This window comes from Microbacterium sp. APC 3901, from assembly GCF_030407765.1.
Lineage (GTDB): Bacteria > Actinomycetota > Actinomycetes > Actinomycetales > Microbacteriaceae > Microbacterium.
In genome coordinates this window covers 166,556-222,822 of sequence record NZ_JASDCU010000003.1, presented here as the reverse complement: position 1 = coordinate 222,822, position 56,267 = coordinate 166,556, and the positions used below count along the sequence as shown (strand labels likewise).

The 56,267-nt window shown below is 68.1% G+C and carries 53 protein-coding genes (2 of these 53 running past the window's edge); 32 read left to right on the top strand and 21 right to left on the bottom strand.

Going from position 1 to position 56,267, the window contains the following annotated elements:
* Window positions 1-1,344 carry the 3' portion of a glycosyltransferase gene (locus tag QMA07_RS04190; protein WP_290160201.1) on the top strand. It extends 1,644 nt beyond the left edge of the window, so only the last 1,344 of its 2,988 coding nucleotides appear in the window; its start codon lies off the left edge, out of view; the stop codon is at window positions 1,342-1,344.
* Window positions 1,334-2,716, top strand: a complete 1,383-nt coding sequence (locus tag QMA07_RS04185) for a DUF5719 family protein (protein ID WP_290160200.1) — start codon at window positions 1,334-1,336, stop codon at window positions 2,714-2,716. Before QMA07_RS04190 ends, QMA07_RS04185 begins: the two co-directional genes overlap by 11 nt.
* A 31-nt stretch (window positions 2,717-2,747) precedes the next feature.
* Here QMA07_RS04185 and QMA07_RS04180 read toward each other — a convergent pair whose 3' ends face one another.
* Complete coding sequence (locus tag QMA07_RS04180) at window positions 2,748-3,089, bottom strand: metallopeptidase family protein (protein ID WP_290160256.1); 342 nt, start codon at window positions 3,087-3,089, stop codon at window positions 2,748-2,750.
* A 165-nt stretch (window positions 3,090-3,254) separates the two neighbouring features.
* Between QMA07_RS04180 and QMA07_RS04175 the strand changes: the two genes are divergently transcribed.
* The 4 genes from QMA07_RS04175 (at window position 3,255) to QMA07_RS04160 (ending at window position 6,523) form a co-directional block, all read left to right on the top strand.
* Window positions 3,255-3,461, top strand: coding sequence for a DUF3499 family protein (locus tag QMA07_RS04175; RefSeq protein WP_290160199.1), 207 nt, complete (start codon window positions 3,255-3,257; stop codon window positions 3,459-3,461).
* A 76-nt stretch (window positions 3,462-3,537) separates the two neighbouring features.
* The gene (locus QMA07_RS04170; RefSeq protein WP_290160198.1) at window positions 3,538-4,497 is read left to right on the top strand and encodes a biotin/lipoyl-containing protein; all 960 of its coding nucleotides are present in this window, start codon (window positions 3,538-3,540) and stop codon (window positions 4,495-4,497) included.
* Complete coding sequence (locus tag QMA07_RS04165; RefSeq protein ID WP_290160197.1) at window positions 4,494-5,312, top strand: ABC transporter ATP-binding protein; 819 nt, start codon at window positions 4,494-4,496, stop codon at window positions 5,310-5,312. The genes QMA07_RS04170 and QMA07_RS04165 overlap by 4 nt, the downstream gene beginning before the upstream one ends.
* Window positions 5,309-6,523, top strand: coding sequence for an ABC transporter permease (locus QMA07_RS04160; protein WP_290160196.1), 1,215 nt, complete (start codon window positions 5,309-5,311; stop codon window positions 6,521-6,523). Before QMA07_RS04165 ends, QMA07_RS04160 begins: the two co-directional genes overlap by 4 nt.
* A gap of 36 nt (window positions 6,524-6,559) precedes the next feature.
* Here the strand turns inward: QMA07_RS04160 and QMA07_RS04155 are convergent, their stop codons facing one another.
* A complete protein-coding gene (locus QMA07_RS04155; RefSeq protein ID WP_290160195.1) occupies window positions 6,560-7,369 on the bottom strand; it encodes an RDD family protein in 810 nt (269 codons plus the stop codon).
* 16 nt (window positions 7,370-7,385) lie between these two features.
* Here QMA07_RS04155 and QMA07_RS04150 point away from each other — a divergent pair, with 16 nt between their 5' ends.
* Complete coding sequence (locus QMA07_RS04150; protein ID WP_290160255.1) at window positions 7,386-8,378, top strand: stage II sporulation protein M; 993 nt, start codon at window positions 7,386-7,388, stop codon at window positions 8,376-8,378.
* A gap of 13 nt (window positions 8,379-8,391) precedes the next feature.
* On the opposite strand, the gene QMA07_RS04145 is transcribed toward QMA07_RS04150, so the two are convergent.
* The 5 genes from QMA07_RS04145 to QMA07_RS04125 form a co-directional block, all read right to left on the bottom strand.
* On the bottom strand, window positions 8,392-9,699 hold the full coding sequence (locus QMA07_RS04145) for a DUF58 domain-containing protein (protein WP_290160194.1): 1,308 nt from the start codon (window positions 9,697-9,699) through the stop codon (window positions 8,392-8,394).
* Window positions 9,700-10,623, bottom strand: coding sequence for a MoxR family ATPase (locus QMA07_RS04140; RefSeq protein WP_290160254.1), 924 nt, complete (start codon window positions 10,621-10,623; stop codon window positions 9,700-9,702).
* A gap of 99 nt (window positions 10,624-10,722) precedes the next feature.
* Window positions 10,723-11,916 carry a DUF4350 domain-containing protein gene (locus tag QMA07_RS04135; RefSeq protein WP_290160193.1) on the bottom strand — a complete coding sequence of 398 codons (1,194 nt, stop codon included), beginning with the start codon at window positions 11,914-11,916 and terminating at the stop codon, window positions 10,723-10,725.
* Window positions 11,913-12,554, bottom strand: a complete 642-nt coding sequence (locus tag QMA07_RS04130; protein ID WP_290160192.1) for a DUF4129 domain-containing protein — start codon at window positions 12,552-12,554, stop codon at window positions 11,913-11,915. The genes QMA07_RS04135 and QMA07_RS04130 overlap by 4 nt, the downstream gene beginning before the upstream one ends.
* Complete coding sequence (locus QMA07_RS04125) at window positions 12,551-14,008, bottom strand: hypothetical protein (RefSeq protein WP_290160191.1); 1,458 nt, start codon at window positions 14,006-14,008, stop codon at window positions 12,551-12,553. Before QMA07_RS04125 ends, QMA07_RS04130 begins: the two co-directional genes overlap by 4 nt.
* A 95-nt stretch (window positions 14,009-14,103) precedes the next feature.
* Between QMA07_RS04125 and mtrA the strand changes: the two genes are divergently transcribed.
* The 5 genes from mtrA (at window position 14,104) to raiA (ending at window position 19,738) form a co-directional block, all read left to right on the top strand.
* On the top strand, window positions 14,104-14,784 hold the full coding sequence (mtrA, locus tag QMA07_RS04120) for an MtrAB system response regulator MtrA (protein ID WP_290160190.1): 681 nt from the start codon (window positions 14,104-14,106) through the stop codon (window positions 14,782-14,784).
* Between the two features lie 7 nt (window positions 14,785-14,791).
* Entirely contained in the window at window positions 14,792-16,468 is a 1,677-nt protein-coding gene (gene mtrB / locus QMA07_RS04115; RefSeq protein WP_290160189.1) for an MtrAB system histidine kinase MtrB, read from the top strand.
* Window positions 16,465-18,186, top strand: a complete 1,722-nt coding sequence (locus QMA07_RS04110) for an LpqB family beta-propeller domain-containing protein (RefSeq protein WP_290160188.1) — start codon at window positions 16,465-16,467, stop codon at window positions 18,184-18,186. The genes mtrB and QMA07_RS04110 overlap by 4 nt, the downstream gene beginning before the upstream one ends.
* A 108-nt stretch (window positions 18,187-18,294) precedes the next feature.
* Entirely contained in the window at window positions 18,295-18,987 is a 693-nt protein-coding gene (locus tag QMA07_RS04105; RefSeq protein WP_290160187.1) for a phosphoribosyltransferase family protein, read from the top strand.
* Window positions 18,988-19,081: 94 nt separating this feature from the next.
* Window positions 19,082-19,738: a ribosome-associated translation inhibitor RaiA gene (raiA, locus tag QMA07_RS04100; RefSeq protein WP_290160186.1), complete on the top strand. Its 657-nt coding sequence runs from the start codon at window positions 19,082-19,084 to the stop codon at window positions 19,736-19,738.
* A gap of 64 nt (window positions 19,739-19,802) precedes the next feature.
* On the opposite strand, the gene QMA07_RS04095 is transcribed toward raiA, so the two are convergent.
* Both QMA07_RS04095 and QMA07_RS04090 read right to left on the bottom strand, forming a co-directional pair.
* Window positions 19,803-21,140 carry a hypothetical protein gene (locus tag QMA07_RS04095; RefSeq protein ID WP_290160185.1) on the bottom strand — a complete coding sequence of 446 codons (1,338 nt, stop codon included), beginning with the start codon at window positions 21,138-21,140 and terminating at the stop codon, window positions 19,803-19,805.
* 63 nt (window positions 21,141-21,203) lie between these two features.
* Window positions 21,204-21,806 (bottom strand): PadR family transcriptional regulator, encoded by a 603-nt coding sequence (locus QMA07_RS04090; protein WP_290160184.1) that lies wholly within the window; start codon window positions 21,804-21,806, stop codon window positions 21,204-21,206.
* A 164-nt stretch (window positions 21,807-21,970) separates the two neighbouring features.
* Between QMA07_RS04090 and secA the strand changes: the two genes are divergently transcribed.
* On the top strand, window positions 21,971-24,778 hold the full coding sequence (gene secA / locus QMA07_RS04085; RefSeq protein WP_290160183.1) for a preprotein translocase subunit SecA: 2,808 nt from the start codon (window positions 21,971-21,973) through the stop codon (window positions 24,776-24,778).
* A 71-nt stretch (window positions 24,779-24,849) separates the two neighbouring features.
* The gene (locus QMA07_RS04080; protein ID WP_290160182.1) at window positions 24,850-26,076 is read left to right on the top strand and encodes a pyridoxal phosphate-dependent aminotransferase; all 1,227 of its coding nucleotides are present in this window, start codon (window positions 24,850-24,852) and stop codon (window positions 26,074-26,076) included.
* On the opposite strand, the gene QMA07_RS04075 is transcribed toward QMA07_RS04080, so the two are convergent.
* Together QMA07_RS04075 and QMA07_RS04070 are read right to left on the bottom strand one after the other, a co-directional pair.
* Window positions 26,000-27,241, bottom strand: a complete 1,242-nt coding sequence (locus QMA07_RS04075; RefSeq protein ID WP_290160181.1) for a hypothetical protein — start codon at window positions 27,239-27,241, stop codon at window positions 26,000-26,002. The genes QMA07_RS04080 and QMA07_RS04075 overlap by 77 nt on opposite strands.
* Entirely contained in the window at window positions 27,238-27,858 is a 621-nt protein-coding gene (locus QMA07_RS04070; RefSeq protein ID WP_290160180.1) for a hypothetical protein, read from the bottom strand. Before QMA07_RS04070 ends, QMA07_RS04075 begins: the two co-directional genes overlap by 4 nt.
* A 97-nt stretch (window positions 27,859-27,955) precedes the next feature.
* Here QMA07_RS04070 and QMA07_RS04065 point away from each other — a divergent pair, with 97 nt between their 5' ends.
* The gene (locus QMA07_RS04065; RefSeq protein WP_290160179.1) at window positions 27,956-28,234 is read left to right on the top strand and encodes a helix-turn-helix domain-containing protein; all 279 of its coding nucleotides are present in this window, start codon (window positions 27,956-27,958) and stop codon (window positions 28,232-28,234) included.
* Here the strand turns inward: QMA07_RS04065 and QMA07_RS04060 are convergent.
* The gene (locus tag QMA07_RS04060) at window positions 28,222-28,833 is read right to left on the bottom strand and encodes a hypothetical protein (protein ID WP_290160178.1); all 612 of its coding nucleotides are present in this window, start codon (window positions 28,831-28,833) and stop codon (window positions 28,222-28,224) included. The genes QMA07_RS04065 and QMA07_RS04060 overlap by 13 nt on opposite strands.
* 127 nt (window positions 28,834-28,960) lie before the next feature.
* On the opposite strand from QMA07_RS04060, the gene QMA07_RS04055 reads away from it, so the two are divergent.
* The gene (locus QMA07_RS04055; RefSeq protein ID WP_181164351.1) at window positions 28,961-29,347 is read left to right on the top strand and encodes an Rv3235 family protein; all 387 of its coding nucleotides are present in this window, start codon (window positions 28,961-28,963) and stop codon (window positions 29,345-29,347) included.
* Window positions 29,348-29,371: 24 nt separating this feature from the next.
* A complete protein-coding gene (locus QMA07_RS04050; RefSeq protein ID WP_290160177.1) occupies window positions 29,372-30,856 on the top strand; it encodes a PAS domain-containing sensor histidine kinase in 1,485 nt (494 codons plus the stop codon).
* A gap of 75 nt (window positions 30,857-30,931) precedes the next feature.
* Here QMA07_RS04050 and QMA07_RS04045 read toward each other — a convergent pair whose 3' ends face one another.
* Window positions 30,932-31,180, bottom strand: coding sequence for a WhiB family transcriptional regulator (locus QMA07_RS04045; RefSeq protein ID WP_028503730.1), 249 nt, complete (start codon window positions 31,178-31,180; stop codon window positions 30,932-30,934).
* Window positions 31,181-31,408: 228 nt separating this feature from the next.
* Here QMA07_RS04045 and QMA07_RS04040 point away from each other — a divergent pair, with 228 nt between their 5' ends.
* The gene (locus QMA07_RS04040) at window positions 31,409-31,798 is read left to right on the top strand and encodes a hypothetical protein (RefSeq protein ID WP_290160176.1); all 390 of its coding nucleotides are present in this window, start codon (window positions 31,409-31,411) and stop codon (window positions 31,796-31,798) included.
* A gap of 3 nt (window positions 31,799-31,801) precedes the next feature.
* On the opposite strand, the gene bcp is transcribed toward QMA07_RS04040, so the two are convergent.
* The 3 genes from bcp to aroA are packed head-to-tail and all read right to left on the bottom strand — an operon-like array spanning window position 31,802 to window position 34,677.
* Window positions 31,802-32,275, bottom strand: a complete 474-nt coding sequence (bcp, locus tag QMA07_RS04035; protein WP_290160175.1) for a thioredoxin-dependent thiol peroxidase — start codon at window positions 32,273-32,275, stop codon at window positions 31,802-31,804.
* A gap of 9 nt (window positions 32,276-32,284) precedes the next feature.
* Window positions 32,285-33,355: a ribosome small subunit-dependent GTPase A gene (rsgA, locus tag QMA07_RS04030; RefSeq protein WP_290160174.1), complete on the bottom strand. Its 1,071-nt coding sequence runs from the start codon at window positions 33,353-33,355 to the stop codon at window positions 32,285-32,287.
* Complete coding sequence (gene aroA / locus QMA07_RS04025; protein WP_290160173.1) at window positions 33,352-34,677, bottom strand: 3-phosphoshikimate 1-carboxyvinyltransferase; 1,326 nt, start codon at window positions 34,675-34,677, stop codon at window positions 33,352-33,354. Before aroA ends, rsgA begins: the two co-directional genes overlap by 4 nt.
* A gap of 69 nt (window positions 34,678-34,746) precedes the next feature.
* Between aroA and QMA07_RS04020 the strand changes: the two genes are divergently transcribed.
* Genes QMA07_RS04020 through QMA07_RS04010 form a run of 3 tightly spaced genes read left to right on the top strand, consistent with a single transcriptional unit; the run spans window position 34,747 to window position 36,991 of the window.
* Complete coding sequence (locus QMA07_RS04020; protein ID WP_290160172.1) at window positions 34,747-35,409, top strand: sigma-70 family RNA polymerase sigma factor; 663 nt, start codon at window positions 34,747-34,749, stop codon at window positions 35,407-35,409.
* The gene (locus QMA07_RS04015; protein ID WP_042541911.1) at window positions 35,406-35,651 is read left to right on the top strand and encodes a zf-HC2 domain-containing protein; all 246 of its coding nucleotides are present in this window, start codon (window positions 35,406-35,408) and stop codon (window positions 35,649-35,651) included. The genes QMA07_RS04020 and QMA07_RS04015 overlap by 4 nt, the downstream gene beginning before the upstream one ends.
* Before the next feature lie 41 nt (window positions 35,652-35,692).
* On the top strand, window positions 35,693-36,991 hold the full coding sequence (locus QMA07_RS04010; protein ID WP_290160171.1) for a GNAT family N-acetyltransferase: 1,299 nt from the start codon (window positions 35,693-35,695) through the stop codon (window positions 36,989-36,991).
* An 86-nt stretch (window positions 36,992-37,077) separates the two neighbouring features.
* Here the strand turns inward: QMA07_RS04010 and QMA07_RS04005 are convergent, their stop codons facing one another.
* Entirely contained in the window at window positions 37,078-40,761 is a 3,684-nt protein-coding gene (locus QMA07_RS04005) for a multifunctional oxoglutarate decarboxylase/oxoglutarate dehydrogenase thiamine pyrophosphate-binding subunit/dihydrolipoyllysine-residue succinyltransferase subunit (protein ID WP_290160170.1), read from the bottom strand.
* Window positions 40,762-40,920: 159 nt separating this feature from the next.
* On the opposite strand from QMA07_RS04005, the gene QMA07_RS04000 reads away from it, so the two are divergent.
* The 3 genes from QMA07_RS04000 to QMA07_RS03990 all read left to right on the top strand — a co-directional run bounded on the left by QMA07_RS04000 (window position 40,921) and on the right by QMA07_RS03990 (window position 44,864).
* Window positions 40,921-42,375: a GuaB1 family IMP dehydrogenase-related protein gene (locus tag QMA07_RS04000; RefSeq protein WP_290160169.1), complete on the top strand. Its 1,455-nt coding sequence runs from the start codon at window positions 40,921-40,923 to the stop codon at window positions 42,373-42,375.
* Between the two features lie 114 nt (window positions 42,376-42,489).
* Window positions 42,490-43,806, top strand: a complete 1,317-nt coding sequence (locus tag QMA07_RS03995) for a hemolysin family protein (RefSeq protein ID WP_290160168.1) — start codon at window positions 42,490-42,492, stop codon at window positions 43,804-43,806.
* Window positions 43,803-44,864 carry a hemolysin family protein gene (locus tag QMA07_RS03990; RefSeq protein WP_290160167.1) on the top strand — a complete coding sequence of 354 codons (1,062 nt, stop codon included), beginning with the start codon at window positions 43,803-43,805 and terminating at the stop codon, window positions 44,862-44,864. The genes QMA07_RS03995 and QMA07_RS03990 overlap by 4 nt, the downstream gene beginning before the upstream one ends.
* 63 nt (window positions 44,865-44,927) lie before the next feature.
* On the opposite strand, the gene QMA07_RS03985 is transcribed toward QMA07_RS03990, so the two are convergent.
* Window positions 44,928-45,995: an NADH:flavin oxidoreductase/NADH oxidase gene (locus tag QMA07_RS03985; protein WP_290160166.1), complete on the bottom strand. Its 1,068-nt coding sequence runs from the start codon at window positions 45,993-45,995 to the stop codon at window positions 44,928-44,930.
* Window positions 45,996-46,051: 56 nt separating this feature from the next.
* Between QMA07_RS03985 and QMA07_RS03980 the strand changes: the two genes are divergently transcribed.
* The 5 genes from QMA07_RS03980 to QMA07_RS03960 are packed head-to-tail and all read left to right on the top strand — an operon-like array spanning window position 46,052 to window position 50,327.
* A complete protein-coding gene (locus QMA07_RS03980; protein ID WP_290160165.1) occupies window positions 46,052-46,888 on the top strand; it encodes an NAD(P)H-hydrate dehydratase in 837 nt (278 codons plus the stop codon).
* Window positions 46,885-48,123, top strand: a complete 1,239-nt coding sequence (locus tag QMA07_RS03975) for a hypothetical protein (RefSeq protein ID WP_290160164.1) — start codon at window positions 46,885-46,887, stop codon at window positions 48,121-48,123. The genes QMA07_RS03980 and QMA07_RS03975 overlap by 4 nt, the downstream gene beginning before the upstream one ends.
* A 4-nt stretch (window positions 48,124-48,127) precedes the next feature.
* Window positions 48,128-48,460 carry a thiamine-binding protein gene (locus tag QMA07_RS03970; RefSeq protein WP_290160163.1) on the top strand — a complete coding sequence of 111 codons (333 nt, stop codon included), beginning with the start codon at window positions 48,128-48,130 and terminating at the stop codon, window positions 48,458-48,460.
* Window positions 48,461-48,469: 9 nt separating this feature from the next.
* Window positions 48,470-49,690, top strand: a complete 1,221-nt coding sequence (locus QMA07_RS03965; RefSeq protein ID WP_290160162.1) for an MFS transporter — start codon at window positions 48,470-48,472, stop codon at window positions 49,688-49,690.
* 28 nt (window positions 49,691-49,718) lie between these two features.
* A complete protein-coding gene (locus QMA07_RS03960; RefSeq protein ID WP_290160161.1) occupies window positions 49,719-50,327 on the top strand; it encodes an NUDIX domain-containing protein in 609 nt (202 codons plus the stop codon).
* On the opposite strand, the gene QMA07_RS03955 is transcribed toward QMA07_RS03960, so the two are convergent.
* The 3 genes from QMA07_RS03955 to QMA07_RS03945 all read right to left on the bottom strand — a co-directional run bounded on the left by QMA07_RS03955 (window position 50,324) and on the right by QMA07_RS03945 (window position 53,754).
* Window positions 50,324-51,532, bottom strand: a complete 1,209-nt coding sequence (locus QMA07_RS03955) for a homoserine O-acetyltransferase (protein ID WP_290160160.1) — start codon at window positions 51,530-51,532, stop codon at window positions 50,324-50,326. The two genes, QMA07_RS03960 and QMA07_RS03955, sit on opposite strands and share 4 nt — an antisense overlap.
* Before the next feature lie 166 nt (window positions 51,533-51,698).
* Window positions 51,699-53,021: a bifunctional o-acetylhomoserine/o-acetylserine sulfhydrylase gene (locus QMA07_RS03950; RefSeq protein WP_290160159.1), complete on the bottom strand. Its 1,323-nt coding sequence runs from the start codon at window positions 53,019-53,021 to the stop codon at window positions 51,699-51,701.
* A 142-nt stretch (window positions 53,022-53,163) separates the two neighbouring features.
* A complete protein-coding gene (locus QMA07_RS03945) occupies window positions 53,164-53,754 on the bottom strand; it encodes a TetR/AcrR family transcriptional regulator (RefSeq protein ID WP_290160158.1) in 591 nt (196 codons plus the stop codon).
* Window positions 53,755-53,787: 33 nt separating this feature from the next.
* Here QMA07_RS03945 and QMA07_RS03940 point away from each other — a divergent pair, with 33 nt between their 5' ends.
* The 3 genes in view from QMA07_RS03940 to QMA07_RS03930 are tightly spaced (at most 26 nt apart) and all read left to right on the top strand, a layout consistent with a single transcriptional unit that may run on beyond the window.
* Window positions 53,788-54,762: a DMT family transporter gene (locus tag QMA07_RS03940; protein ID WP_290160157.1), complete on the top strand. Its 975-nt coding sequence runs from the start codon at window positions 53,788-53,790 to the stop codon at window positions 54,760-54,762.
* A gap of 26 nt (window positions 54,763-54,788) precedes the next feature.
* Window positions 54,789-55,571, top strand: coding sequence for an SDR family oxidoreductase (locus tag QMA07_RS03935; protein WP_290160156.1), 783 nt, complete (start codon window positions 54,789-54,791; stop codon window positions 55,569-55,571).
* Between the two features lie 3 nt (window positions 55,572-55,574).
* Window positions 55,575-56,267: the 5' portion of a uracil-DNA glycosylase gene (locus QMA07_RS03930; protein ID WP_290160155.1), read on the top strand. Its footprint extends 18 nt past the window's final position; 693 of the gene's 711 nt are visible here — the first part of the coding sequence; its start codon is at window positions 55,575-55,577; its stop codon lies beyond the right edge, outside the window.

The window sequence follows — 56,267 nt, the reverse complement described above, 5'->3', positions numbered from 1 at the left end:
GTCCGCCTGCTCTGGGTGCCTGTTCCTGCTGTCGCCCTCTTCGCTCCACTCGTGCTCTGGCAGCTCAGCCGTGGAGACCTCCTCTCGGTGCTCGCCGATCCCGGTGCGGTCTGGAACGGCCCGCAGGCGACAGGCGATGCGGCAGGAAGACTCGCCCTGGCCACGGGATTCCCCACCTCCGACATGGCGGGATGGGCCTCGTGGCTCGGTGTCGAAGTCGCCCCGTGGGTCGGCGTGCTGCTGGCCCCGCTGGCGCTTCTCGCGCTCGCATCGTCGGTCGCTCCGCGCTGGCGAGCGGGCGTCACCCTTCTGGTCGTCGCGCTCGCAGGCCTTGCCACAGCGTTCCTCGCGGTCGGCATCGCGGTGTCCTTCGCCCAGGGAGTGCCCGTCGCGATCTGGCCAGGCTCCGGACTCAGTCTCGCCTGGGTCGGCGTCACGGGAGCTGCTCTCGTGACTCTCGACACGGCGCTGTCGATGCCACGGGTGCGGGTCCTCAGCGCAGCGGTCGCGGCCCTGTCGATCGCGGTGTGCGCGGTGCCGGCGCTCGCCGCATTCCACGCGGATTCCTCCCAACTCCGCGACGGCCCTGCGTCGACGCTGCCGGCGTACGTCGCCGCGCAGGCGGGCGCTGATCGTCAGACAGGCACGCTCGTGCTCACCCCCCAGAACGACGGGGGGCTGGCGACCGAGGTCGCATGGGGGGGAAGCGAGACGCTGAGCGCTCAGACGACGATTCTGTCGACAGCCACCGAGATGCGCGGTGCCGACCTCACGACGCTGGCCGTCGACCTGCTCTCGGCGCGGGATTTCGATGCAGCCGATGAGCTGGGGAACACAGGGATCTCTTACGTTCTCGTCGCTCAGGTCTCGGGCGAGGAATCCGATCGTGCTCGCTCTCTGCGCACAGCGGCGGTGACGTCGCTCGACCAGCGGGCTGGGTTCGTCCAGGCCGGTTCCACCGACCGTGGTGTGCTCTACCGGCTCGAGGCCGAAGCATCGCCGCGCGACCCTCTGTCGTCCGCTCAGCAGGCCACAGCTCGCCTCGTGATCACGATCCAGCTCGTGCTCGTCCTCGCCGCGCTTCTGCTGTCGGTGCCGACACGTGCGTCGCGACGAGCGGCCCGCGCCAGGTCTCGCATCGTGGGACTTGCCCCCGAAGAGCCGCTCGTGCTGCCACGACACCCCGAAGACCGCGAAGGCCCGGACGACCATGAGGACCCTCGTGCATCGCTGAACGATGCCGGAGCCCCTGCAGCCGACGGGACGACGGGCGATGGATCCTCGGACGCGCAGGAGACCGATGCGCACCGCGAACAGGACGAGAGGAGCGACCATGACCGGTAACCGTGCATTCCGGGTGGCGGCCACCGGCGCTCGCGTGCTGACGGGCGCCGTCGTGGCGGGGGCGTGCGTCGTCGGCGTCGTGTTCGGCGTCACCGCGGCCTGGCCGACAGTCGTCCACGAGCCTGCTCAGGCACAGGTCACGCCCATTCCGGGCGACACCGTGCTCGTGTGCAACGGAGACCTCCGCGCCGTCGGACGTGATCCGTCCAACCCTCTGGAGATGGTGTCGGCGGCATCGCCCGCGCTGACTGTCGAAGGCTCGTCGGGTCGACCGGAGTCGAGCCCGCTGCCCGCGAGGGACCTCGCCGACGGCGGATCCGCTCAGCGCCTCGTCGGCACCGTCGACGACCGCCGAGCGCCGCTGCTCGGCGCGACGGAGTCCGCCAGCCTTGCAGCGGAGGATCTGTCCGGTCTCGCCGCGGCTCCCTGTCGTCCGGCGAGCATCGAATCCTGGCTGGTGGGCGGCACGGTCGCCACCGGGACAGAGGATCTCGTCGTTCTCACGAATCCGGGCGTCGTGCCCTCGACGGTCTCGCTCGGCGTGTACGGTTCGGTGCGGGCATCGAGCACCGTGGTCGTCCCCGCGGAGTCGCAGATCGCGCTCCCGCTGACGTCGATCGCCGCTGGTTCCGACTTCCCGATCGTCAAGGTGACCGCGACCGGCGCGCCGGTGCGGGCCGTGCTGCAGTCGTCTCTCACTCGAACCCTCGACCCCGCGGGTATCGATCTGCAGGATGCCGTGCCCGCTGCGCAGCGTCAGCCGGTGCTTCCGGGCATCGATGTGTTCGAGAATCAGGGCGACAACGCCGACATGGCAGTGCTGCGTCTGATGTCGCCCGAAGTCGATTCGGCGGCCGTTGTGAGGGTCAGCGAGGTCGGATCGTCGACGATCGCCGAGGAGCTCACGGTGCCGCTTTCCGCTGATGTGCCGACGGAGCTCTCGCTGTCGGCGCTCGCGCCGGGAAGCTACACGATGAGCATCGACTCCGACAACCCTGTGCTCGCCGGCGTACGACAGCAAGACGTCGCGGGCCCGCAGGACGACTTCGCGTGGGTCACACCGGCCCCGGAGCTCGAGGATGAGGTCTTCATGGCTGTTCCTGCCGGGCCGAACCCTCGACTCGTGCTCGTCAACCGCGAGGGTGTCGACGCGGTGGTGCAGGTCGCGCCCGCCGCGGGGGGAGACCCGACCGCGGTCACCGTGCCGGCCGGTTCCTCCGCATCGGTCGATCTGGAGCCGCGCACCGTCTATTCGATGTCGACGTCGACAGCCGTGCACGCGTCAGTCACGATGAACGGGGCCGGTGAGCTCGCGTCGTGGCCCGTCTGGCCCGCGACGGGAGCCCAGCAGAGCATCACCGTCTACCCGTGACGACGGCGCGGTCGAGGGCGGATCACCGACCTCAGTGGTCGTGACCGCCGAGGTCCCAGGGTTCGCGGCCGACGTACTCCGCCGCGGCTCTGAAGACGGCGCTCTCGATGGCCATCCTCCGGTGAGCGCCGTCGTCGTGGCCTGGGGGCAGCAGCCGCTCGATCGGGAGCCGGAAGAGCACGATCCGTGCCCTGTCATGATCGAGGTGCCAGCGCGGAACCTCGTCGGTCGCATCGAAGGTCGGCATGGCGCCGATCTCGAACCGCACCTCCTGCAGCTCCGGCCAGGTGCCGCGGAGGAACTCCACCGCCGTGCCGACGGTCAGATCGAACCGGTCGATTCGTCCGTCGAGAGGGGCGAGTGGAGGCCGCACGACCTCACTGCGTCCGAGGCGTCCGTGGCGTCCGTGCCTGGCCCCGCGTCGGGGTGCGTCGGAGGTGCGGGGACGACGGGGCATAGCGAAAGTCTAGGCCGAGTCTGTCCGCCGGGGCGGCGCGGCATCCGCTCGTCCGGAGAACCTGGACGTAGCCTGGCGTGAATGGACGGAAGACTCTGCTCGAAGGTCGGCTGCGCGCGTGAAGCCGTGGCGACGCTCACCTACGACTACGGCGATCAGATGGCGGCCCTCGGGCCGCTGGGCACGGCGCGGCATCCGAACGCTCACGATCTGTGCTCGCAGCATGCGGACCGGCTTTCCGTGCCCGCCGGGTGGCTCGTGATCCGTCATGAGGCTCTTCGCGCCTGAGTTCTTCACTTCGGTGGACGAGACACGCCGCCCCGTCGTGGTGGGTCCTCGGCGCATGCGGCTACGCTGACCGCGGATGCGCCAGGGCGGCGCCGCCGGAAAGGCAGCTGTGATCGTCTGGCGACGCTGGATCTTCCCCCTTCTTCTCGTGCTGGTCTTCGGAGCGTGCGCGGCAGCTCTCGTGAAGATCGCGTTCTTCCCGGACAGCAGCGAGGCGATGGTCAGCCCTGAGGCATCGGTCGCAGACCCCGTCATCCCGGTCGAGCGAGGGTCCGTCGTGAACGCCCTCACCTTGAGCGGCAACGTCGCCCGCGACGACGCCTTCCCGGTGCGCACGGAGGTCACCGGCACCGTCATCGCGGTACATGTGCCGGAGGGGGCGACGGTCGCGGCCGGCCAGAAGCTCTTCACGATCAGACAGGACGAGCCGAAGAGGGATGTGGACGTCGTCGCGTCCGAGGCGGGTGATGTCTCGGAGATCGCTCTCGTGAAGGGACAGATGACGTCGGCGGGAACCGAGATCTTCACGCTCACGCCGGCGCGCTACCACCTGCTCGCGACGGTGGAACCTGTGCAGCTGTATCGTCTGGTGAACGCGCCTTCCGAAGCGTCAGTGACGATCACCGGCGGCCCTGCGCCGTTCGTCTGCACCGGAGTGAGAGTGCAGGTGAGTGCCGAGGGAACGGCGAGCGTCAGATGCGCGGTGCCAAGTGACCAGATCGTCTTCGCCGGTCTGCCCGCGACGATGGATCTCGCGCTCGGACAGGTCGAGGACGCGCTGGTCGTCCCCGTCACAGCGGTGCAGGGTGGGGCAGGCACGGGGAACGTATGGGTCGATGCCGGCGACGGCTCCGAACCCGAGGAGCGACCGGTCGAGCTCGGCGTCAACGACGGGGCCATGGTCGAGGTGGTCTCCGGCCTCGAAGAGGGCGAATCGATCAGACAGTTCGTTCCCGGATTCGTCGCACCGGTCGAGGAGTTCTGCTACGAGATCCAGCCCGGCGTCGAGCAGTGCGACAGCGGGGTCAGCTGGTGACGCTCGTCGCGCTCAGCGATGTGACGAAGAGCGTACGGCTCGCGGATGACTCGGAACTCGAGATCCTGCGGGGCATCACCCTCGAGGTGAGTGCCGGCGACCACGTCTCGATCGTCGGCAGATCGGGTTCGGGAAAGTCGACGCTTCTCAACATCCTCGGAATGCTCGATGCTCCGACCACGGGATCCGTGTCGTTCGAGGACCGCGAAGTGCGGCGGATGCGCTCGGGGCGGCTGGACAGGCTGCGCGGCGACAACGTCGGCTTCGTCTTCCAGCAGTTCAATCTGCTGCCCGGACGCACGGCGCTCGACAATGTGATGATGCCGCTCGGGCACGCCCGCGGACGGATGTTCTGGAACAGGAGACAGATCGCAGCCGACATGCTCGAGCGGGTCGGTCTCGGTCACCGGATCGAGCAGGTCGCCGACCGCCTCTCCGGAGGCGAGCAGCAGCGGGTCGCGATTGCGAGGGCTCTCGTGCGCCGGCCCGTGCTGATACTCGCGGATGAGCCGACCGGTGCTCTCGACATCGACACAGGCGCATCGGTGATGTCCCTGCTCGATCAGGTGGCGACCGAGACCGACGCCGCACTCGTGACGATCACTCACGACCTCCACGTGGCCGCCCGTGCCCGACGGCACTACCGTCTCGACGCCGGGGTCCTCGAGACGGCGGACCTCAGCCGCGCCTTCGAGGCCTCCACTCTCTCAGCGTCCGTCCCCTCCGCCGTATCTGCCGTCTCTGCGGATCCGGCGTCATCTGCCCCCGTCACCGTGCCGCCCATGCCGTACTCGCGCCGGGGAGCAGCCTCGTGACCGGCATCCTCGGCGCCCTCTCCGACGCGTGGTCGGAGATCCGCGTGCACAAGCTGCGGGTGCTGCTCAGCCTGATCGGCATAGCGGTCTCGGTCGCGGCCCTCACCGGCGTCGTCGCGCTCTCCGAGTATCAGCGACAGTTCCAGGCCGAACAGTCCGACCGCTGGGGTGGTCGGGCGGCGACCCTGGTCGTCACGATCAACAGCGACGACGGCGCGCCCGTCGACTTCGACGGCTTCGATGAGCGGTTCACCCGTGTCTCGGAGCGATTCGAGTTCAGCCACACCGCACGGATCGCGCAGGGGATGGTCGTCCCCGTGCAGCTCCCCGACGGCATCGTCGATGTCAACTCGCGATTGATCGACCCGCTCTACTCGGAGATCCACCGTGAGCAGCTTCTCGAGGGCCGCTGGATGCGCGATGCCGATTCCGACGCGCTCTCACCGCCCGTCGTGATCACCGAGGCACTGTGGGACCGCATCGGACGGACACCGGTCGCGCAGCACCCGACTCTGACGCTCGCGGGGCCGGCGGGCGGCACATACCAGGTCGTGGGCGTCGTCCCTCGTCAGGGTTTCGGCGATGAGGAGCTGCGCGTCGACATCCTCTACGACGCCTACCGAGCTCGGGTCGATGCCCTGCCGGAGGGAGCATGGCCGCAGTATGAGATCTGGCTGGGCCAGGGGCAGGTCGACGAGATCGCGCCCGTGCTCGCGATGGATCTGCGGGCAGGGCTTCCGGAGGGGCAGACGGTGTCGGTCAGTCGATCCGATTGGGCGGCGCAGCCCGGGGCGCTGGATGCGCAGGCGACGTTCGAGATGGTCACCGGTGGCATCGCGGCCGTGATCCTCGCGCTCGGCGCGCTGAGCCTGATCAACATCCAGCTGGTGGCGATGCGGCAGCGGGTGCGTGAGATAGGTGTGCGCCGCGCGTTCGGCGCGACGTCGGGCAGGGTCTTCTTCTCGGTGTTCCTCGAGAGCCTCGTGGCGACGACGGTGGCCGGTCTCGTCGGCATCGCGATCGTGGTCGCGGTGCTCCGCTCCGATTGGGTGGTGACCTCGCTCTTCTACGGCATCCAGGACATCCCGCCGTTCCCGATGCGAGCGGCCTTCGTCGGTCTCGCGGCGTCGATCCTGGTGGGCGCAGTCGCCGGCTTCATCCCGGCGCTGGTCGCACTGCGGGTGAAGGTGATCGACGCCATCCGATTCTGAGGTGCGACTGGGCGGCGTCCGAAACGCGCTGAGCCCTCAGACGCCGACGCGACGTCCTGTGAGCTTCTCCGATCGGCGATCGGCGTTCTGCAACGCCCGGCGCTCCCGCTCTCGACGGAGAACGGTGATTCCGATGAGAGCCACCTCGGGTGCGGCCGGGGGCAGGGGCGAGACGAACGGCGAGGCCTCGGCGAGCAGGTCCTGCGCCACCCTCGCCCGTGCCGCCGGCACCATCCGCGGAGCGCTCTGCAGGAACTGCGAGATGCGACGAGCGAGGCGATCGGGCAGACGGGCCACATCGGCGACCTGCGCCCAGCCGCCGAGCATCGGCGGCAGCACCGGAGCGCTGGGGATCAGCTTCGGCGTGCGCACGCGCTGGCTGTAGGTGCCGGCGACCATGTCTCCGAGACGCTGCGATCGGGCGCTGAACGCTCCGGCGAGCACGGCGACGCTGCCCAGCGTCATGTAGATCTCCAGAACGCCGAGGAGCGCGCGGATGAAGGCGTGGCGGAATCCTGTCGCGCCCCCGTCGATGCGGACGATGCGACCACCGACCGCGAGTTTGCCGAGACTGCGGCCCTTGAGAGCGACCTCCATCGTGATCGGCAGCACGACGAAGCTGATCACGATCGAAGCGATGAAGGCGATCGTGTCGGTCGCCTCGTCGAGGACGCCCATGTCGAGCAGCCAGATCCGCAGGAACAACGTGAGCAGGAAGACGGCGATGCCGACCAGGAGGTCGATGATCGCCCCCGCAGCCCTCAGGACGAAGCCGATCGGCTGCACGTCGATCGCGACGGCTTCGCCGGAGAGGACCTCGTCGGATGCATCGAGCGCGGCGGACATGAGTACAGTAAATCAGGTGGATGCCGATGCGCTGACAGATGCACGCCGCGCCGAGTGGGAGCGACTCGATCAGTTGAGCCGCGCCCGGCTCGACGGGGCGGACGTCGATGAGCTGATCGTCCGATACCGCGCGGCATCCGCTGATCTTGCCGAGCTCAAGACCTCGGTGGGCGAATCTCCTCAGGGCGCGTACCTCTCGACGATCCTCGTGCGCGCGCGGCTGCGTCTCACGGGAGCATCCGACAGCATCCTCACCCAGACGGGCCGCTTCTTCTCCAGGCAGCTGCCGGCCGCTCTGTACCGGCTGCGCTGGACGACGCTCGTCGTCGCTGTGTCGTTCATCGCGATCGTGGTCGGCACCGCCGCGTGGATCTCGGCAGACCCGGCGCTCATCGCGACGCTCGGCCCGCCTGACCTGCTCGAGCAGTATGCCGACGAGAGCTTCACCGGCTATTACACCGAGAACCCCGCAGCGGTGTTCATGGGCATGGTCTGGTGGAACAACGCCTGGATCGCCCTGCAGTGCGTGCTGTTCGGCATCACCGGGCTCTGGCCGATCAACGTGCTCGTGCAGAACGCGATGGGGCTCGGAGTGTCCGGGGCCGTCATGGCCGCGCACGATCAGGTCGACGTCATGATCCTCTACATCCTCCCGCACGGCCTCCTCGAGATGACATCGATCTTCGTCGCCGCGGCAGGTGGACTCCATCTCTTCTGGTCGTGGGTCGCTCCGGGACATCGTTCGAGAGGTGAGTCTCTCGCCGCCGAGGGGCGCTCGCTCGCGACGGTCGCGATCGGACTCGTGTTCGCCCTCTTCGTCTCGGGCCTGATCGAAGGTTTCGTGACCGGATGGGCGCTGCCCTGGCCCATCAAGATCGGCATCGGCGTCGCCGCGCTCGCCGCGTTCCTGATCTACATGCTCGTCATCGGCGGCCGCGCCTATCGTCGAGGCGAGACCGGAGATCTCGTCGAGTACGAGGCAGGGACCCCGCGACTCCTCGCCGGCTGATGTCCGCAGAGGCTCACAGCCGCCCGGCGGCTTTGAGTTCGAGGTATCGGTCGGCGATTCTCGGAGGCAGAGATTCAGGGTCGGCGGCGATGGCCTCTCCTCCGGCGCGACGCACGGCATCGGCCACGTTCTCGGCATCGCGCATGGTGCGCTCTGCGGCCGCCGCGAGGTAGATCTCCTCCCGCGAACCGCGCTGCACCGCGAGATCCGCGATCCCGTCATCGGTGACGGATCCGACGAGGATGGACGTCGCCCTGCTCGCGTCTGGGAAGGCACCGAGGAATCCGCGAGCCGACTCGGCGGCGTCCTGCGCCGTCAGCACGACTATCAACGCGGGACGGGTCGTGAGAGTACGAACCGCGGCGAACGCGCCCGGCCAGTCGGTGTCGACGACGCGCGCGTGCACCGGAGCCATCGCGTCCGTCAGCGCGGGGAGAAGCGCGGTGCCGTCGACACCGGTGACGCGCGCACGCACGACGCGGTCGTACATGAGCAGATGCACGTGGTCACCCGCGCGTGCGGCGAGGGCGGCGAGCAGCAGGGACGCCTCGAGGGCGGCGTCGACCCTCGTGCCGTCGCCGACACGGGCCGCCGCAGTGCGCCCCGTATCGATGATGATCACGACGTGGCGGTCGCGTTCGGGGCGCCACGTCCGCAGCATCGTCGTCCCCGCCCGCGCGGTCGCCCGCCAGTCGATGGACCGCACGTCGTCGCCTCGGACGTATTCGCGGAGGGAGTCGAACTCGGTTCCCTGGCCGCGCACCTGGATGCTCGTGTTGCCGTCCAGTTCTCGCAGCCGAGCGAGCCGCGAGGGCAGATGCTTGCGCGACGAGAAGGCGGGGAGCACCCTGATGGTGCCGCGGACCATGTGGCGGGCCTGCCGTCCGGCGAGTCCGAGCGGACCGAGCGACCGGATCATCACGAACTCGCTCGCGAGCTCTCCTCGACGACGGGGCAGCAGGGGGATCGAGACGCGGCGTCGTTCACCCGGGGGGATGCTCAGCCGCTGACGTTCCTCGCCTGCTCCGGCCGTGGGCTGCCACGCATCCCGGATCACCGCGTGCAGGGTGCGGCCGCCCTGATTCTGCAGCGCGACGCTCACGGGGACCAGTTCTCCGATTCGCGTGCGGGCCGGCACCCGCCTCGTCACGACGACGGAGCGAGGGTTCGGTGCCAGCAGCACGTCGAGCACCACGAGCAGGACGCACGACAACAACCAGATGCCCAGCGCGGCGTACGGCGGGAACTCCGCGAGCCCGGCGAGGACGAGCGGGACGATGCCGACGGCGACGGCAAGCGCGAGACGGCCGGTGACGAACACCTAGATCGGCACCCTGGTCTGCTGCACGACGGAGGTGAGCACGGCATCCGCCGACACGCCCTCCATCTGTGCGTCCGGGCGCAGCTGCAGTCGGTGTCGCCAGACGGGCACGAGCATGGTCTGCACGTGATCGGGTGTGACCGCGGTCGATGCGTTGAGCCAGGCCCACGCCTTCGCGGCGGCGAGCAGGCCCGTCGAGGCGCGAGGACTCGCGCCGAGCTCCACCGAGGGCGACTGCCGTGTCGCCCTGGCGAGATCGACGACGTATCCGAGCACGTCATCGGTGACCTCGACGCGTCCAGCGGCAGCCTGTGCCGCGCGGATCTCGTCGGCCGAGACGGTGGCCTCGACACCGGTGAGCTCGCGGGGCGAGAAGCCCGACGCGTGCTTGCGGAGCACCGACACCTCGGCGTCGCGCTCGGGCATGCCCACGACCAGCTTCATCAGGAAGCGGTCGAGCTGAGCTTCGGGAAGCGAATAGGTGCCCTCGTGCTCGATCGGGTTCTGGGTCGCCGCGACGAGGAAGGGATCGGGCAGCTGTCGGCTGACGCCGTCGGCCGACACCTGACGCTCTTCCATCGCCTCGAGCAGAGCGGCCTGCGTCTTCGGGGGTGTGCGGTTGATCTCGTCGGCCAGCAGGATGTTCGTGAACACCGGGCCCGCACGGAAGTCGAACTCGCCCGTGCGCGCGTCGTACACGAGCGAGCCTGTGACGTCGCCGGGCATGAGATCGGGTGTGAACTGCACGCGCTTCGTGTCGAGGCCCAATGCACGCGCGAACGAGCGCACGACGAGTGTCTTCGCCACGCCCGGAACGCCCTCGAGAAGCACATGTCCTCGGGCCAGCAGCGACACGAGCAGCCCGGTCACGGTGCCCGCCTGGCCGACGACAGCCTTGTCGACCTCGGTGCGCACACGGTGCATGGCCTGACGCAGTTCGGCGTCGTCGAATGTCTCAGCGGTCACGTGGTGTCCTCGGCTTCCGTTCGGATGGATGGACGGCGGTTCGGTGGGATCGGCAGCTCATTCAGATCTCCGCTCGGTGAAGGAGGAGGCGTCGACCGCGCTCTCGAGCTCCTGCAGGCGCCGCGCGAGATCGATCAGGGATGGATCGTCGGCGGGTGTCGCGCCACCGAGCAGATCGTGCAGAGATCCGCGGGGGATGCGCAGCCGGTCGGCCGCGGCGTCCGCGACCTCCTCGGCGCCCGCGGTGACGGCGAGTCCGAGTCGGCGCGCGAGCCGGCGCCTGCTGCCGTCGCGGACAGCCTCCGCCGCATGCGCGGCGTCACCTGACTTGGCGGTCAATCGGGCCCGTCCGTGCATCGTCTCCGAGGCGCGCACGGTCACCGGAAGCGTCTCGGCGACGAGAGGACCGAAGCGCTGGCCGCGCCACAGCGCCGCCGCGACGCCCGCGATCATCAGCAACAAAATGGCGGGTGTCACCCATCCCGGTGTGAGCGTGCCGAGCGTGTCCTCGGTCTCGCCTTCGATGTCGGTGTCGCCGAAGCTGGGCACGTACCAGACGACCCGGTCGGTCTGCCCGAGAAGTGCGAGCGCGAGGGCGGCGTTCCCGTCGTCCGCGAGGTAGGCGTTGCTGAAGAGACGCGCGCCCTCGACGACCGCATGCGTCGTGCCGTCGGTGTCGTCGATGAGCACGGCCGCTGCGTCGACGGTGCCGAAGCAGCCCTCGACTCCATCGGCCGGTGCGAACAGCCGGTCAGGGCGAATGGTGCCGACCTCCGCGAACTCGGGGGCGTCGCACTCGGCCTGCACCGGAGTCGAGTCCGGCGATGCGTTGTCGCCGATGCGCAGGAAGTTCAGCAGATGCGTGCTGCTCGAGAGGAACACCACACGGTCGGCCGGGTCGATCAGCTCGGAGATCCCCTCGTCTGTGAGCGTGTACGGATTGGCCATCACGAGCGTGGTGTCGTCGTCGAGCGCGGCTCGTGCGTCAGTCCGCGAGCGGAAGACCGAGACCTCGACCCCGTTGTCCTCCAGGATCTGGGCGATGGCCATGGCTCCGGAATCGCCCACGCTCTCAGGATCGAGTGCGCCGCGCTGATCGGGCATGCGCACACCGACCTGAATCGCGACGAAGACGCCGCCGAAGACGAGCGCCACGACGATCGCCCATCCGAGCAGCGACCGCGACCGCCTGCCGCGAGGTGCACGTTCGGCCGTCGACGCCGGGGCATCGCTCTGCTCGAGAGCGCTCACGCGGTCACCGCCTCTGGGCGCAGCGCACTGAGCCGGTCGTCGGTGGCCGCGAGTTCGGCATAGCGCTCAGCGGTGGCCGGATGCCGGAGGTAGCGCACGTCGTCGAAGGAGATCGCGGCCTGGCGGACGGGCACGGTCTCCGCGGGGAACACCACCGAGACCTCTCGGGCGATCGCCTGCGCGGTCGCCCCGGGGGAGGGGTCGATGAGATCGCGCTCGAGGAGTCCTCTGGCGAGCGCCCGGAATCGCAGGATGGTCGCCTCATCCCAGTCGCCTCCGCGGGCGCAGCGATCGGCATCGGCTCGCAGCTGGGCGGCGGAGCGGTCGTCGTCCGCGCCGAGCAGGCCGGCCCCGGGCCGGCGGACGGCCTGGGCGCGACGCGGGCGGCCCCAGATGACGAGTGCCGCCACGAGAGCGCCGAAGACGATGATGCTCACGACGATCAGAGCAGAGGGCCCGATGTTGGCTCCGTTCTCGGAGCTGAACAGATCGGCGAGGAAACGACCGATATCCCGAGCGACCAGGTCGAACCAGGTGGGCTTCGCATCGGCGTAGCGCGGATCGGAGAGCTCCTGCTCGGCCCACTGCCGCGCTTCATCTCCGTCGGGGATCCGCACGTCGTCGAGCAAGCGGATCATGCAGATCCTTCGCGGTCGGCCCCCGGCGCGGCCCAGGTGGAATCGTCGGGCGACGGCGAGGGTGCCGAGGGAGCAGGCGCAGGCGAATACGCGGGCGGCGCCGAGGCGCTCCCGGGCGACGGAGGCGGGGGCGGTGCACCCGCTCCCGGGTGCGGCTGCGCCGGGTACTGCTGCGCCGGGTACTGCTGGGTGTAGGGCGGCTGCGCCGGATACGGCTGCGCCGGGTACGGCTGCGCCGGGTACGGCTGCGCCGGGTACTGCTGGGCGTAGGGCGGCTGCGCCGGGTACTGCTGGGTGTAGGGCGGCTGCCCCGGGTACTGCTGCATCTCATAGCCGGCGGGTGTCATCGTGGCCCACTCCGGAACCTGCTTCGGCGGCGGTGCGCTCGTGACGGCACGGTCGGGGTCGACGACGAACGGATCGCCGAGCTGCTCATCCGTCCATCCGAGATCCCGCCTCTCGACGTGACTGATCAGCGCCTGGTCGAGCCCCTCGTACCGCATACGGCTGTCGAGGTACACCAGAGTGCCGGCGGTGCTCTGCACCACGAGCGTGATGGCCTGCAGCACGAGCAGCAGGATCTGGGGGGCGAGGAGCGCGAAGACGAAGCCCATGATCGCGGAGGTGTCGGCAGAGCCGGTCGGGGCGATGATCGACCCGAGCATCGAGCTGACCAGTGAGACGGGCAGATTCACGAGCTGCATCGCTACGCCCATGATGGCGCCGATCAGGAAGGTGACTCCCCAGGCGATCCAGAAGCGGCCACGGGTGAGGCGCCACGAGCGCACGAGCGCATCGCGGAACTTCGCGCGCTCGAGGACGAGGATCGACGGCACGAGGAGCAGCTTGGTCGTGAGCCAGACAGTGAGGGGAACGATGGCGAGCAGCAGCACCAGGACGAGGATGACGATACCGCCGATGGCTTCGGCGGAGCCGCCGAGCCCACTCGCGACGAAGCCGGCGATGATGACGAACAGGATCACGATCACGCCGAAGATGAAGATCACCGAGAGCGACGCGAATGCCGCCAGCCGCCAGAACGACGGGATCATCTTTCGCCAGAGGGTCTTGAGGCTCGCCTTCACCCCGATCGCGGCGAATCCGATCTCGGCTGCGACGACGCCCTGCATCAGGGCGGTGAATGCGACGGAGGCGAGACCCACGGCGATGCCGGCGACGATGTTCATCGCGATTGTGCCTGCGAAGACGGCTTCGAAGTCCGGAGAGGACGGCGAGAGCGACTCGAGCCGGGTGAACGTCGTGACGAGCACGAAGCCCATCACCGTGGCGCTCAGCACGACGACCGCGAGCTGGATCGCGACGCCGAAGCCGAACAGCACCTTGGGATTGTGCCGCAGCGCGACGAACGACTTGCTCAGAAGCATCCCGAAAGTCAGCGGATGCAGGGGAATGATGCCCTTCTTAGGGGCGGGGGTCCACGTCTGGCCGCTCACCGGCACTCCCTCCGTCGTGCGCTCCCATCGTGTCACAAGACCCGTCGGCGCGTAGACATGGGGGCCGTGGTACTGAGTGCCATAAGGTAACAGTTATGACCTCACGCATTCTTGTGGTCGACGACGACACCGCGCTCGCCGAGATGATCGGCATCGTGCTGCGCACCGAGGGCTTCGAACCGGTGTTCTGCGCCGACGGTGCGCGCGCGGTCGATGAGTGGCGCACACAGCGCCCGGACCTCGTGCTGCTCGATCTGATGCTTCCCGGCATGGACGGCATCGAGATCTGCTCGCGGATCCGCGCCGAATCCGGAGTCCCCGTCATCATGCTCACCGCCCGCAGCGATACGGCCGATGTGGTGCGAGGGCTCGAGGTCGGAGCCGATGACTACATCGTCAAGCCGTTCAACCCGAAGGAGCTCGTCGCTCGCATCCGAACGCGGCTGCGTCCCGCCTCGCAGAACGTGGGGGAGCAGCTGCGAGTGGGAGACCTCACCGTAGACGTCGATGCCCACGAGGTGCGCCGTGGCACGGCTCCGATCGCTCTGACACCTCTGGAGTTCCAGCTGCTCGTCGCTCTCGCTTCGAAGCCGCAGCAGGTGTTCTCGCGAGAGATGCTGCTCGAGCAGGTGTGGGGCTATCACTACAAGGCCGATACTCGGCTGGTGAACGTGCATGTCCAGCGCCTGCGCGCGAAGGTCGAGCTCGACCCCGACAACCCGAAGATCGTCATGACGGTGCGGGGCGTCGGCTACCGTGCCGGGGGCGCGGGCTAGGTCGACCATGGCCGCGACCACAGCGACCACCACGGCGGTCGCTGTCATGCGCGACTGGCGTGGCTGGCCGAGCTTCCTGCGCGCGCTGTGGCGGAGCTCGCTGCGCTTCCGCACACTGACGATCACGCTTCTGCTGACATCGACCGCGATTCTGATCACCTGTGTGACGATGGCTCTCGTGATCCAGAACGATCTGTTCGAGTCACGCAAGAACGAGGCACTCGACGATGCGGCGCGCTCGGTGAACCAGGCGCAGGCGACTCTCGACGCCACGGCGCTCGGCGACGACCCGGCGGCCTTGCCCGAGCTCTGGGACAGCGTGCAGGAAGACCTGGGACGCAACTCGACGGCCGAGGGTCTCGCCGGATTCCGCATGGACGTCGACCCGGACGTCGCACTCAACGGCTTCACGGCAGGGCTCAGCGACAATCTGATCACCTCGGGCCTCAGGAACAGAGTTGTCGAGTTCGATGACTGGCAGTCGTGGCAGTCTGTGCCGCTCGAGGTCGGTGGTCGAGAGGTGCCGGGGATCATCGTCGGCCAGCAGCTGCGGGTGCCCGAGGCCGGTCCGTTCGAGATCTACTTCGCCTACGACCTCGCCGATGCCGACAACACTCTGGTCTTCGTGCAGCGCACCCTCTGGGTCGCCGGCATCGGCCTGGTCGCGATCGTCGCCGCGATCTCCTTCATCGTCCTCCGTACGGTCTCGACCCCCATCGTCGAGGCCGCGGAGACCAGTGCGCGTCTGGCATCGGGCGACCTCGGGGTGCGCATCGACGTGCACGGCGAAGACGAGATAGCCACGCTCGGCCGCTCTTTCAACGCCATGGCCGACAGCATCGAGTCGCAGATCAAGGAACTGGGTGAGCTGTCGCTCGTGCAGCAGCGCTTCGTCTCGGACGTGTCGCATGAGCTACGGACTCCGCTCACCACGATCCGACTCGCGGCCGACATGCTGAACGATCAGCGGGGCGAGTTCGACCCGACGACCGCGCGCACCACTGAGCTCCTGCACACGCAGGTGCAGCGGTTCGAGACGCTGCTGTCGGATCTGCTCGAGATCAGCCGCTACGACGCGGGCTCCGTGCAACTCGAACTCGAGGCGACGAGTCTCGCGCACCTCGCCGAGGACATCATCGAGCAGATGAGGCCTCTCGCCGACGACCGCGGCAGCCAGCTGAGGCTCGTGGCTCCAGGCGGCTACTCGCCCGTCGATATGGATCCGCGCAGAGTGCGACGGGTCCTGCGCAACCTGATCGGCAATGCGATCGAGCACGGCGAGGGCAGGCCGATCGTGGTCACCGTCGACAGCAATCAGCATGCTGTCGCAGCCGGCGTGCGCGATTTCGGTCTCGGCATGGATCCGGCCGATGCGGAGAGGGTGTTCGACAGATTCTGGCGCGCGGACCCGTCTCGCCAACGCACTCTCGGGGGCACGGGGCTCGGGCTGTCGATCGCGCTCGGCGACGCGACTCTGCACGGCGGCGCACTCGACGTCTGGTCCGAGCTCGGGGTCGGCACGAACTTCGTCCTGACGCTTCCTCGCAGGGGCGACGCGACGGATGGCCCCTCGCCCATCCCGATCGAGCCGCAGCAGCCTTTCGCCGATATCGATGACGCCACGCAGCCGATCCAGCTCGCCGACGTGCCGGCCGAGCTCTTCGACCGAGGGAGCATCGAATGACGTCCCGTAGTCCTCGAACGCTGCGCGGACTCGCGATCGCGGCCGTTGCACTCGTCCTGTCCGCGTGCACGGGGCTTCCCACGACCGGAGATGCGCAGCCCGGCAAGCCCCTCGGTGCCTCTCCTGAGGTTCAGGACTTCCTGCCGCTGGCCTCGGGGCCGGTGGACGGAGCGGGTCCCGCGGCGATCGTCGAGGGGTTCATGGAGGCCGCGATCACACCCGCGGACAACTGGAACACGGCTCGGAGCTTCCTCACCCCCGAGCTCGCATCGACCTGGCGCCCGAACACCGGGGTGTCGATCGACGTGAGTTCCGCGACACGCTCCTTCACCTCGAGCATCGAGGACGCCGATGACGAGGCGGACGATGGCGATACGGCGGAGGTGCGGGTCGCGTTCGACCAGGTGGCGAGTGTCGATGCGACCGGAGCGTATTCCGAGGCTTTCGGAGCGTCGAACTCGGCCTTCGTGGTCGAGCGCACGAAGGGCCAGTGGCGGATCGCCGAGGCTCCTGACGGCGTCGTGATCGACGAATCGAGGTTCTCTCGGGTCTACGACGACTACGCGCTGCAGTACTTCGACCAGGCGTGGGAGCGTCTCGTGCCCGATGTGCGCTGGTTCCCCAGACGCGCGACGGTGGCCACGACCATCGCCCAGTCCCTGATCGGCGGTGCGCCGAGCCCGTGGCTCGACCCGGCGGTGCAGAGTGCCTTCCCCCAGGAGGTCCAGCTCGCCCGTGACGCCGTGCCGATCGACCCGGATCAGATCGCCGAAGTCGCGCTGAACCGCGCCGCGCTCAGCATCGAACCGACGACCCTCGCACGCATGCGCACGCAGCTTCAAGCCACCCTCGTCGCTGCGGGGGTGCAGATCGATCAGGTGCGATTCACGGTCGACGGCCGGGCGCTGGAGGCCGGCGTCGTCGAGGTCGCGACCGACACGGCTGATGCCGGCAGTCTCGTCGTCAAGGACGGGACGTTCGGGATGCTGGTGGGCGGTGAGATCACCCCGATCCCCGGCGTCACGGATCAGATCCTGAACGCGGGTCAGCCCGTCACGGCGATCGATGTGTCGGCGGACAGCTCGCATGCAGCCGTGCAGCTGATCGACGGGCACGTCTGGCTCGCCGGCGATGGCGGCTTCGACGAACTCGATGCGCGGCCGGCGCTGGTGCGGCCGTCGATGGACCCCTACGACTTCACCTGGTCGGTGCCGTCGAATGCGCCGGCCTCTCTGCAGGCGATCGGCAGCGACGTCGCCCCGCAGGCGATCGCGAACGCGTGGCCAGACGCGTCATCGGTCTCCGCCATCCGAGTGTCGGCCGACGGTGCCAGGGTGGCTGCAGTCGTCGTGGTCGGAGGCGAGCGCTGGATCGTCGTCTCGTCGGTGATCCGCGACGAGACGGGACTGCCCACCGAACTCGGCCCGACTGAGCCACTGGCACAGCTCGAAGACAGCGCGGTGGGTCTCGTCTGGCTGGGAACCGACCGCCTGGGCCTCCTGACGGACCCCACCGACGGGATGGTCGTCACGCAGGTCGTGGGAGGACCGGGAGCGGCCGAAGTCGCTCCGACGGGCGCGGTGTCGATGGCCGGCTCGCGAGCCGCCACCGGCCTGCGGGTTCTGGGCGCGGACGGCGCCGTGTTCGCGCGAACCGGGTCGGCGTGGAGCGAGTCGATCACCGGAGTCTCTCTTCTCGCCACCAGAGCCGGTCACTGAGCTCGACTGGCTCTGCACAGCAGGTCGGTGCGGGCGGAGTCCTCACAGCGTCCGTGTTCCGTCGTGGTCTGCGATCCACGCGCAGGCTCGGGGCGACAGGATCGACGGATGCCGTCGCATCCGCATGCCCACGCCATCGGCGTCGAGGTGCTCGCTCTGCTGCTCGCAGCGACCTGCGCCGGGTGCGACCGGCCCGAGACGCTGCTGTGCGACGCATGCCGGCAGAGCATCCGGGCCGCGCCCCTCGTGCGACGCACGCCGGCGGGACTGCTCGTCCGCGCTGCCATGCCGTTCGAGTCGATCGCAGCCCGGTGCATCCGCAGACTCAAGGACGACGGCGAGACGATGCTCGCGCGCCCGCTCGGAGCGGCGTTGCGGGAGGTTCTCGCCGTCGTCGACGAGGAACAGGCCGCGATCGATGATCCGGTGCGCCTGGTGCCGATTCCGACGTCGCGGAGCGCGTTCCGACGGAGAGGCTACCGTGTGCCCGAGTTGCTGATTCGTCGAGCCGGTTCGGTGGCCGATCGCCTGCTCGTGTCTGCGGGCCGACGGACGGATCAGCGCGGACTCGACTCGGCGAGCAGGGCGGAGAACGTGCGGGGGAGCATGCGATCGCGACCGAAGCCCGGGGGCCGTGCAGTCGTGCTGGTCGACGACGTCGTGACCTCGGGAGCGACGTTCGACGAAGCGGCTCGCACGCTGCGAGACGCCGGGGTGCGGGTGGTGTCGGCGGTCGCGCTCGCCGCGACACCCCGTCTCGGGGAACGGAATGCGAACCCATCGGAGACACGCAGCAAATGACCCGTGACATCCGAGGTCAGGCGGACTACCGTTGGGGGTCACAAGGCGACCACGGTCCGCCCTTGGCCGGGAGGACCGGGACAAGGAGGCAGCAATGGAAACGAGCATCGTTGGCGTCGGGGTGGGTATCACCGACCGATTCCGCACCGTTGTCGAAGAGAAGATCGCCAAGATCCAGACGTTCGCGTCACGTGCGCAACGGCTGGATGTCAAGGTCACCCACCGGGTGTACCGCAACGGTCATGTGCCCGATGAGACCGTCGAGCTGACGCTGGTCAGCAAGGGCCCTGTCGTACGAGCCGAGGCTACGGACGGAGACAAGTTCGTCGCGCTCGACATGGCCGTCGACAAGATGGCCGAACAGCTTCGCCGGGCCAAGGAGAAGCGAGTCGACGGACGCCAGCATCCGCGTGGGGCGCACTTCGAGAAGGAGAGCGGTGCGCTTGAGGGCATCGACGTCCAGCCGGCATCCGTGGAGGTCCTTCGCGCGGTCGCGACGGGCACTGTGCCGATCCAGAACGATGACGACGAGGTCTACTCGCCGGTGGTCATCCGCACCAAGAACTTCGGAGCGGAATGGATGACCGTCGAAGAGGCCGTCGACCGGATGGAGCTGGTCGGACACGACTTCTTCCTGTTCGTCGACGTACGCACCGACCACCCGAGCGTCGTCTACCGACGCAAGGGCTGGGACTACGGTGTGATCGCGCTCGAGACCCAGGCTCCGCCCACTGAGGCGCTCGCCTCCTGAGTCGATATGACGACGGCCCGGTTCCAGATGGAGCCGGGCCGTCGTCATGTCCTGATCATGTGGTTCAGTCGAAGATCCCGTCGAGGATGCTTCCGATGACGAGACCGCCCAGAATCCCGGATGCGACGTCGCTGCCCCCGCCGCGTCGGCCGCCGCCGCTCCAGCCGCCGCCGCCCCAGCCGTCACCGCCGCCCCACCCCTGGTCCTGCGGGCGGGAGGAATCGATGTCACGCTGAGCGAGCTGCAGCGCCTCCGAGGCGAGGTGCGCCACGCGCCGAGCGCTGACCAACGCCTCGTCACGGGTCTCCTCCGCCGGAAGCAGATCCGAGAGGTCGACGCGCAGTCTCTCGGCTTCTGCGAGGCGAGTGCGGGCATCCGCGCCGATCCAGCCGCGGTGTCCGGCGATGAGTCCGCGGGCGACACCCAGCTGACGGTCCGCATCGTCGATCGCGTGCTGCACCTGCTGGATGCTGGGCAGCGGGTGTGCTTCACGGTGGCGGGCGGTGGCGATCGCGTCATCGAGGGCGGTGTTCGCCTCGCGCAGCTGCGACAGCTCCGCGAAGGGGTCTCCGGGCGAGCCGGCGGGCGACAGCGCGCTGAGAGCGTCCTGCAGGGCGGAGACAGCCGCAGCGACGGCCGGCACCTGCGGAGCGGTGCGTGCCGCGATGAGGTCGTTGCGGGAGTCCGCGACGACCTCGGCGAGGGTCGACTCCGCACGCAGCGCCTCGATCTCGAAATCCTCCACGGCATCGAGCAGAGCGGAAGCGCGGCGCGTCGCCTCGGTGGCGGTCTCGAGGGCGAGATTCGCCTCCTCGTTCTGCTTGGCGGCGCGACGCCGCTCGGAGACGGAGGCGCCGTGAGTGGCGAAGGCGATCAGCTGCTCGGCTTCCGCTGCGCTGGCTGTGATCTGGTGCATCGCCGATTCCGAGTAGCGAGAGGAGAGACGGGCGACGGTCTCGTTGGTGTGGGGGATCCGCGCGCTCAACGTCTCGGCATCCGCTCGCACCTGGGCGATCACCTCGGGTGCTCGGCGCACCTTCGAGATCGATGTCGCAAGGTCCGATGTCTTCTCGTCGAGCAGATCCTGCGCCCAATCGCACAGCTGCATGATCCGGGCGTTGCGGGTGCGGAGCTCCTCGGGCGTGTCGGGGATCTCATCGTGGTTGAGCTGGTGGAGCTGGAAAGCCTCGCGCAGGTGAGTGCGCACGGCGCTCAGCGCCTTCTTCAGGTCCCGAGTCAGCTGCTCGCCGAGCTCGGCCTCGGCGAACGCCAACTCGTCGGAGGTGCTCCTGATGCGCTCGTCCGCAGACACGAGCGCCTGCTCTGCACGGCGAGCCAGGTCGGCGTCCTGTGCGGCGAGTTGTTCCTGCTCGCGCTTGCGTCTGCCCCATATTCCAGCCATAGGACTGATCCTAGTTTCCCGGGCGGCAGCCCAGGCTGTGCATACGCTCCAGGCGAACTCCGCTCAGACCAGCGCCGCCGCTCCCGCCCTCGCCGGGCGGCCGCGTTTCGGTCGCTCGGATGCCAGCTCCAGAGCGAGCGCGTGCTGGGGATGCTGTGCGAGACGCGTCTGCACATGGTCCAGCCAGCGGAGCTCGGCCTGGGCGGTGAAGATCATCGAGTCGATCACGAGCGACCACGCGAGCCCCTGCGGGCTGTCGTCCTCACGGGCTTCCCGTGCCGCGGTGAGTTCCCCGAGGTGCTTCTCCGACGCCGCACGCTGGGTCGCGATCACGCGGGTCGCATCCGCGCCCGGAAGCGTCGCCGAGACTGCGAGCTTGATCGCGAGCTCGTCGCGTGTGGTCTGGCTGCGTGCGACGGGGGACGCCAGCCACCGGTCGACCTCGGATGCCCCGATGTCGGTGATCTGCCAGTACACGTGGCCGTGCGGATCGGCCGCTCCACGCTCGACGAGTCCGTCGCGCTCGAGCCGCTCGAGCGTGTTGTAGATCTGACCGACGTTGAGCGGCCAGACCGAACCGGTGCGTCGGTCGAACTCGTGGCGCAGCTGATGGCCGTAGCAGGGGCCCTGCGCCAGGATCGCGAGCAGACTCTGTCTGACCGACATGTGGACCTCCCTGTGTCGTGGATCAATATATACATACTCGGAAACGTCTTGGCGGCGCGCCATGCAGACGACGTGCAGGTCACGCACGGGTAACATGACAAGGTATGCCTGGCACGCGCCCGACGAGCGGCGCCGCCGGAACCATCGACAGGGAGATGACATCTGTGGCGAATCCTCTTGAGAAGCTGCTGCGCGCGGGAGAAGGGCGGGTCATCCGTCGCCTGAACCAGGTGGTGAAGGCCGTGAACGCGCTGGAAGAGGACATCTCCAAGCTCACGGACGATGAACTGCGCAACGAGACCGTCGAGCTGCGTGAGCGGTTCGCGAAGGGCGAGTCGCTCGACCAGCTCATGCCCGAGGCGTTCGCCGCGGTGCGTGAAGCGGCGAAGCGGACGCTCGGAATGCGCGCGTACGACGTGCAGATCATGGGTGGTGCGGCTCTTCACCTCGGCAACATCGCCGAGATGAAGACCGGTGAGGGCAAGACTCTGGTCGCCACATTCCCCGCCTATCTGAATGCGATCGCGGGCGAGGGCGTCCACGTGATCACGGTCAACGACTTCCTCGCGAGCTACCAGGCTGAGCTCATGGGCCGCGTGTACCGGGCACTCGGCATGTCGACGGGAATCATCGTCTCGGGTCAGACTCCGGCCGTGCGCCGTGAGCAGTACGCGTCTGACATCACCTACGGCACGAACAATGAGTTCGGCTTCGACTACCTTCGCGACAACATGGCGTGGCGCAAGGAAGACCTCGTCCAGCGCGACCACTACTTCGCGATCGTCGACGAGGTCGACTCGATCCTCATCGACGAGGCGCGGACGCCGCTGATCATCTCCGGTCCGTCGTCGGGAGAGGCCAACCGCTGGTTCGGCGAGTTCGCGAAGATCGCCCGCACCCTCGAGGCAGGCGTCGACTACGAGGTCGACGAGAAGAAGCGCACGGTCGGCGTGCTCGAGCCCGGTATCGAGAAGGTCGAGGATTACCTCGGCATCGACAACCTGTACGAGTCCGCGAACACCCCGCTGATCTCGTTCCTCAACAACTCGATCAAGGCCCTCGCGCTGTTCAAGAAGGACACCGATTACGTCGTCATGAACGACGAGGTCATGATCGTCGACGAGCACACCGGCCGCATCCTGGTGGGTCGTCGCTACAACGAGGGCATCCACCAGGCCATCGAGGCGAAAGAGGCCGTGCCGGTCAAGGCCGAGAATCAGACTCTCGCCACGGTCACGCTGCAGAACTACTTCCGTCTCTACGACAAGCTCGCCGGCATGACCGGAACCGCCGAGACCGAGGCGGCCGAGTTCATGTCGACCTACAAGCTGGGAGTCATCCCGATCCCCACGAACCGGCCGATGGTCCGCAAGGACCAGTCCGATCTCGTCTACAAGAACGAGACCGCCAAGTTCGCCCAGGTCGTCGAGGACATCGCCGAGCGCCACGCGAACGGTCAGCCTGTTCTCGTCGGAACGGTCAGCGTCGAGAAGAGCGAGTACCTGTCGCGACTCCTCGCGAAGAAGGGCGTCAAGCACGAGGTGCTGAACGCGAAGAACCACGCGCGCGAGGCAGAGATCGTGGCGCGAGCAGGACGTCTGGGCGCCGTCACCGTCGCCACCAACATGGCCGGTCGTGGAACCGACATCATGCTCGGCGGCAACGCCGAGTTCCTCGCCGTGCAGGATCTCAAGAGCAAGGGTCTCGACCCGGTCGAGACGCCCGAGGAGTACGAGGTCGCGTGGGACGAGACCTACGAGGCGATGAAGGCGATCGTGGCCGAGGAGGCCGAGAAGGTCATCAAGGCCGGTGGCCTCTACGTCCTGGGAACCGAGCGCCATGAATCGCGGCGAATCGACAACCAGCTGCGAGGTCGTTCCGGTCGTCAGGGCGACCCGGGCGAGAGCCGCTTCTACCTGAGCCTCACCGATGACCTGATGCGTCTGTTCCAGTCAGGGGCCGCCGAGGCGATTCTGGCTCGGACCAACTTCCCCGACGACGTCCCCATCGAGTCGGGTCTCGTGTCGAGGGCCATCCGCAGCGCTCAGTCGCAGGTCGAGTCCCGCAACGCCGAGATGCGCAAGAACGTCCTCAAGTACGACGACGTCCTGAACCGCCAGCGAGAGGCGATCTACGCCGACCGTCGTCACATCCTGCAGGGTGACGACATCGCCGACCGGGTCCAGCACTTCATCGAGGACGCGATCAGCGGCGTGGTGCGGGACCACACGGGCGAAGGGCACAACGAGAGCTGGGACTTCGACGCACTCTGGACAGAGCTCAAGACGCTCTACCCGGTCAGCGTGACGATCGACGAGGTCGTATCGGAGGCCGCAGGCCGCAAGGGCGGGATCACCGCGGACGGGCTGACCCGCGAGCTGCTCTCCGACGCGAAGATCGCCTACGAGACCCGCGAGGAGTCGCTCGGAGAAGCTGCCACCCGTGAGCTCGAGCGTCGCGTCGTGCTCCAGGTGCTCGATCGTCGCTGGCGTGACCACCTCTACGAGATGGACTACCTCAAGGACGGCATCGGCCTTCGGGCGATGGCGCAGCGTGATCCGCTGATCGAGTACCAGCGCGAGGGCTATGCGATGTTCCAGTCGATGATGGGCCAGATCAAGGAGGAGTCCGTCGGGTACCTCTACAACCTCGAGGTCGAGGTGCGCCGCGCAGGCGACTCGCAGACCGCCGAGGTGGAGGCCAAGGGCCTCGCCGAAGGTGCGGGAGACCAGCATCTCGAGTACTCCGCGGCGAACGACGCCGGCGAGGTCGAAGTGCGCGACGACAGAGGACGAGTCCAGCAGGCAGCGACCGAGAAGCTCCGTCAGGCGGCTGCCGCACGTCAGGCGCCGGCCGAGCAGGCCGAGCCCGAGGAGGCTCCGCGCGGAGCGTTCGGACAGCGCACGGAGTCCTCTGCAGCACCTGCCGGCAACCGCGAGCAGCGCCGGGCGCAGAGCAAGAAGAAGAAGTAGCAGGGCGTATGAAGAGAGGGGCCGGTCCGGATGGACCGGCCCCTCTCTTCGCGTCATTGTAGGCTTGCGCAATGACACCAACGCGCCACTTCGACCAGTCGTCGAAGCTCAAGAACGTCCTGTACGAGATCCGTGGAAACACGCTCGTCGAGGCGGCGCGGCTCGAGGCCGAGGGGCACCGGATCCTCAAGCTCAACACGGGCAACCCTGCGATCTTCGGTTTCGAGGCGCCGCACCAGATCGTGCACGACATGCTCGCGGCGCTTCCGACCGCGCACGGGTACAGCGACAGCAAGGGGATCATCTCGGCGCGCCGGGCCGTGGTCAGCCGATACGAGGAGATCCCCGGGTTCCCCCGGTTCGATCCCGAAGACGTGTTCCTCGGCAACGGTGTGTCCGAGCTCATCACGATGACGATGCAGGCGCTTCTCGACGAGGGCGATGAGGTGCTCATCCCGGCACCCGACTATCCGCTGTGGACCGCCATGACGAGTCTGGCTGACGGCACTCCGGTGCATTACCTCTGCGATGAGGACAACGGCTGGCAACCCGACCTCGAGGACATCCGGTCGAAGATCACTCCTCGCACCAAAGCCCTCGTGATCATCAACCCCAACAATCCGACCGGCGTCGTCTACTCTCGCGAGGTCCTCGAGGGGATGGTTCAGATCGCGAGAGAGAACCAGCTGCTGCTGCTCTCCGACGAGATCTACGATCGCATCCTGTTCGATGGTGCCGTGCACATCCCGACGGCCACATTGGCGCCCGATCTTCTGTGCCTCACCTTCAACGGACTCTCCAAGACGTATCGAGTCGCCGGATTCCGGTCAGGCTGGCTGGTGATCACCGGGCCGCAGGACCATGCGAAGGGTTTCCTCGAGGGGATCAACCTGCTCGCATCCACGCGCCTCTGCCCGAACGTGCCCGCGCAGTATGCGGTGCAGGCGGCTCTCGGGGGAGTGCAGTCCATCGATTCCCTGATCGCTCCGACCGGACGTCTGCACGAGCAGCGGGACATCGCATGGGAAGGGCTCGAGTCGATACCTGGCGTCTCCTGCGTCAAGCCTGTCGGCGCCCTGTACGCCTTCCCTCGTCTCGATCCCGATGTGCACGAGATCAGGGATGATGCGAAGCTGGTCTACGACCTGCTGGTCTCCGAGCACATCCTGCTCGTGCAGGGAACCGGCTTCAACTGGCCGACGCCCGATCACCTCAGGCTGGTCACGCTTCCCGAGCCTCGCGTGCTCGCAGAAGCCGTCGAGCGACTCGGGAACTTCCTCTCGAGCTACCGCCAGTAGACGGCTGCGACGCCGCAGAGCCATACGTCTCTGCGATGCGACGCACGCCGGCGACCAGGGTCGAACGCGGGGTGAGGTCCGCCATCGGCCGGGCGTGCAGCAGAGCGGAATCAGCGGCGCGCTGATCGAACGGCAGGAATGCGATGTCTGTGATGCCGGCGAATCTCTCGAGAGTACGCCGGATCTGACCACGCGCGTCGATGCCCAAGGTGCCTGGCCGCACCCGGTTCACGACGACCCTGATGGGCGTGGGGGTCGTGAGCCTTCGGAGCTCGGCATGTTCTCTCACGAAGCGACTGATGCCGAGGGGGTCTGCTGACGCGACCGCGATGATCGAATCCGCCTCCTGCAGCACCGCGACCGTCGCCGCGTGACGGCGCGGTCCGGTGAGGTCGTAGGTGGCTTCATCGTCTGCGTCGAAGGCGCTCCCCACGTCGACGACGGTCTCCTCCGCCCAGCTGCGGCAGGCGCGCAGAGTTGTCTGCAGGCGGCGGGCTCCCAGCTCCGGCCAGCGTCCGGGGCGATTGATGCCGCCGAGGACCTCGATCTCTCCGGCGCTGGTCTCGAGGATCGTCGCGAGACGTGTGAGCTCGGCCGAGTCGAGCGCGCCGAGTTCAGCGCGTCGGCACGCGGCGGCGATGCCGGGCGCGTCGTCACTCAGTCCGAGAAGCAGCGCCAGTGCCGGTGCGACGGTGTCGGCATCCACCAGGGCGGTGCGCCGACCCGTCCGGCAGAGTTCGACGGCGAGCTGGATCGCGATGGTCGATCTTCCCGGTGCTCCGGATGGGCCCCACACGGCCGTCACGCGATGTGGAGGCGACGCGGCACGCTCGCCGGTGTCGGGGATGTCAGCGGTCAGTGCTGCCGCGACCTCCCAGCCGCTCGCGTCCGTCGGGAGTGCGGTGGCGAGTCCGTAACGCCCGAGCAGCCTGCTGTCGCCGTCGCCGAGCGGCAGGATCCGCACACCCGCCCTGTCGCACTCGGCGATGAGCTCGAGCGTCAGAACCGAACGGCTGGCGGCGACGATGGCGGCATCGACGCCTGCGGGCAGAGGGAGTATCCCGCTCGGCTGGACGATGGAGAGCACACTGATGCCCTCCATCTCCAGCTCGTCGGCCAAGACGCGTGCGCGGGCTGCCGGCACGGCGATGATGACCGATGTCATGAGGTCGAACCGATCGGCACGACCGAGAGCACAGAGCCTCCGGTGATCGCTGCCAGCACCTCAGCGACATCTGCTCGATCGATCACGACCTCTGCGGTGGCGCCCTCTGCGGCGAGCATCCCCTCCGTCGTCGTGACCGATGCGACGATCGCGTCGGCCACGAGGATACGTGGGGGACTCTGACTGCCGTCATCGCCGGCCGGTGGCGAGTGCCAGAGCTCGATGATGCTCCCCGGGGCGACCTCAGCCGGGATCCCCGTACTGCTCTCGACCACGATCGTGGTCGTCCTGTCGGAGCCGGCGTCCTCGGCGGCTGAGGTCGCCAGGAGCTCGCCTTCGAAGAGCGTGCGGGACGCGACCTGGCCGGGTCGGAGTTCCTGCGGCGCGAGGTAGCGGTCGGTGACAGTGCCGAGGCCGACTTCGACGACCTGGAAGTCGGCCGACACGAGCGGTTCACCGAGCGCGATCGTGCGCGTCGCCTGAAGCACAGGGGTCGTGGTGCCGGAAGAGGAGACGACGGCCCACACGCCGCCGATCGACAACGCGACGACGGCGATGCCGATCAGGAAGCGCGCGTCGCCCCAGACGGCGCGGCGGGAACGGACGAACTTGCTCATGCCGACATGGTCACAGAAATCGGTGCGACTGCTCGAGACTTATCCACAGCATCGGATCGGACCTGGCGCTCCGCCACGGCAGGAGGAGAATGGGAGCATGCCTCATTCCTCTCAGCCCGCGCAAGGCTTCCTCGCTCCGGCGCAGGTGGCGGAGCTGCTGAGCATCGAGGTCGACGAGGTGGTCGAACTCGTGTACGAGGGGCGACTGCGCGGATGCAAGCTCGGGGCACCGGCCAGATGGCGCATCGAGGAATCGAGTCTGTCGGAGTATCTCGCCGAGCAGTCGGAAGAAGCCAGACGCATGGCGCTGTGGCGACAGGCGAACGAGGCGAGTTTCCCGGAGGTCTGGGGAACTTCCCGTCGTCACGGCATCTGATCTCCGGCGGTCTGGACAGAGGCCACGGCGGTGAACGGAATCATCTGAAAGCTGCGCACCGCCGAGGCGATCCGAGCCTCGCCCGGATCGTGCAGAGCGAGGTCCAGATGATCCGCTCCCGCCCTGTCGATCGTTCCGTGCACGTCTGAGCCGTCGATGCCGACGATCCTCACCGGAACGCGTCGGCGGGCGAGATCACGGAGAACGAACCCGAGCGACATGCGCTCGCGGAGCACGGACGCGGAGTCGTCTTCATCGTCCAGGCTCGACAGCAGCAGACCGTGATCGACGGTCAGTCCGCGCACCGCGTGCAACGGGACGATCAACGTCGATCGCTTCGTCGTCGATTCCTCGGACTGTGTGATCGTGGCGGCGAGCCAGTCGGAGCCGAGCGCGTTCAACCGGGCACGGACACGTCTTCCGCTCGGCAGATCGAGGGTCGCCGGTGCATCTGAGGCGCAGAGCACCCTGAGGCGGCTGCGAAGTTCGAGCCGCGAGATGCGCAATCGCTCGGATTCGGCGTCCAGCGCCGCTCGCTCGCTCTCCCACTCTGAAGCGAGCTGGCCTTCGAGGTCTTCGAACAGTCGATCCCAGTGCACGCGCCCCACCGTAAATGATGTCCAGACAGGCATGTACGAGTTATCCACATACATCACGGGCGCGGCCCGAACGGCGTCCGTGCGCATGCTCTACTTGGCGCAGTCTTCCCGATGGAGAGTGCCTCAGATGATGCTTCACGAGTACTTCGCCCCGCAGCCGACGCCTCGCGCCGAGCTTCCGGATCCACACCCGCTGCTGCGGAGCCTGACGCAGGGCGTGCTCGAGGTGCTCGCGGGAGTCAGAGAAGTCGATCAGCTCGCCCGCTGGTTCAATGAAGACGCGTACCGGAGCCTGGTGACGCGCGCGAACCTCTCGGCGAGGGCGCGCAGTGCGAGGGGGGTCTCGCCGGCGCGCCCGACTTTCGAGATTCTCTCGATCCGGGTGACAGAGCCCGTCGACGGCAAGGTCGAAGCAGTGGTGGTCGTCGCCGGTCCTGGCCGCACCCGTGCAGTGGCGATCCGTCTCGAAGGGCTCGACCGTCGCTGGCGCGCGACGTCGCTGGCCGTTCTCTGAGCCGGCGCGCTCTAGGCTGGTGGGGTGTCAACGCTCAGCGACCTCGCCAATGCCCAGGGCCGTCTTGCCGACAACGATGTCGAGTGGCTGCACCGACTCGCCGGTGACGGTCAGCTTCTCGCGGATCTCGCGTCGGCGGACATCGTGGTCTGGATCGAGACCGACGACGGGTCATTCGTCGCCGTCGCGCACGCCCGCCCCAGCGGCGCAGCCACCCTGTTCTACCGGGACATCGTCGGCGAGCGGGTACGCCCGCAGTGGCGCACCCAGGTGCAGGGGGCGTTCGATTCGGCGCAGATCGTGGACTCTTCCTCGCCGGACTGGTTCGAAGAGACCCCGACTCGTGTCAGAGCCGTGCCGATCGTCAACGAACGCCGCGGTGGCGAGCACCAGGCCGGTGTCATCGGCGTCGTCACCCGGCACACGAACCTCGGCGAGGCTCGGACGCCGTCTCGGCAGCAGATCACGTTCGACGAGTGCGCCAACGACATCTTCCGCATGATCGCCGATGGCAGCTTCCCGGATCCTGCGGCTCCGACGTCGCCTCGGCGCGGCGCGCCGCGCGCGTCGGACGGCCTGATCCGCATCGATGTGGACGGGATCACGACGTTCGCCAGCCCGAACGCGCTCTCGGCATTCAATCGCATGGGGTTCGACGACGAGCTCGAGGGCGAATCGCTCGCGGAGGTCACCACCAGGCTCGTGCCGCCCTCTCGACAGGTCGACGAGTCTCTGCCCGTCGTCGTGACCGGTCGCGCACCGTGGCGGACCGACATCGAAGCACGCGGCGTCACGGTCTCGCTGCGGGCGATCCCGCTGAAGGATCACGGAACCCGCATCGGCGCGATCCTCCTGTGCCGCGATGTGTCGGAGCTGCGCCATCAGGAGCAGGAGCTCATCACCAAGGACGCGACGATTCGCGAGATCCACCACCGCGTCAAGAACAATCTGCAGACTGTCGCGTCGCTGCTTCGCATCCAGGCGCGACGCACGCACTCCGATGAGGCGCGCGACGCACTGACGCAGGCGATGAGACGTGTCGATTCGATCGCCGTCGTTCACGACACGCTCGCCCAGGGGCTGACGCAGAAGGTCGACTTCGACGAGGTCTTCCATCGCGTCCTCAAGCTCGTGGCCGAGGTCGCATCGGCTCCGAACACGCGTGCCCGCACGCGGTCGACCGGCCGCTTCGGCGTCCTGCCGAGTGAGTATGCGACACCGCTGGCGCTCGCCCTCACCGAGGTCGTCACGAATGCCGTCGAGCATGGCCTCGCGGGGCAGGAGGGCATGGTCACGATCGACGCGGCGCGTACGGAGGAGAACCTGCGCGTCACAGTGCACGACACCGGAAAAGGCCTGCCGGAGGGGCGGATCGGTCAGGGGCTGGGAACCCAGATCATCCGCACCCTGATCCAGGGCGAGCTCAGCGGATCGATCGAATGGCGGGGGAGCGAAGGCGAAGGTACCGAGGTCGTCATCGACATTCCGCTCCGCTGGCTGACCAAGTAGGCAGAGGATTCCCTGCAGCACCCAGCGGGGACGGAGAAGCGGCCCGAGACATCGTCTCGGGCCGCTTCTCGATGTTCAGGAGGCGCGGCGGGCGCGAGCGGCGCGGCGCTTGAGGGCGCGGCGCTCGTCTTCGGAGAGGCCGCCCCACACGCCGGAGTCCTGGCTGGACTCGAGGGCGTACTGCAAGCAGATCTCTGTCACCGTGCAGGTGGCGCAGACGGTCTTCGCCTTCTCGATCTGGTCGACGGCCGGACCGGTGTTCCCGACGGGGAAGAACAGCTCGGGGTCGACAGTCAGGCAAGCGGCCTTATCGCGCCAGTCCATGGGGGCTCCTCGGTGTGGATTTCAGAAATCATCGCATTGCGACGACTCGGATTTCGGGTGCAGATCGGGTTCAGCTACCCTGTATGAGATACGGACGGATGCCCGCTTTCTGTGATGCGAGCGCGAAGCCCGCCCCACGCCGCTGTGGGAGCACATGACGCTGTCTATTCTGTTACATGAAACCGGCGAAATCAAGGGTTTCCGCCGTTCTCATTCGATTCTCAGGAGATGACAGTGCGCTCACCCGGCCTCGCTCTGGCGGCCTCCGCGGTTCTCGCGGCAGAGGGTGCCGCCCTGACCGTCTTCGCCCTGATCGAGCTCGTCGGTCTCGGCGCCGGTGATGCCACGTCGCTGCCGACGGCGCTCGCCCTCATAGTGCTGACGGTCATCGGCGCTGTCGCGCTCTTCGCCTTCGCCGTCGGAACCAAGAGGGGCCATTCATGGGCGCGCTCGGGCGGTGTCGTGCTCCAGGTGCTCGCCATCGCGATCGCGCTCGCGTCACTCACGCTGCAGCCGGTCGCCTGGGCGTTCACCGTCGGTGTCGGTCTGCCGGCGCTGCTGTGCTTCGCACTGCTGATCGCGAGCACGCGCGCCGAGAACGAGCGTCCGGCGGAGTGACTCTCAGCCGTCGATGCCGAGCAGCTTGCGCAGGCGGGCGACGTGCCCTGTGGCCTTGACGTTGTACTGAGCCAGAGTGATCGTGCCCTGCTCATCGAGCACGAAGGTCGAGCGGATGACTCCCTCTACGACCTTGCCGTAGTTCATCTTCTCGCCCCACGCCCCGTATTCGGTGTGCACCGCGTGGTCCGGGTCGCTGAGAAGGGTGAAGGACAGACCGTCGCGCTCGCGGAACTCGGCGAGCTTCGCGGGCTCATCGCGCGACACCCCGATCACGCGGTATCCGGCGCTCTCGAGCGAGGAGATGCTGTCGCGGAAGTCGCAGGCCTGCGTCGTGCAGCCGGGCGTCATTGCTGCCGGATAGAAGTAGAGCACAGTCTTCTGGCCGTGCAGATCGTCGAGTCGGACGGTCGCGCCGTCCTGGTCGAGGAGAGCGAAGTCGGGGGCAGAGGATCCGGAGTCGAGGCGCGCAGTCACCCCCTCAGCTTATCGGCCGGGCGTCTGCTCCGCCTTGTCGGCGAAGGTCTGCAGAAGCCTCTGCAGCGAGTCCAGGCGCGCTCGTCCGGTCTCGCTCAGCTCGCCGCGCTCGGCTGCTTCGATGAGCGCGCAATCCGGGGCATCCGCGAGGTGGGTGCATCCGCGTGGACACTTCTCGGCGATCTCCGCCAACTCTGTGAAAGCGGCGAGGATGTTCGCGGGATTCACGTGTCCCAGACCGAAGGATCGGACGCCGGGGGTGTCGATCACCCAGCCATTGCCGGCCGGGCTGACATACCGCAGCGAGACGGTCGATGACGAGGTGTGTCGGCCGCGGCCGGTGACCTGGTTGACGTGCCCTGTCGCGCGAAGGGCGCTGGGCACCAGGGCGTTCACGAGAGTCGATTTGCCCACCCCCGAGTGCCCGACGAAGACGGTGGAGTGTCCGACGAGAGCAGCGCCGATCTCGTCGACGGGCATCTCGTCCTGCGCACTGGTGAAGACGCGCAGATCGAGTCCGTCGAAATGCGACAGGAAGGCGCTGGGGTCGGACAGATCCGTCTTCGTGACGACGAGGAGCGGACGGACACCGGCATCCAGCGCGGCCACCAGATAGCGGTCGACCAGGCGGGCACGCGGCTCGGGGTCGGCGGCGGCGACGACGACGAGCATCTGATCGGCGTTCGCGACGATGACCCGCTCGACCTGATCGGTGTCATCGGCGCTGCGTCGCAGGAGGGATGTGCGGTCGACGATGCCGATGATCCGGCCCAGAGTGCCGTCTTCTCCCGAGACGTCGCCGACGACCTTCGCAAGATCACCGGTGACGATCGGGTTCCTGCGGAGCTCACGGGCCCGTGCAGCGGTGATCATGCGCTCATCAGACGTGTCCTCGTCGATCAGCACCGAGTACCGACCACGGTCCACCCCCAGGACACGACCGATCTGCGCGTCGTCATGGGCCGGTCGTCGCTTGGTACGGGGGCGGTTGGCCTTCGGGTTCGGGCGAGTGCGGATGCTGCTCTCGTCGTAATCCTCGAAGTCGTCCTCGAGATCGTCGGAGTCGTCGAGCCAGCTCACGTGGATGCGCCCCGCAGCATCCGCTCCCACAGGAGGGTGAACTCGGGGAGCGTCTTGGACGTGGTGCCGATGTCGTCGATCTCGACCCCGGGAACCCGCAGACCGATGAGAGCTCCCGTCGTCGCCATCCGATGATCGTGGTGCGCTGCCCAGCGGCCACCGTGCAGCTGTCGCGGAATGATGCGCAGGCCGTCGGAGAGCTCTTCCGCCTCGCCGCCGAGGGCGCGGATGTCTCCGATGAGAGCTGCGATGCGATCGGTCTCGTGGAGCCGGATGTGACCGATGCCGCGGATCGTGGTGGGGCCGGACGCGAACGCCGCGAGCCCGACGAGCGTCGGGGTCAGTTCACTCGCCGCCGACAGGTCCATGTCGAGCCCGCGGATCTCGGACCCTGCCCTGACCGTCAGCGTTCCGCTGTGACGACCGACGTGCGCGCCCATGGCCTGCAGGATCTCGGGAAGCAGGGCGCCTGGCTGAGTGGAGTGCACCGGCCAACCCGGCACCGACACCGCGCCCCCCGTCACCAGCGCAGCGGCGAGGAACGGGGCGGCGTTGGAGAGATCGGGCTCGATGGCGATCTCCTTGGCCCGTGGCACGCCCGCTTCCACGAGCCACTCACCCGTCGCGGGTCGCTCGATCCGGATGCCGCGGCGGCTCAGCGCTTCGATGGTCATGTCGATGTGAGGCAGGCTCGGCAGGTGTTCGCCGGTGTGCACGAGGTGCAGACCGACGTCGAAGCGCGGGGCGGCGAGCAGGAGTCCCGAGACGAACTGGCTGGATGCCGAGGCGTCGATCTCGACGCGTCCGCCACGGATGCGACCGTGGCCGCGGACGGTGAAGGGCAGTGCCCACGTTCCCTCATCGTCGATGTCGACTCCGAGGTCGCGCAGTGCGCTGATGAGGCCGCCCATCGGTCGGTGCAGAGCCGTCTCGTGCGCGGTGAGGTGCACATCGTGCTGGGCGAGCCCGGCCAACGGCGCGATGAAGCGCATCACGGTACCGGCCTGGCCGCAGTCGATCGTGGTGCCGCCGACGAGCTTGGCTGGAGTGATCGCGAGGTCGGGCCCGAACTCTCCGTGGCCGTCGATCTCTTCCACGCCGACGCCCAGGGCGCGGAGGGCATCGACCATGCGGCGGGAGTCGTCGGAGTGCAGAGGAGCGATGAGTCTGCCCGGTCCGTCAGCGATCGCCGCGATGATCAGCTCGCGGTTCGTGAGCGATTTCGAGCCGGGGATGGTCACGGTCGCATGAACGGCCGCAGTGCTCGTCGGCGCGACATAGACGCCCTGGACAGGGGAGGGGGAATACCTGTTGGCGCTCATCGGTTCCCACCTTAGTAAACGCGAGTGTCCGGATGATCGAATCCGGGCGCACGCCGACAAGGAGAGAGCATGCTCGCAACGCTGGAACGCGAGTCGGTCGACCTCACGCGCCTAGACTGGCCGGTGATGGATGACACGGCAACCGCAGAGACGGTCAGCGACCCTCGGCGCGAATTCGAGGAACAGGCGATCCCGTTCATGGATCAGCTCTATGCCGCGGCGATGCGCATGACGCGCAACCCGGCGGACGCTGCTGATCTCGTGCAGGAGACCTTCGTCAAGGCATATGGGTCCTGGGCGACGTTCTCGCAGGGTACGAACCTGAAGGCATGGCTGTATCGCATCCTCACCAACACCTACATCAACATCTACCGCAAGAAGCAGCGCGAGCCGTTCCAGGGCACCATCGACGAGCTCGAGGACTGGCAGATGGGCGGTGCGGAGTCGACCACCGCGTCGCACAGCCGTTCGGCCGAGGCGGAAGCCATCGACCACATGCCGGCATCGGTCGTCAAGGACGCCCTGCAGGCTGTTCCCGAGGACTTCAGATTGGCGGTGTACCTCGCTGATGTGGAGGGCTTCGCCTATCAGGAGATCGCGGACATCATGAAGACACCCATCGGCACCGTGATGAGCCGCCTGCATCGAGGCAGGCGGATGCTGCGGGAGCTGCTGGCTGATTACGCCGTGGAGCGGGGAATCTCCGCGGCCGACCCGAGGAGCAAGAAATGACCGACTGCGGCTGCGACAAGGCCCGCAAGGATCTCGAGGAGTACCTCCGCAACGAGGTGTGCAACACCGAGCACACCGAGATCCGTGAGCATCTCGAGAACTGCCCGTCCTGCCGGGACGAGGCGCTCGTCGCGACGACCCTCACCGAGGTCGTGGCACGCGCATGCAAGGAGACGGCACCCGAGGAACTGCGCGACCAGGTGTTCGCCCGGCTGCGTGAGGTGCAGGCCGCGCAGCACTGACGCGAGACGCCGCCCGTCGCGCCTGCCCATAGGGTGGAGGGATGACCGACGCGCTAACCGTCCCCGTTGATTCCGTGTCCGCTGAGCGCCTGGCTGCGAAGAACCTCGTCTACCGACTCGTCGACAACGGGTCGGATGCTGATACCGAGGCCTTCCTGAGGGCGGAAGCCCGAGGCTTCCTCGACGCCGACCCCACGCCGGAGCAGGTCGCCGCAGATCGGGCCCTGCTCGTGACGCGTCGCAACGTCGGTGTCTTCGAGGAGAACGCCCCTGCGGGCGCCTTCCCGGTCGCCACGGTCAACTCGTGGGTCACACCGCTGACCGTGCCCGGCGGCGAGATCCGTATGTGGGCGATCAGCGCTGTCACGGTATCTGGTACTCATCGTCGACGCGGCATCGCACGCAACCTGCTCGAAGGCGAGCTGCGTGCCGCTGCCGGAGCGGGTGTGGCACTCGCCGGCCTCACCGTATCGGAGGCGACGATCTACGAGCGATACGGGTTCGCCTCGGCGATCCCCGCGGCCAAGGTGTCGATCGATGCCCCGAGAGCAGGCTGGAACGGCTCGGCGACGGATGGCCGCATCGAGTACGTCGACCGTGAGACGCTCAAGAAGGACCTGTCTGCCCTGCATGAGGAGGCGCGAACACAGCGCTCCGGTCAGATCGCAGGGTGGGACGCGCGCTGGGAGCGGATCGCCGGGCTGTCTGTGGGGCACACCGCTCCGCGTGCCGTTCGCGGCGTGCGCCACGTCGACGCCGACGGAGCAGTGCGGGGCGCGATGGCCTACACGCTCAAGGAGGTCGCGGGGAGTTTCCGCGCCGACATGGAGATCCATCACCTGGCCTCGACCACGACGGATGCCCTGTCCGCGCTCTGGAGATTCGCTCTGCAGCACGACCTGGTGTCGAAGGTGAGCGTCGACCTACGTCCGGTCGACGATCCGATCACCTGGCTCGTCAACGACCAGCGAGGCGTGGAACTCACTCCGCATGACCACGGGTGGCTGCGCATCCTCGACGTGCCGGCTGCGCTCACCGCGCGTACGTACCGGGCACCCCTCGATGTGGTCTTCCGAGTCGACGACGCTCTCGGCTTCGCCGCAGGGTCGTGGCGACTGACCTCGGAAGCCGATGGGGCTGCTGATGTCACGCGCACCGACGATGACGTGGAGGCCGACGTCGTTCTCGGCGTCGGTGCGCTCTCGTCGATCTACGCGGGAGGGGTCAGCGCCGTGCGGCTGCGCGCGGCCGGTCGTCTGCGCGCATCGGCCGAGACGGCAGCAGCGCTGGACGATGCGTTCCGCACGGCGGATGCCCCGCTTCTGGGCATCTGGTACTGAGAGACATCCGCCGCGACGACGACAGGCTGAACAGCGAGAGGCTCACGGGATCCCCGTGAGCCTCTCGCTGTTTCTCGGACTGGTCGTCAGCCGATCGTCAATGCGTCTCGCAGAAGCTTCGCCTGTTCGGCCGCGTGCACCTTCGACGAGCCCGTCGCGGGCGATGCCGACGCGGGACGCGACACCGGACGGAAGCTGCGGTCACCGGGCACGTCGGCGAATGCGAGAGCCAGGAAGGGCCAGGCTCCCTGGTTCTCCGGCTCCTCCTGCACCCACACCAGCTCGGCGTTCGGGTAGGAGTCGGTGATGGCCTTCAGCCCGTCGATCGGCGTCGGGTACAGCTGCTCGAGCCGGACCAGCGCGACCTCGGGGTTCGGGTTCTTCTCGAGCTCGGCCTTGAGATCCCAGTGGACCTTGCCCGAGTGCACGAGCACGCGCTTCACGGCATTGCGGTCGAGACCGCGTCCGTCGTCGAGAACGGGCTCGAAACGTCCCTGAGTGAAGGCCTCGACCGGGCTCGTCGCACCGCGCAGGCGCAGCATGGCCTTCGGAGTGAAGACGATGAGCGGCTTGCGCGGACGGGCGTAGGCCTGACGACGCAGCAGATGGAAGTACGACGCAGGCGTCGACGGGCGCGCGACGATCATGTTGTCCTGCGCGCACATCTGCAGGAAACGCTCGATGCGCGAGGACGAGTGGTCCGGTCCCTGGCCCTCATAGCCGTGGGGGAGGAGCAGGGTGACGCTGGACTGCTGTCCCCACTTCTGCTCGGCCGCCGAGATGTACTCGTCGATGACCGACTGGGCGCCGTTCACGAAGTCGCCGAACTGGGCTTCCCACAGCACGAGGGCCTCCGGCGCCTCGACGGAGTAGCCGTATTCGAAGCCGAGGGCCGCGTACTCGCTCAGGAGCGAGTCGTAGACGAAGAAGCGACCCTGTGACTCCGACAGGTTCGACAGCGGCAGCCACTCCTGGCCGTTCGCCCGGTCGTGCAGAGTCGCGTGGCGCTGGACGAACGTGCCACGGCGCGAGTCCTGCCCCGCGAGCCGAACGGGCGTGCCCTCCACGAGCAGCGAGCCGAAGGCGAGCAGCTCACCGAAGCCCCAGTCGATGTTGCCGTTGCGGCTCATGTCGAGACGCTTCTCGAGCTGCTGCTGCAGCTTGGGGTGAACGGTGAAGCCCTCGGGCTTGTTCACGAACGCGTCGCCGATGAGCTGGATGACCTCGTTCGAGACCCCGGTGATCTCCGGGGCGCCGATCTGCTCGTCAGCGGGCGGAAGATCCTGGGGGATCTGGTTGGCGCCCGTCTCGGCGGCGTGCGTCTCTGCGAAAGCGATCTCCAGGCGGTTCTGGAAGTCGGCCTTGGCCTCGTCGTACTCCTCTTCGGTGATGTCACCACGACCGACGAGCGACTCGGTGTAGAGCTTGCGCACCGATCGCTTCGCCTGGATCAGATCGGTCATCAGCGGCTGCGTCATCGAGGGGTCGTCTCCCTCGTTGTGCCCGCGGCGGCGGTAGCACACGAGGTCGATGACGACGTCGCGGTGGAACCGCTCGCGGTACTCGAACGCGAGCTGTGCGACATGGATGACGGCTTCGGGGTCGTCGCCGTTCACATGGAACACCGGCGCCTGGATCGTCTTCGCGACGTCGGTCGCGTACACCGAGCTGCGTGAGTCGTTGGGCAGGGTCGTGAAGCCCACCTGGTTGTTGACGACGACGTGGATCGTGCCGCCGGTGCGGTAGCCGCGCAGCTGAGACATCTGCAGAGTCTCGACGACCACGCCCTGACCCGCGAACGCCGCGTCGCCGTGGACCAGGATCGGCAGCCAGGCGAACGTGCCGATCGGCTTGCGGTCCTGCTTGGCGCGGACGATGCCCTCGAGCACGCCGTCGACGGTCTCGAGGTGAGACGGGTTCGCGGCGAGGTAGACCGGGAGCTCGGACCCGTCGTCGGCGACGAAGGTGCCCTCGGTGCCGAGGTGGTACTTCACATCGCCGGAGCCGCGCTGGTTGCCGGGGGTCTGCGTTCCCTCGAACTCCTGGAACACGTGGCCGTAGGTCTTGCCGGCGATGTTCGTCAGGACGTTCAGACGCCCTCGGTGCGCCATGCCGATCGCAGCGCCCTCGAGGCCGGAGGTGGCTGCACCCTGGAGGATCTCGTCGAGCAGCGGGACGAGCGACTCGCCGCCCTCGAGCGAGAAACGCTTCTGACCGACGAACTTCGTCTGCAGGAAGGTCTCGAACGCCTCGGCCTCGTTGAGCTTGCGGAGGACTCGCAGCTGCTCGTCGTGGCCGGGCTTCTGGTACTTGACCTCGACCTTCTCCTGGAACCAGCGACGCTGCTCCGGGTCCTGGATGTGCATGTACTCGATGCCGAGCGTGCGGCAGTACGAGTCACGCAGGACGCCGAGGATGTCGCGGAGCTTGGCGACCCGACGGCCGCCGAACCCACCGGTGACGAACTCGCGGTCGAGGTCCCAGAAGGTGAGGCCGTGACTTTCGATCTCGAGATCGGGGTGCGATCGCTGGACGTACTCGAGCGGGTCGATGTCGGCCATCAGGTGTCCGCGCACGCGGAACGAGTTGATGAGCTCCTGCACGCGGGACTGCTTGTCGACGCGCTCAGCGAGGTCGACAGCGATGTCGGGGTTCCAGCGGATCGGCGAGTACGGGATGCGCAACGCGGCGAAGATGTCGTCGTAGAAGCCGCGCTGCCCGATCAGCAGCTCGTGCACCTTCTTGAGGAACTCTCCGGAACCGGCACCCTGGATGACGCGGTGGTCATAGGTGCTCGTCAGCGTGATCGTCTTGCCGATCGCCAGCTCGTTGAGGGTCTTCTCGCTCGCGCCCTGGAACTCAGCCGGGTACTCGAGCGCACCGGCGCCGATGATGCAGCCCTGCCCCTTCATGAGGCGGGGGACCGAATGCACGGTTCCGATGCCGCCGGGGTTGGTCAGCGACACCGTGGTGCCCTGGAAGTCGGCGGCCGTCAGCTTGTTGTTGCGGGCTCGCGTCACGAGGTCTTCGTAGGCGACGAGGTACTCGCTGAACGTCAGCGTGTCGGCGCGCTTGATGCTGGGGACCATCAGCGCGCGGGTGCCGTCGGGCTTCGGCAGGTCGATGGCGATGCCGAGGTTCACGTGCGCCGGTGCCACGACCGAGGGCTTGCCGTCGATCTCGGCGTAGAACACGTTCTGGCTGCGGAAATCGTCGAGCGTGCGGATCAGCGCCCAGCCGATGAGGTGGGTGAAGCTGATCTTGCCGCCGCGGGTGCGAGCCATGTGGTTGTTGATGACGATGCGGTTGTCGATCATCAGCTTCGCTGGCACCGTGCGGACGCTGGTCGCGGTCGGGACGGTCAGCGACTCGTCCATGTTCGCGGCGAGGGTCTTGGGCAGACCGCGGAGCGGTGTGACCTTGTCTTCTTCGACGGGCTCCGCCGACTCCGGGGCCTCCGCCTTCGCCGCGGGCTTGGGAGCCTGCGCGGGAATCGGGGCGGCAGCCGCGGGCTTGGTCGTGGTCCGTGCCACCGGCTGTGCGCCGATGACGGGGATGGGCGCGGTCACCGGATGCGCGGGCTGCTCGCCAGCGGGTGCCGGAGCTGCGGTGCCGGTCGCGGCATCCGACTGGTACTTCTCGAGGATGGGCCACCACTCCTTGTCGACGGAGTCGCGGTTCACCTTGTACTGCTCGTAGAGCTCTTCCACGAGCCAGGAATTGGCTCCGAACCCCCCGTCGCCCCCGACGCCGGTCACCTGGTTCGACACGCTCGATCGCCCTCTTTCATCGCTGAAGTCCATATGTGCACACCAGGTCGCAGGATGCGTCCGGGCCCGCACACTCTCGACTTCCCAGCCTAACGTGTTTCCTCGCCCGATCGTCGAAGGCAGGCGCCCTCGACGCCGCGATCTGAGTACCGTGGGGGTATGGAGTTCTCCGGTGAGTCACCCACAGTCGATCTGACCTATTCCGACGTGTTCCTCGTGCCGCGACGATCCGCCGTGACCAGTCGTCTTCAGGTCGATCTCGCCCCACAGGACGGCACCCCCGCCACCCTCCCGATCGTGGCCTCGAACATGAACTCCGTCACAGGGCCCCGGCTCGCAGCGGTGCTCGCGCGGCGCGGCGGACTCGGCGTCCTTCCGCAGGACATGCCACTGCAGGGTCTCGATGCCGCGATCCGCGACGTCAAGGCGCAGCCGGTGCTCTGGGATACGCCGATCGTGCTGCCTCCTGAGGCATCGGTGTCGGACGCACTCCGACTGATGCCCGCGACCGCAGGCCACGGCATCGTCGTGGCCGCCGGTGAGGCTCCGTACGATGCGGAGCGGATTCTCGGCGTCCTGGCGGCGACACGGCTGGCCACCGCACTGCCGGATGCGCAGCTGGGCGACCTCGTGCACGCCGGCACGCCTTCTCTCGATGCGGATGACATCGGGTCGGAGCGTCATGCGTTCGATGTGATCACCGATGCGGGGGTCGACATGGTGACGATCACTCATCACGGGCACCTCGTCGGAACGCTCGGCGCGCGCAGCGCCCTGCGATCGACGCTGTATCGGTCGGCGCTGGACAGCGACGGGCGCCTCGCCGTAGCGGCGGCGGTGGGCATCAACGGAGACGTCGCTGCCAAGGCGAAGGCCCTCGCGGACGCCGGTGTGGACGTGCTCGTGGTCGACACGGCGCACGGTCATCAGGAGGGGATGCTGCGAGCACTGAGCGCGGTCGCCGCCCTGAACCTCGGCATCCCGATCGTGGCGGGCAACATCGTCACCGCCGACGGCGTCAAGGACCTCGTCGAAGCGGGCGCCTCGATCCTCAAGGTCGGCGTCGGGCCCGGCGCCATGTGCACGACGCGCATGATGACCGCGGTCGGCCGCCCGCAGTTCTCGGCTGTGCTCGAGACCGCACAGGCCGCACAGGAGCTCGGCGCGCACGTCTGGGCGGACGGGGGAGTGCGCTACCCGCGCGATGTGGCGCTCGCGCTCGCCGCCGGCGCCGCATCTGTCATGGTCGGCTCCTGGTTCGCGGGCACGATCGAGGCACCCGGCGAGCTGCAGAGCGATGCCGAGGGTCGTATCTACAAGGAATCCTGGGGCATGGCCTCCACGAAGGCGGTACAGGCCCGGTTCGGGCGTCTCGACGCGTACGAGCGAGCCCGCAAGGAGCTGTTCGCGGAGGGGATCTCGTCGTCGAAGATCTACCTCGACCCGCTGCGCCCCGGCCTCGAGGATCTGCTCGACATGATCACATCGGGCGTGCGGTCGTCGTTCACGTACGCCGGTGCCTCGTCGGTGCCCGAGTTCCACGAACGGGCGGTCGTCGGGCTGCAGTCCGCCGCCGGGTACGAAGAGGGCAAGGCGCTCCCGGTCAGCTGGTAGCGATCCGTGCTCGAACCTGCTGCGATCCCGTAGAATCGTGGACACCATGGACGACCCTCCCAGTTGTAGTACATCGCCCCATTGCCTGCCTCCCCGCACCGGGAGGAACGACTGATGGACTACATCCTCTTGGGCGTGGGGCTTCTGCTCACCGTGGGCACCGGGCTGTTCGTCGCCAGCGAGTTCGCCCTGGTCAATCTCGACCGTGCCGACCTCGAGGCCCGTCAGGCCCGCGGGGAATCCCGCCTGTCGCTGACGATCAGCGCGCTGAAGCACACCTCGACCCATCTGTCGTCCGCTCAGCTCGGCATCACGCTGACGACGCTGCTGACCGGGTACACCATGGAGCCTGCGCTCTCCAACCTCCTCGGCCCCACTCTGGTGGCCTGGAGCATCCCTGAGGCGGCCGTCGGTCCGATCGCCACGATCGTCGCGATGCTGGTCGCCACGGTGCTGTCGATGATCCTCGGCGAGCTGGTGCCCAAGAACTTCGCCCTGGCTCTGCCGCTTGCGACTGCGAAGCTCGTCATGCCTTTCCAGGTCGCGTTCACGACCGTCTTCAAGCCCGCTGTCGTGGTGCTCAACGGCAGTGCGAACGGCGTCCTGCGCAGCATGGGGATCGAGCCGAAGGAGGAGCTGTCGGGAGCGCGCTCCGCTGAGGAGCTCTCCTCCCTCGTCCGCCGCTCGGCGAGCGCCGGGCTGCTCGAGGCCGATACCGCGAGCCTGCTCGACCGGACGCTGACCTTCTCCCGACTGACGGCGGCCGACGTGATGACGGCTCGTCCGAGCATGCACGCCCTCGCGGTCGGCGACTCGGCGGACGACGTCATCCAGCTCGCCCGCCGGACGGGACACAGCCGCTTCCCGGTCTACGACGACGACCTCGACGACATCACGGGGGTCGTGCACCTGAAGGCCGCGATCTCGGTTCCGCGTGATCGACGAGGCGAGGTGCCGGTGGGCGCGCTCTCGACCGATCCGCTTCGCGTCCCCGAGACCGTGCACGTCGACGCGCTCATCTCCGAACTCAGAGCCCGCGGATACCAGTTGGCCGTCGTGGTCGACGAGTACGGCGGCACCGCGGGCCTCGTCACCCTGGAGGATCTCGTGGAGGAGCTGGTGGGCGAGGTCTCGGACGAGCACGACCGTACGCGTGCCGGAGTCGTCCGGGGCCGGGACGGCATCACCTTCCCCGGAGAGCTGCGGCCGGATGAGCTTCGCCGCAGGGCCGGGGTGGAGGTTCCGGAGGGTGACGTGTACGACACCGTGGCCGGCTATGTCATGAGCATCCTCGAGCGCGTCCCGTCCGTGGGCGACGAGGTAGCCCTCGACACCGGCACGCTCCAGGTCGTCCGGATGGACGGTCGCCGCGTCGACCGCATCCGCTACGTCCCCAGTCAGGATCTTCCCGCAGAGGTGGTCGGACGATGAACGACTGGGGAGGACTGGCCTGGCTGGTCGTGCTGCTCGTGGCCAACGCGTTCTTCGTGGGCGCAGAGTTCGCGGTGATCTCCGCGCGCCGGTCGCAGATCGAGCCGAAGGCCGACCGGGGATCGCGGGCCGCCAAGACCGCGCTCTTCGCGATGGAGCATGCCACACTCATGCTCGCGACCTCTCAGCTGGGCATCACCATCTGCTCGCTGCTGATCCTGAACGTCTCCGAACCGGCGATCCATCACCTGCTCGCCGTGCCGCTGCACGCGCTCGGCTGGTCGGACGGCGTCGTCGATGCCGTGTCGTTCGCGATCGCTCTCCTGATCGTGTCGTTCCTGCACGTGGTGTTCGGCGAGATGGTGCCGAAGAACCTCGCGTTCTCGCTGCCCGAACGCGCGGTGCTCATCCTCGCGCCGCCACTCGTGTTCGTGTCGAAGATCTTCATGCCGGTGATCTGGGTGCTGAACGCGGCGGCCAACGGCGTGCTGCGGCTTTTCCGGGTCGAGCCGAAGAACGAGGCCGCATCGACGTTCACGCTCGACGAGGTCGCGACGATCGTCGACCAGTCCCGGCGCGAAGGTGTGCTCACCGATACGGCGGGAACTGTGGCGGCAGCGGTGGAGTTCACCGACAAGAAGGCTCGCGATGTGGCTGTGCCGCTCAGCGATCTCGTCACGCTTCCGCAGTCGGCGACTCCGGACGACGTCGAGAAGGCCGTCGCTCGCTACGGGTTCTCGCGCTATGTGATCGTCGACGACGAGGGAGCGCCTGTCGGATACGTCCACCTCAAGGACGTCCTGCGGGCATCGGACGGACCCGGTGCCGCTGAGAAGCTGGTCGAGCCGTTGCCCTCTAAGCGCATCAATCACATGGTTCCGGTGCAGGAGGACACCGATCTGGAAGACGCTCTCGCCGTGATGCGCCGGGCAGGGCGTCACCTGGCCAAGGTGCGGGACTCCCAGGGTCGCACGACCGCCGTGCTCTTCCTCGAGGACATCCTCGAAGAGCTCGTCGGCGAGGTGCAGGATGCGACCCGTCGCATCCGCGGTCACTGATCTGCATGCACGAAGAAGCCCCCGGGTCCCTGCGGACCCGGGGGCTTCTCTGCGGGGTGCGTGTCAGCGCCAGCGCGCCCGCTCGTACTGCGGTGGCCAGATGATCTCGGCGCCGAGCTCGTGCGCGGCCCGAAGCGCGAAGTGCGGATCGCGCAGCCACTCCCGGCCCGCGAAGATCGCATCCGCCGCACCGTCGGCGAGCACCTGCTCCGCCTGTTCGGCGGCGGTGATCAGCCCGACCGCCGTCACCGGGATGCGTCCACCCTGCCGCACGGTCTCGGCGAGCGGCACCTGGTATCCGGGGAAGACTCTGATCTGCTGATGGGCCACGAGTCCTCCGCTGGAGACATCGATGAGATCGGCTCCGTGCTCGGTCGCCCACGAGCTCACTGTCGCCGCCTCTTCGGGGGTGAAGCCGCCCTCGGCGTGGTCCGTCGCCGAGATGCGCACGAACACCGGTACACCGTCTCCGGCGACCTCGCGGATCACGTCGATCACCCGGAGGAGCAGCCGAGCCCGGTTCTCGAGCGACCCGCCGTACTCGTCGTCTCGCAGGTTCGAGAGCGGAGAGAGGAACTGGTGCAGCAGGTACCCGTGCGCACCGTGCACTTCGAGAACGTCGAAGCCTGCATCGAGGGCACGGCGGGTCGCCGCCGCGAACCCCTCGACGACGGCGTCGATGCCGTCCTGATCGAGAGCCGCAGGCGCGGCGAAGCCCTCGAACGGGACGGCGGAGGGTGCCGTGGTCGTCCATCCGCCCTGCGACTCGGGCACCGACCCTCGCTCGTCCGCCCAGGGCCACCACGTCGACGCCTTCCGGCCCGCGTGCGCGAGCTGGATGCCCGCAACGGCGCCGCGCGCATGGATCGCCTCGACGACCGGCACCCACGCGTCCCGTTGCTCGTCGTTCCAGAGCCCGGCATCCCGCGGCGAGATGCGGCCCTCCGGCACGACGGCTGTCGCCTCGGCCACGATCAGACCGGCGCCGCCCGAGGCGAACTGGGCGAGGTGGGTGCGGTGCCATTCCTGCACCACGCCGTCGACTGCGCTGTACATGCACATGGGAGACACCCAGAGCCTGTTGCGGAACGTGACGGAACGGATGCTCAGCGGGGAGAAGAGAGTGCTCACCCCTCGACGCTACCGGCCGGGTGGGGCGGTGCGGGCCGTCGCACTAACGTGGAGTCATGCCCGACGCACGCGACTGGTCCCGCGATGACACCGCACGCTTCCTGCACGTGCCCGGACGCGACGATGACAAGTACTCTCGCGGTGTCGTCGGCCTGCGCACCGGATCGTCCGCCTATCCGGGTGCCGCAGTGCTCGGCGTCGAGGCGGCGTGGCGCGCCGGCGCCGGGTTCGTGCACTACATCGGCGACGGCCGGGCCGCGGACGCCGTGATCGCACGGCGACCGGAGACCGTGGTCAGTCCTCGCGCGGCAGGCGCACGCGTCGGCGCCTGGGTCATCGGCTCGGGGACGGATGCGGCGAGCAGGAGCCCCGAAGCGGAGCGCGAGTTGCGAGACCTGCTGGACGGGGACGTGCCCGTGGTCGTCGACGCGGGAGCGCTCGACCTGGCGCGGGGAAGTCGAACCCCACGGGTGCTGACGCCACACGGCCGTGAGTTCGAGCGTCTGCAGGATCAGCTCGGACACGACGTCGCCGGTGACCGCATCAGCGCTGTCGCCCGGGTCGCGGATGCCCTCGGCGCCGTCGTGCTGCTCAAGGGCGCTCAGACACTGATCGCGGATCCGGATGGACTCGTCATCCGCGTGGAGGCGGGGACCGGCTGGCTCGCGACGGCGGGCACCGGCGATGTCCTCGGCGGGGTGCTCGGCGCGCTGATCGCCGCGAACACCGATGCGCCTCTGGCCGAGATCGCAGCGTCAGCCGCCTGGTTGCACGGCCGTGCCGGGGTCCTCGCCGCCGGCACCGGCGCAGACGGGGGCACGGCGGGGCATCCGATCGTGGCGCTCGATGTCGCAGAGGCCCTGCCTCGCGCATTCTCGGACGTCGTCGCGTGAGTCGCACCTTCTCGATGCGTCTTGTGGCGCTGTGGGGTGCGTTCGGACTCGTGCACCTCGTCACGTCGGTCGCAGGCTGGCTGTATCCGAGCCAGCCGATGGGCGACGTCGTGCTGGTGTATGAGCCCTGGTCGTCGGCGGCGCTGTCGGGCGGGGCGATCGTGGGAGTCACCGAGACATGGGTCTACCCGCAGCTGGCGCTCGTGCCCATGCTCGTCGCGAAGATCCTGTCGACACCGCTCATCGCGGCGATGGGGGCCTCCGAGGCCTATCTGATCGCGTGGGCGGTGCTCATCACGGCGCTCGATGCGATCGCCTTCGCCGTGCTCGTCGGACGTTCGCCGTCGCAGTCACGGAGGATGGCCGCATGGTTCTGGATCACCGCCCTGCTCCTGCTGGGACCGATAGCGATCTACCGCATCGACGCGATCACGGTGCCCCTCGCGGTGATCGGCGGCCTGTGGCTGGTGCGCCGTCCCGCTGCCGCCGCAGCGCTGCTGGCGGTCGGCGCCTGGATCAAGATCTGGCCGGGCGCGCTGCTGCTCGCTGCTGTGGTCGCTGCCCGGAGCCGGATGCGGATTCTGCTCACCGCCGTCGCCGTATCCGCTGCCGTCCTCATCGCAGTGGTCGCCGTCGGGGCCGATACCGAGATCTTCGGGTTCCTGACGGAGCAGACCGGACGCGGTCTGCAGATCGAGGCCGTCGCTGCGACCCCGTTCCTGTGGCTCGCGATCGCCGGGGCCGCCCGCATCGAGTACAGCTTCGACATCCTGACCTTCCAGATCAGTGCTCAGGGTGTGGATGCCGTCAGCGCGTCGCTCACACCGCTGATGGCGGTCGTCGTCGTCGTGATCACCGTGATCGGCGGGCTCAGAGCATCACGCGGCGCGTCCTTCGCCCGGCTGTTCCCTCCGCTCGCGCTGAGTCTCGTGACGACCCTGATCGTCATGAACAAGGTGGGCTCTCCGCAGTTCCAGACCTGGCTGATCGCTCCGGTCATCCTGTGGCTCGTCCTCGACCGAACACGGGCCGCAGCGGCTGCGCTGATCGTGCTCGCGCTGTGCGCTCTCACCTGCCTGGTCTATCCGCTGAGCTACGACGCGCTGCTGCGCGCAGAGCTGTTGCCGGTCGCCATCCTGACTCTGCGCAACGTCGGGCTCGTCGCGCTGCTCGCCGTCGGGATCCGCGCGCTCGTCCGTGTGCCCACTCATCGTCCGTCCACCACCAGGGAGTGAACCCATGCTGATCGCCTTCTCCGTCGCACCGAGCGGCGTCCCCTCCGACGGAGCCGAACGCTCCGATGCTTCGGTCCATGATGCGGTCGCCGCCGCAGTCCGCGTCGTACGAGAGTCGGGCCTGCCGCACCGCACGACCAGCATGTTCACCGAGATCGAGGGGCCGGACTGGGACTCGGTGATGGATGTCGTCAAACGCGCCACCGAAGCCGTGATGCCCTTCGGGTCGCGGGTCTCGCTCGTGCTCAAGGCCGACATCCGCCCCGGCTACACGGGTGAGCTCGACGCGAAGATCGAGCGGCTCGAGGCGGCGATCGACGACGTGGACACCCCGTAGAATCGATGGGTGAATCCCTCGACTGAATCGAGGGGTGCGGCGAAGTGGGCGCTCCTCTCCCTCGCCATCGGCAGTTTCGGCATCGGCATGACCGAGTTCGTCGTGATGGGCCTGCTGCCCAACATCGCCGACGAGCTGCTGCCCACGCTGTGGGCCAGCAGCCCTGAAGACGCGCTGAGCCAGGCTGGATGGCTGATCTCTCTCTACGCGCTCGGCGTGGTCGTCGGTGCTCCGACGATCGCCGGCTTCGTCGCCCGTTACCCTCGGCACCGGGTCATGATCGGACTGGCGCTGGCGTTGACCGTGTTCAATGCGCTCACGGTGTTCCTGCCGACGTTCGAACTCGTGGGGGCATCGAGGTTCCTCGCCGGTCTGCCGCACGGCGCCTACTTCGGCATCGGCGCTCTGGTCGCGGCGGAGGTCATGGGGCCCGGCAACCGAGCCAAAGGCGTCGCCTTCATCCTCACCGGGCTCACGGTGGCGAACGTGGTCGGGGTGCCGCTGGGCACCTTCCTCGGCCAGCTCTGGGGATGGCGGGCGGCCTTCGCGGTCGTGACTCTCGTCTTCGCCCTGGCGACCGTATGCATCGCGTTCTTCGTGCCGAAGCACCCCGGCTCGCCCGGGCGCACCATGCGCGAGGAGCTCGGTGTCTTCCGCATTCCCCAGGTCTGGTTCACCCTGGGCATCGGAGCGATCGGGTTCGGTGGCTTCTTCGCGGTCTACAGCTACATAGCGCCACTGGTCACCGAGGTGGCGGGCTCTCCCGAGTGGGCTGTGCCGATAGTGCTCGTGCTCATGGGGCTGGGGATGACAGCGGGCAACCTCGTCGGCGGACATCTCGCCGACATCGATCTGCGACGCACCCTGCTCTTCGGACTCGCGGCGATGGCCGTGGTGTTCGCCCTCCTCGCCGTGCTCGCATTCTGGATCGTCACGCTTGCGCTGCTCGTCTTCGTGGTCGGCTTCGTGTCTTCGGTGCTCAGCCCGACGATCCAGACCCGGCTGATGGATGTCGCCGGAGACAACCAGTCGATCGCCGCAGCGATGAACCACTCTGCGCTCAACATCGGAAACAGCCTCGGAGCATTCCTCGGCGGGGTGGTGATCGCCGCCGGATGGGGCTTCGTCGCGCCGTCATGGACAGGCGCGGCGCTCGCGGTCGCGGGCCTCGTGATCGCTCTGCTGTCCTATCGCTCGGAAGCGCGCAGACCGGTACTCGCTGCGGTGTGAGCGATGGTCCGCCTCCTAGAGTGGGGCTGTGACCGACATCGACGAGCTGGCCGTCGCCGGGACTGCCGTACTGCTGCGCCCCACGGCCGAGGGGTTCGCCGTGCTGCTGATGCGTCGACCGGATCGCGGCTCGTTCGCGGGGGCCTGGGTGTTCCCCGGGGGCAAGGTGGAGCCCTCCGACCGCCGGGAGGGGGCGGACGAGAGCGACGATGCGCGCCGCGCGGCGGTTCGCGAGACGGCGGAGGAGGTCGGTCTGATCATCAGTGATCCCGTGCTGCTGTCGCGCTGGCAGCCCCCGATCGAGGTGCCCGTCCGTATTCGAACCTGGTTCTTCCTCGCCTCAGCGCCCGAAGGCGAAGCCCGGTTCTCGGTCGACGAGGTCGTCGACGCGATGTGGCTGAGACCGGCAGAGGCCCTCGCGAGGCACGCTGCGGGCGAGTGGACGCTCTTCCCGCCGACCTGGGTCACACTGCACCAGCTGAGTCGCTTCGCCTCTGTCGATGCCGCTCTCGCCTCCGCCGGAGTGGCGCGGCACTTCTCCACCCGTGTGGTCGAATCGCCGCAGGGCAGGGACTTCGAATGGGATGGCGTACGGCTGCGCACGGGTGCGCTCCCCTGGACGATCGACGAGAGCTAGCTCGCGAGCAGCCGCCGGAGGTTGCGGCCGACCGCCTCTGTCTCGATGAGGAATCCATCGTGACCGAAGTCGCTGGTCAGCACGACCGCGTCAGTGCCGTCGAGGGTGTTCGGGATGCTCCGGGCGATGCGATGCTGGCCGTCGACCGGGAAGAGCCTGTCGCTGTCGATCCCCAGCACGAGCGTCGTGGCGGTCACGGCGCGCAGCGCCTCTTCGACGCCACCGCGGTCGCGGCCGACGTCATGGGAGTTCATGGCCTCGACGAGGGTGATGTAGCTGTTCGCGTCGAAACGGCGGGTGAACTTGTTGCCGTGGAAGTCGAGGTAGGACTCGACCGCGAAGCGTCCACCATGACCCAGAGGCGACACTCCGGACTGCCACGAACGTTGGAACCGCTGATTGAGCTCGATCGGGCTGCGGTAGTTCAGCAGCGCCATGCGTCGGGCGAGGGCGAGGCCGCGGTGCGGGCCGTCGCCGTCGGCCAGGTCGTAGTACCCGCCACCCTGGAACCGGGGGTCCATACGGATGGTCTCGATCTGCACGGTGTTCAGGGCGATCTGATCGGCCGTCGTGACCGGCGGCGAAGAGAGCACCGCGAGGCGGGCGACGCGCTCAGGGTGCGTGACGGCCCATTCGAGCGCGTGCATCCCGCCCATGGACCCGCCGATCACGGCTGCCCAGGTGTCGATCCCGAGGGAATCGGCGAGGCGGACCTGTGCCGCCACCTGGTCGCGGATGGTCAGGTAGGGGAAGCGAGATGCCCATTCGTATCCGGAGGGCGCGATGCTGGCAGGGCCTGTGGAGCCCTGGCACCCTCCGAGCATGTTCGGAGCGATCACGAACCAGCGGTCGGTGTCGAGCGGCGCTCCGGGCCCTGTGACGTCCTCCCACCAGCCCGCGGTCGGATGCCCCGCTCCGGCGTCACCCCGGACGTGGCTGTCGCCGGTGAGCGCGTGGAGCACGAGGATCGCATTGTCGCGGGCGTCGTTCAACTCGCCCCATGTCTCGAATGCGAGACGGATGCCGGGGAGCTCTGTGCCGCTCTCGGTGGGGAAGGAACCGAACGAGGCGAACCTGCGTCCGCCGGCCGGATCTCCGTCGCGCCAGGCGCCGGTCGCGGGCGGTCGTGCGCGGAGCAGACGCACGTCGGCCTCCGTCACGGGCGCCGAGGGCACCGTGTCTTCAGAGGTCGTCTGCCAGTCCATGCTCCCATTCTCGCCTGGCACGCGACCCGTCGGACGCACGTTACGGACCCGGTGCGGCGCAGGCGGATCAGCCGCCGAGCCGTCTGTGCACCGGTGGTACGCGCCCCGATACGAACAGGTGCCCCGAGCCGAAGCTCAAGGCACCTGTTCGTGTCCGATGGATCGCTCAGGCTCGGGCGGCCTCCGACACGCGGCGCGCTGCGGCGAGTGCCTCGTCGAGGTCGGCCTTGAGGTCGTCGATGTTCTCGATGCCGACCGACAGGCGCACGAGGCCGGGGGTGACGCCGGCAGTGAGCTGCTGCTCGGGCGTGAGCTGTGCGTGCGTGGTCGATGCCGGGTGGATCACGAGCGAGCGCACGTCGCCGATGTTCGCGAGGTGGCTGAAGAGCGACAGGCTGTTCACGAACTCGCGACCGGCCTCGACGCCGCCCTTGAGCTCGAACGACAGCACCGCGCCGACGCCCTTCGGGGCGTACTCGTTCGCCTTGGCGTACCAGGGGGAGGAGGGCAGGCCCGAGTAGTTGACCGACGCGACGTCGTCCCGGCCGTCCAGCCACTCGGCGATCTCCTGTGCATTCTGCACGTGACGCTCGATGCGCAGCGAGAGGGTCTCGATGCCCTGGATGAGGTTCCACGCGCTTTGCGGTGCGATGGCCGAGCCGAGGTCGCGGAGCAACTGCACGCGGGCCTTGATGATGTAGGCGAGCGGGTCGCCGACCGCCGCGGTGTAGCTGGCGCCGTGGTACGAGGGGTCGGGCTCGGTGAGTCCGGGGAACTTCTCCACGTTCTTCGACCACTCGAAGGTGCCGCCGTCGATGATCGCGCCGCCGATGGTGGTGCCGTGGCCGCCGAGGAACTTGGTGACGGAGTGCACGACGATGTCGGCGCCGTGCTCGAACGGGCGGATCAGATACGGGGTGGCGATCGTGTTGTCCACGATGAGCGGCACGCCGCCCTCGTGTGCCACGTCTGCGACGGTGCGGATGTCGAGGATGTTGATCTGCGGGTTGCCGATGGTCTCCGCGAAGAACAGCTTGGTGTTCGGGCGGATGGCGCGGCGCCATTCCTCGGGGTCGTCCTGGTTCTCGACGAAGGTGACCTCGATGCCGAGCTTCGCGAGCGTGTACTTGAACAGGTTGTAAGTGCCGCCGTAGATCGAGCTCGACGACACGATGTGGTCGCCGGCCTCGGCGATGTTGAGCACCGCGAACGTCGATGCGGCCTGACCGCTGGCGAGGACGAGGGCGCCGGTGCCCCCTTCGAGCGCCGCGAGGCGCTGCTCCAGGACGTCCTGGGTCGGGTTCTGGATGCGGGTGTAGATGTTGCCGAACTCGGCCAGGGCGAACAGGTTCGCCGCGTGGTCGGCGCTGTCGAACACGTAGGACGTGGTCTGGTAGATCGGCGTTGCGCGGGCCTTGGTCACCGGGTCGGGAGCAGCGCCGGAGTGGATCTGCTTGGTTTCGAAACGCCAGGTCTCGGGTGCGGACATGTGTTCCCCCTGGAACTGTTGGACGGTCGATTCGACTGATGTCGTTGAAGCGACAGTACGGAACATCTGCGGTTGTCAACAGCGGGTCGGAAATGTGACGTAATGAACCCGGACCGAATCCGCGGGTTGAGCATCGGGGAGATCAGCCCTGACCCAGCAGCCGCGCGGCCCATGTGCGAGCGATCACGAACGGCTCGGCGAACGTCGCCATCCCGACCGTCACGATCGCACCCTCGTACAGCAGCATCATCGCCTGCGCCATCGCGCGGGGATCAGGGACACCCGCCTCGGCGCAGAGCTCCTCGAACACGTCGAGCAGCCAGATCTTCTGACGCGAGACCTCGGGGAACACCGGGTGGTCGTCGTTGCCGTCGCCGATCTCCGCGCGCGCGTTGATCGCGCTGCAGCCCTTCGGGCTGTTCTCGTCGGACCAGGAGATCGCCGCGTCGAAGGTCGCGAGCACGCGATCAGGGCCGGGTTCGGGCACCCGGGAGAGATGTGCGGCCACATGCTCCCGCCAGCGGGCATCGCGGTGCTGGAGATAGGAGACGACGAGCGCCTCCTTCGAGCCGAAGCGATCGTAGAGGGTCTTCTTCGTGACGCCGGCCGCCTCGGCGATCGTGTCGACGCCGACGGCGTGGATGCCCCGTTCGTAGAACAGCCTCGACGCGGCGTCGAGCACGCGGCGCCCTCCGGGGGTGAGTGGTGCGAGCTCGGGAACGGACTGCGTCATGCGATTGAATATACCAGTCTGTATAGTCAGAGCATGAGTAAACAGATCGGTATACTTCATTCGGTGGTGACCGTCGCCGCCGCCGTGGCCTTCATCGGGACCTGGAGCTCGGGATTCATCATTCCGGCGTACGCCACAGTGGACGTGTCACCGTTGACGCTCCTCGTGTGGCGTTTCGTGCCCCTGGCGGTCGTCCTCCTGGCCGTCCTCCGGCTCACGGGCGGGGTGACGGGGCTGAGCGCTCGCGATCTGCGCACGCAGGCCACGATCGGGCTCTTCGCGCAGTTCGGATACTGCGTCGCGGTCTACGGCGCCGTCGCGGCGGGCATCGCGACAGGGACGGTGGCTCTCATCGATGCGGTGCAGCCATTGGTCGTGGCTGTGCTCGTCGGCCCGGTGCTCGGTCTGCGAGTGCGAGGTGCCCAGTGGGCCGGGCTCGTGATCGGAGCGGTCGGCGTGCTCCTGGTGGTGCGTTCGCAGTTCGGGTCGTCCGAGGCGCCTCCGGCGGCGTATCTGCTGCCGGCCGTCGCGATGACCTGCCTCATCATCGGCACCCTGCTGCAGCGGAGGTCGGCGGTGCAGACAGGGGTGCTCGTGACGCTGACCACCCACGTGACCGTGACCGCGGTGCTGCTCCTGGTGATCGCGGCCGTGACGGGAACCCTGATCCCGCCTGCATCCGCCTCGTTCTGGCTCGCCGTCGTGCTCACCGCGGTGTTCCCGACCCTCGCCGCCTACGGCCTGTACTGGTGGCTGCTGCGACGAGTGGGGATCACTGCGTTGCAGGCGCTCCTCTTCCTGATTGCCCCCGCGACCTCAGCCGCCGGCAGCATCCTGCTGGGAGAGCCGATCACCATCGTCACCGTCGCAGGGTTCGTCCTGTGCGGAATCGGCGTCGCGGTGGTGCTCACCAGCGAGTCGAGGCCTCAGGGGACGTCAGCGAGGTCGCAGGAGACGTCAGCGAGGCCGGCCGGAAAGTGCGACGTGGCGGCGCACGACGCGAGATAGCCGCCGGAACATCGTACGGTGGAGGAATGGTCAACAGGCGTGCGGTCGTGACGGGTGCGAGTTCGGGTATCGGAGAGGCCACGGTGCGCGCTCTGCGCGCGCGAGGCTGGGGAGTGGTCGGAGTCGCACGACGTGCGTCCCGGTTGGCGGCGCTCTCTGCGGAGACGGGTGCCTCGACGATCGCGTGCGATCTGACGGACCCGGATGCCGTCGCCGCGCTCATCACCGAGCTCGAGGCGTCCGGACCTGTGCACGCTCTCGTGCAGGTCGCCGGCGGCGCACGAGGCACGGATCGCGTCGAGAACGCATCGGTCGACGACTGGCAGTGGATGTATGACGCGAATGTGCTCTCGAGCCAGCGCCTCGTCGCCGGGCTCCTGCCGCTGCTGCGCCGGGCCGCCGCAGCTGACGGCCACGCCGACACGGTCTTCGTGACCTCCACTGCTGCCCAGGTCGCCTATGCCGGCGGCGGCGGTTACAACGCCGCGAAGGCCGCGCAGGCGATGCTGGTGCACGCCCTCCGCCTCGAGCTGAACGGAGAGCCGATCCGCGTCTCCGAGATCGCTCCGGGCATGGTGCACACCGAGGAGTTCACCCTCAACCGTCTCGGAGGAGACGCCGTCGCCGCAGAGGCCGTGTACTCGGGCGTCGAAGCGCCCCTGCGGGCCGAGGACGTCGCCGACGTGATCGCCTACGCGCTGGACGCCCCCGCGCACGTGAATCTCGACCTCGTCACGATGCGGCCCGTCGCCCAGTCGGCGAACCACCTCCTCGCCCGCGGACCGCTGCGCGTGCGAGCGATCGACTGAGCGATGACTGCGCGCACTCTCGCCGAACTCGCGGGCGACGGGCTGATCGACCTCGACTGGGCTGACGCGCTCGCTCCGGCGCAGCAGACGATCTCCGCCCTCGGTGAGCGGCTGCGTGAGGAGCAGGCTGCAGGCCGGGGCTACCTTCCCGCGGGTGAGCATGTGCTCCGTGCGTTCGAACGCCCGATGTCCGAAGTGAAGGTGCTCATCACGGGGCAGGACCCTTATCCGACTCCGGGGCATCCGATCGGCCTGTCCTTCGCGGTCGACCGGGACGTGCGCCCGCTGCCGCGCAGTCTCGGCAACATCTACGCCGAGCTCGAGAGCGATCTCGGCATCCCCCCGGCGCCGCACGGAGACCTGACCGCGTGGAGCGACCAGGGCGTGATGCTGCTGAACCGCGTGCTGACCGTTCGCCCCGGCGAGGCGGGATCCCATCGCCGCTGGGGGTGGGAGCAGGTCACCGAGCTCGCGATCCGCGCTCTCGTCGCCCGCGACCGGCCGCTCGTCGCGATCCTCTGGGGAAGAGACGCCGCACACCTCCAGCCACTGCTGGGAGAGACGCCGGTCATAGCCTCGGCGCATCCGTCGCCGCTGTCCGCCCGGCGGGGGTTCTTCGGCTCCCGCCCTTTCTCGCGGGCGAACGAGATGCTCGCAGAACTCGGTGCGAGCCCGGTCGACTGGCGCATCGGCGAC

What these genes read in the sequence shown, in the direction of transcription:
- QMA07_RS04185 (WP_290160200.1), top strand. Translation starts at nt 1,334, where the DNA reads ATGACCGGTAACCGTGCATTCCGGGTGGCGGCCACCGGCGCTCGCGTG.
- QMA07_RS04175 (WP_290160199.1), top strand. Translation starts at nt 3,255, where the DNA reads ATGGACGGAAGACTCTGCTCGAAGGTCGGCTGCGCGCGTGAAGCCGTG.
- QMA07_RS04170 (WP_290160198.1), top strand. Translation starts at nt 3,538, where the DNA reads ATGCGCCAGGGCGGCGCCGCCGGAAAGGCAGCTGTGATCGTCTGGCGA.
- QMA07_RS04155 (WP_290160195.1), bottom strand. Translation starts at nt 7,369, where the DNA reads ATGTCCGCCGCGCTCGATGCATCCGACGAGGTCCTCTCCGGCGAAGCC.
- QMA07_RS04140 (WP_290160254.1), bottom strand. Translation starts at nt 10,623, where the DNA reads ATGCACCGTGTGCGCACCGAGGTCGACAAGGCTGTCGTCGGCCAGGCG.
- QMA07_RS04130 (WP_290160192.1), bottom strand. Translation starts at nt 12,554, where the DNA reads ATGATCCGCTTGCTCGACGACGTGCGGATCCCCGACGGAGATGAAGCG.
- mtrA (WP_290160190.1), top strand. Translation starts at nt 14,104, where the DNA reads ATGACCTCACGCATTCTTGTGGTCGACGACGACACCGCGCTCGCCGAG.
- mtrB (WP_290160189.1), top strand. Translation starts at nt 14,792, where the DNA reads ATGGCCGCGACCACAGCGACCACCACGGCGGTCGCTGTCATGCGCGAC.
- QMA07_RS04110 (WP_290160188.1), top strand. Translation starts at nt 16,465, where the DNA reads ATGACGTCCCGTAGTCCTCGAACGCTGCGCGGACTCGCGATCGCGGCC.
- QMA07_RS04105 (WP_290160187.1), top strand. Translation starts at nt 18,295, where the DNA reads ATGCCGTCGCATCCGCATGCCCACGCCATCGGCGTCGAGGTGCTCGCT.
- raiA (WP_290160186.1), top strand. Translation starts at nt 19,082, where the DNA reads ATGGAAACGAGCATCGTTGGCGTCGGGGTGGGTATCACCGACCGATTC.
- QMA07_RS04095 (WP_290160185.1), bottom strand. Translation starts at nt 21,140, where the DNA reads ATGGCTGGAATATGGGGCAGACGCAAGCGCGAGCAGGAACAACTCGCC.
- QMA07_RS04090 (WP_290160184.1), bottom strand. Translation starts at nt 21,806, where the DNA reads ATGTCGGTCAGACAGAGTCTGCTCGCGATCCTGGCGCAGGGCCCCTGC.
- QMA07_RS04080 (WP_290160182.1), top strand. Translation starts at nt 24,850, where the DNA reads ATGACACCAACGCGCCACTTCGACCAGTCGTCGAAGCTCAAGAACGTC.
- QMA07_RS04075 (WP_290160181.1), bottom strand. Translation starts at nt 27,241, where the DNA reads ATGACATCGGTCATCATCGCCGTGCCGGCAGCCCGCGCACGCGTCTTG.
- QMA07_RS04070 (WP_290160180.1), bottom strand. Translation starts at nt 27,858, where the DNA reads ATGAGCAAGTTCGTCCGTTCCCGCCGCGCCGTCTGGGGCGACGCGCGC.
- QMA07_RS04065 (WP_290160179.1), top strand. Translation starts at nt 27,956, where the DNA reads ATGCCTCATTCCTCTCAGCCCGCGCAAGGCTTCCTCGCTCCGGCGCAG.
- QMA07_RS04055 (WP_181164351.1), top strand. Translation starts at nt 28,961, where the DNA reads ATGATGCTTCACGAGTACTTCGCCCCGCAGCCGACGCCTCGCGCCGAG.
- QMA07_RS04045 (WP_028503730.1), bottom strand. Translation starts at nt 31,180, where the DNA reads ATGGACTGGCGCGATAAGGCCGCTTGCCTGACTGTCGACCCCGAGCTG.
- QMA07_RS04040 (WP_290160176.1), top strand. Translation starts at nt 31,409, where the DNA reads ATGACAGTGCGCTCACCCGGCCTCGCTCTGGCGGCCTCCGCGGTTCTC.
- aroA (WP_290160173.1), bottom strand. Translation starts at nt 34,677, where the DNA reads ATGAGCGCCAACAGGTATTCCCCCTCCCCTGTCCAGGGCGTCTATGTC.
- QMA07_RS04020 (WP_290160172.1), top strand. Translation starts at nt 34,747, where the DNA reads ATGCTCGCAACGCTGGAACGCGAGTCGGTCGACCTCACGCGCCTAGAC.
- QMA07_RS04015 (WP_042541911.1), top strand. Translation starts at nt 35,406, where the DNA reads ATGACCGACTGCGGCTGCGACAAGGCCCGCAAGGATCTCGAGGAGTAC.
- QMA07_RS04010 (WP_290160171.1), top strand. Translation starts at nt 35,693, where the DNA reads ATGACCGACGCGCTAACCGTCCCCGTTGATTCCGTGTCCGCTGAGCGC.
- QMA07_RS04000 (WP_290160169.1), top strand. Translation starts at nt 40,921, where the DNA reads ATGGAGTTCTCCGGTGAGTCACCCACAGTCGATCTGACCTATTCCGAC.
- QMA07_RS03995 (WP_290160168.1), top strand. Translation starts at nt 42,490, where the DNA reads ATGGACTACATCCTCTTGGGCGTGGGGCTTCTGCTCACCGTGGGCACC.
- QMA07_RS03990 (WP_290160167.1), top strand. Translation starts at nt 43,803, where the DNA reads ATGAACGACTGGGGAGGACTGGCCTGGCTGGTCGTGCTGCTCGTGGCC.
- QMA07_RS03980 (WP_290160165.1), top strand. Translation starts at nt 46,052, where the DNA reads ATGCCCGACGCACGCGACTGGTCCCGCGATGACACCGCACGCTTCCTG.
- QMA07_RS03970 (WP_290160163.1), top strand. Translation starts at nt 48,128, where the DNA reads ATGCTGATCGCCTTCTCCGTCGCACCGAGCGGCGTCCCCTCCGACGGA.
- QMA07_RS03955 (WP_290160160.1), bottom strand. Translation starts at nt 51,532, where the DNA reads ATGGACTGGCAGACGACCTCTGAAGACACGGTGCCCTCGGCGCCCGTG.
- QMA07_RS03950 (WP_290160159.1), bottom strand. Translation starts at nt 53,021, where the DNA reads ATGTCCGCACCCGAGACCTGGCGTTTCGAAACCAAGCAGATCCACTCC.
- QMA07_RS03945 (WP_290160158.1), bottom strand. Translation starts at nt 53,754, where the DNA reads ATGACGCAGTCCGTTCCCGAGCTCGCACCACTCACCCCCGGAGGGCGC.
- QMA07_RS03940 (WP_290160157.1), top strand. Translation starts at nt 53,788, where the DNA reads ATGAGTAAACAGATCGGTATACTTCATTCGGTGGTGACCGTCGCCGCC.
- QMA07_RS03935 (WP_290160156.1), top strand. Translation starts at nt 54,789, where the DNA reads ATGGTCAACAGGCGTGCGGTCGTGACGGGTGCGAGTTCGGGTATCGGA.